Origin of the sequence: Egbenema bharatensis FJBBOT/2019, assembly GCF_048077055.1 — a bacterium.
Lineage (GTDB): Bacteria > Cyanobacteriota > Cyanobacteriia > Elainellales > Elainellaceae > Egbenema > Egbenema bharatensis.
Genome location: NZ_CP182236.1, coordinates 265,001 through 322,671 on the forward strand (window position 1 = coordinate 265,001; position 57,671 = coordinate 322,671).

Annotated in this window: 40 protein-coding genes, 1 tRNA gene and 4 pseudogenes (2 of these 45 running past the window's edge); 15 read left to right on the forward strand and 30 right to left on the reverse strand. The window is 51.9% G+C overall.

From position 1 onward, the window contains the following. The 5 genes from aroC to ACM1PF_RS01235 all read right to left on the reverse strand — a co-directional run. Positions 1–970: the 5' portion of a chorismate synthase gene (aroC, locus tag ACM1PF_RS01215; protein ID WP_416671699.1), read on the reverse strand. It extends 125 nt beyond the left edge of the window; the window shows 970 of its 1,095 coding nt (coding positions 1–970); the start codon lies at positions 968–970; its stop codon lies beyond the left edge, outside the window. 143 nt (positions 971–1,113) lie between these two features. Next, positions 1,114–1,350, reverse strand: coding sequence for a hypothetical protein (locus ACM1PF_RS01220; protein ID WP_416671701.1), 237 nt, complete (start codon positions 1,348–1,350; stop codon positions 1,114–1,116). Between the two features lie 26 nt (positions 1,351–1,376). Next, positions 1,377–2,003 (reverse strand): carbohydrate ABC transporter permease, encoded by a 627-nt coding sequence (locus ACM1PF_RS01225; RefSeq protein WP_416671703.1) that lies wholly within the window; start codon positions 2,001–2,003, stop codon positions 1,377–1,379. Between the two features lie 151 nt (positions 2,004–2,154). Further along, positions 2,155–3,489, reverse strand: coding sequence for a carbohydrate ABC transporter permease (locus tag ACM1PF_RS01230; RefSeq protein WP_416671706.1), 1,335 nt, complete (start codon positions 3,487–3,489; stop codon positions 2,155–2,157). A gap of 243 nt (positions 3,490–3,732) precedes the next feature. Next, positions 3,733–5,175, reverse strand: coding sequence for an extracellular solute-binding protein (locus ACM1PF_RS01235; RefSeq protein ID WP_416671708.1), 1,443 nt, complete (start codon positions 5,173–5,175; stop codon positions 3,733–3,735). A gap of 344 nt (positions 5,176–5,519) precedes the next feature. Between ACM1PF_RS01235 and ACM1PF_RS01240 the strand changes: the two genes are divergently transcribed. Beyond that, positions 5,520–6,668, forward strand: a complete 1,149-nt coding sequence (locus ACM1PF_RS01240) for an ABC transporter ATP-binding protein (RefSeq protein ID WP_416671711.1) — start codon at positions 5,520–5,522, stop codon at positions 6,666–6,668. Between the two features lie 10 nt (positions 6,669–6,678). On the opposite strand, the gene ACM1PF_RS01245 is transcribed toward ACM1PF_RS01240, so the two are convergent. The 5 genes and pseudogenes from ACM1PF_RS01245 to psbA form a co-directional block, all read right to left on the reverse strand. Further along, positions 6,679–7,695, reverse strand: a complete 1,017-nt coding sequence (locus tag ACM1PF_RS01245; RefSeq protein WP_416671713.1) for an S-layer homology domain-containing protein — start codon at positions 7,693–7,695, stop codon at positions 6,679–6,681. Between the two features lie 331 nt (positions 7,696–8,026). Next, a pseudogene (locus tag ACM1PF_RS01250) lies at positions 8,027–10,314 on the reverse strand (bifunctional metallophosphatase/5'-nucleotidase). Between the two features lie 261 nt (positions 10,315–10,575). Beyond that, positions 10,576–10,980, reverse strand: coding sequence for a bactofilin family protein (locus tag ACM1PF_RS01255; protein WP_416671715.1), 405 nt, complete (start codon positions 10,978–10,980; stop codon positions 10,576–10,578). Positions 10,981–11,033: 53 nt separating this feature from the next. Further along, the gene (locus ACM1PF_RS01260) at positions 11,034–12,086 is read right to left on the reverse strand and encodes a M23 family metallopeptidase (RefSeq protein WP_416671717.1); all 1,053 of its coding nucleotides are present in this window, start codon (positions 12,084–12,086) and stop codon (positions 11,034–11,036) included. Positions 12,087–12,244: 158 nt separating this feature from the next. Next, positions 12,245–13,327, reverse strand: a complete 1,083-nt coding sequence (psbA, locus tag ACM1PF_RS01265; protein WP_416671719.1) for a photosystem II q(b) protein — start codon at positions 13,325–13,327, stop codon at positions 12,245–12,247. A 603-nt stretch (positions 13,328–13,930) separates the two neighbouring features. On the opposite strand from psbA, the gene ACM1PF_RS01270 reads away from it, so the two are divergent. The 4 genes from ACM1PF_RS01270 (at position 13,931) to ACM1PF_RS01285 (ending at position 20,882) form a co-directional block, all read left to right on the forward strand. After that, entirely contained in the window at positions 13,931–15,355 is a 1,425-nt protein-coding gene (locus ACM1PF_RS01270) for an aminopeptidase P N-terminal domain-containing protein (protein WP_416676529.1), read from the forward strand. Positions 15,356–15,448: 93 nt separating this feature from the next. Then, the gene (locus tag ACM1PF_RS01275; RefSeq protein WP_416671720.1) at positions 15,449–16,612 is read left to right on the forward strand and encodes a GGDEF domain-containing response regulator; all 1,164 of its coding nucleotides are present in this window, start codon (positions 15,449–15,451) and stop codon (positions 16,610–16,612) included. Between the two features lie 38 nt (positions 16,613–16,650). Further along, a complete protein-coding gene (locus ACM1PF_RS01280; protein ID WP_416671722.1) occupies positions 16,651–18,762 on the forward strand; it encodes a GAF domain-containing protein in 2,112 nt (703 codons plus the stop codon). Continuing rightward, positions 18,675–20,882 (forward strand): response regulator, encoded by a 2,208-nt coding sequence (locus ACM1PF_RS01285; protein WP_416671724.1) that lies wholly within the window; start codon positions 18,675–18,677, stop codon positions 20,880–20,882. The genes ACM1PF_RS01280 and ACM1PF_RS01285 overlap by 88 nt, the downstream gene beginning before the upstream one ends. Here ACM1PF_RS01285 and ACM1PF_RS01290 read toward each other — a convergent pair. Next, positions 20,826–24,824, reverse strand: a complete 3,999-nt coding sequence (locus ACM1PF_RS01290; RefSeq protein WP_416671727.1) for a translocation/assembly module TamB domain-containing protein — start codon at positions 24,822–24,824, stop codon at positions 20,826–20,828. The genes ACM1PF_RS01285 and ACM1PF_RS01290 overlap by 57 nt on opposite strands. Beyond that, positions 24,806–25,816 (reverse strand): hypothetical protein, encoded by a 1,011-nt coding sequence (locus ACM1PF_RS01295; protein ID WP_416671729.1) that lies wholly within the window; start codon positions 25,814–25,816, stop codon positions 24,806–24,808. The genes ACM1PF_RS01290 and ACM1PF_RS01295 overlap by 19 nt, the downstream gene beginning before the upstream one ends. 544 nt (positions 25,817–26,360) lie before the next feature. On the opposite strand from ACM1PF_RS01295, the gene ACM1PF_RS01300 reads away from it, so the two are divergent. The 7 genes from ACM1PF_RS01300 (at position 26,361) to ACM1PF_RS01330 (ending at position 32,709) form a co-directional block, all read left to right on the forward strand. Then, the gene (locus ACM1PF_RS01300; RefSeq protein ID WP_416671730.1) at positions 26,361–26,759 is read left to right on the forward strand and encodes a DUF3110 domain-containing protein; all 399 of its coding nucleotides are present in this window, start codon (positions 26,361–26,363) and stop codon (positions 26,757–26,759) included. Positions 26,760–26,929: 170 nt separating this feature from the next. Further along, the gene (gene murQ, locus ACM1PF_RS01305) at positions 26,930–27,856 is read left to right on the forward strand and encodes an N-acetylmuramic acid 6-phosphate etherase (RefSeq protein ID WP_416671733.1); all 927 of its coding nucleotides are present in this window, start codon (positions 26,930–26,932) and stop codon (positions 27,854–27,856) included. Between the two features lie 262 nt (positions 27,857–28,118). Further along, positions 28,119–29,627 (forward strand): site-2 protease family protein, encoded by a 1,509-nt coding sequence (locus ACM1PF_RS01310; protein ID WP_416671736.1) that lies wholly within the window; start codon positions 28,119–28,121, stop codon positions 29,625–29,627. An 11-nt stretch (positions 29,628–29,638) separates the two neighbouring features. Beyond that, positions 29,639–30,481, forward strand: a complete 843-nt coding sequence (locus ACM1PF_RS01315; protein WP_416671738.1) for a PIN domain-containing protein — start codon at positions 29,639–29,641, stop codon at positions 30,479–30,481. Between the two features lie 23 nt (positions 30,482–30,504). Then, a tRNA-Glu gene (locus ACM1PF_RS01320) sits at positions 30,505–30,577 on the forward strand. A gap of 237 nt (positions 30,578–30,814) precedes the next feature. Next, positions 30,815–31,108, forward strand: coding sequence for a hypothetical protein (locus ACM1PF_RS01325; RefSeq protein ID WP_416671741.1), 294 nt, complete (start codon positions 30,815–30,817; stop codon positions 31,106–31,108). Positions 31,109–31,191: 83 nt separating this feature from the next. Continuing rightward, positions 31,192–32,709 (forward strand): S10 family peptidase, encoded by a 1,518-nt coding sequence (locus ACM1PF_RS01330; RefSeq protein ID WP_416671742.1) that lies wholly within the window; start codon positions 31,192–31,194, stop codon positions 32,707–32,709. A gap of 439 nt (positions 32,710–33,148) precedes the next feature. On the opposite strand, the pseudogene ACM1PF_RS01335 reads toward ACM1PF_RS01330, so the two are convergent. Then, a pseudogene (locus ACM1PF_RS01335) lies at positions 33,149–35,169 on the reverse strand (ATP-binding protein); the annotation flags it as partial. Positions 35,170–35,220: 51 nt separating this feature from the next. Further along, positions 35,221–37,890: pseudogene (locus tag ACM1PF_RS01340) on the reverse strand (PAS domain S-box protein); the annotation flags it as partial. Between the two features lie 99 nt (positions 37,891–37,989). Between ACM1PF_RS01340 and ACM1PF_RS01345 the strand changes: the two are divergent. Then, on the forward strand, positions 37,990–38,220 hold the full coding sequence (locus ACM1PF_RS01345) for a hypothetical protein (protein WP_416671743.1): 231 nt from the start codon (positions 37,990–37,992) through the stop codon (positions 38,218–38,220). A gap of 112 nt (positions 38,221–38,332) precedes the next feature. Here the strand turns inward: ACM1PF_RS01345 and ACM1PF_RS01350 are convergent, their stop codons facing one another. From ACM1PF_RS01350 to purC, 11 genes are all read right to left on the reverse strand, one after another. Beyond that, positions 38,333–39,589, reverse strand: coding sequence for a carboxylate-amine ligase (locus tag ACM1PF_RS01350; RefSeq protein ID WP_416671744.1), 1,257 nt, complete (start codon positions 39,587–39,589; stop codon positions 38,333–38,335). A 38-nt stretch (positions 39,590–39,627) separates the two neighbouring features. Further along, complete coding sequence (locus ACM1PF_RS01355) at positions 39,628–40,755, reverse strand: DNA topoisomerase IB (protein ID WP_416671747.1); 1,128 nt, start codon at positions 40,753–40,755, stop codon at positions 39,628–39,630. A gap of 236 nt (positions 40,756–40,991) precedes the next feature. Beyond that, entirely contained in the window at positions 40,992–41,636 is a 645-nt protein-coding gene (locus tag ACM1PF_RS01360) for a Uma2 family endonuclease (RefSeq protein WP_416671749.1), read from the reverse strand. A gap of 28 nt (positions 41,637–41,664) precedes the next feature. Beyond that, positions 41,665–42,294, reverse strand: coding sequence for a Uma2 family endonuclease (locus tag ACM1PF_RS01365; RefSeq protein WP_416671752.1), 630 nt, complete (start codon positions 42,292–42,294; stop codon positions 41,665–41,667). A gap of 63 nt (positions 42,295–42,357) precedes the next feature. Continuing rightward, positions 42,358–43,161: an Rpn family recombination-promoting nuclease/putative transposase gene (locus ACM1PF_RS01370; RefSeq protein WP_416671754.1), complete on the reverse strand. Its 804-nt coding sequence runs from the start codon at positions 43,159–43,161 to the stop codon at positions 42,358–42,360. 15 nt (positions 43,162–43,176) lie between these two features. Further along, the gene (gene lpxB, locus ACM1PF_RS01375; RefSeq protein ID WP_416671755.1) at positions 43,177–44,355 is read right to left on the reverse strand and encodes a lipid-A-disaccharide synthase; all 1,179 of its coding nucleotides are present in this window, start codon (positions 44,353–44,355) and stop codon (positions 43,177–43,179) included. Next, positions 44,345–45,172, reverse strand: a complete 828-nt coding sequence (gene lpxA / locus ACM1PF_RS01380; RefSeq protein WP_416671757.1) for an acyl-ACP--UDP-N-acetylglucosamine O-acyltransferase — start codon at positions 45,170–45,172, stop codon at positions 44,345–44,347. The genes lpxB and lpxA overlap by 11 nt, the downstream gene beginning before the upstream one ends. 215 nt (positions 45,173–45,387) lie before the next feature. After that, positions 45,388–45,909, reverse strand: coding sequence for a 3-hydroxyacyl-ACP dehydratase FabZ (gene fabZ / locus ACM1PF_RS01385; RefSeq protein WP_416671759.1), 522 nt, complete (start codon positions 45,907–45,909; stop codon positions 45,388–45,390). 90 nt (positions 45,910–45,999) lie between these two features. After that, positions 46,000–46,842: a UDP-3-O-acyl-N-acetylglucosamine deacetylase gene (lpxC, locus tag ACM1PF_RS01390; RefSeq protein WP_416676530.1), complete on the reverse strand. Its 843-nt coding sequence runs from the start codon at positions 46,840–46,842 to the stop codon at positions 46,000–46,002. A gap of 35 nt (positions 46,843–46,877) precedes the next feature. Further along, a complete protein-coding gene (locus tag ACM1PF_RS01395) occupies positions 46,878–49,220 on the reverse strand; it encodes a BamA/TamA family outer membrane protein (RefSeq protein ID WP_416671762.1) in 2,343 nt (780 codons plus the stop codon). A 156-nt stretch (positions 49,221–49,376) separates the two neighbouring features. Continuing rightward, positions 49,377–50,111, reverse strand: a complete 735-nt coding sequence (purC, locus tag ACM1PF_RS01400) for a phosphoribosylaminoimidazolesuccinocarboxamide synthase (RefSeq protein WP_416671765.1) — start codon at positions 50,109–50,111, stop codon at positions 49,377–49,379. A 438-nt stretch (positions 50,112–50,549) separates the two neighbouring features. Between purC and ACM1PF_RS01405 the strand changes: the two genes are divergently transcribed. Together ACM1PF_RS01405 and ACM1PF_RS01410 are read left to right on the forward strand one after the other, a co-directional pair. Beyond that, on the forward strand, positions 50,550–50,795 hold the full coding sequence (locus ACM1PF_RS01405; RefSeq protein WP_416671768.1) for a DUF7219 family protein: 246 nt from the start codon (positions 50,550–50,552) through the stop codon (positions 50,793–50,795). A gap of 328 nt (positions 50,796–51,123) precedes the next feature. Then, positions 51,124–52,545: an AAA-like domain-containing protein gene (locus tag ACM1PF_RS01410; protein ID WP_416671771.1), complete on the forward strand. Its 1,422-nt coding sequence runs from the start codon at positions 51,124–51,126 to the stop codon at positions 52,543–52,545. A 123-nt stretch (positions 52,546–52,668) separates the two neighbouring features. On the opposite strand, the gene ACM1PF_RS01415 is transcribed toward ACM1PF_RS01410, so the two are convergent. The 5 genes and pseudogenes from ACM1PF_RS01415 to ACM1PF_RS01435 form a co-directional block, all read right to left on the reverse strand. Then, a complete protein-coding gene (locus tag ACM1PF_RS01415) occupies positions 52,669–53,361 on the reverse strand; it encodes a lecithin retinol acyltransferase family protein (RefSeq protein ID WP_416671773.1) in 693 nt (230 codons plus the stop codon). A 54-nt stretch (positions 53,362–53,415) separates the two neighbouring features. Further along, on the reverse strand, positions 53,416–54,213 hold the full coding sequence (locus ACM1PF_RS01420; RefSeq protein ID WP_416671774.1) for a helix-turn-helix domain-containing protein: 798 nt from the start codon (positions 54,211–54,213) through the stop codon (positions 53,416–53,418). Positions 54,214–54,301: 88 nt separating this feature from the next. Next, on the reverse strand, positions 54,302–55,168 hold the full coding sequence (locus tag ACM1PF_RS01425) for a pseudouridine synthase (RefSeq protein WP_416671776.1): 867 nt from the start codon (positions 55,166–55,168) through the stop codon (positions 54,302–54,304). 190 nt (positions 55,169–55,358) lie between these two features. Next, positions 55,359–56,756, reverse strand: coding sequence for a sensor histidine kinase (locus ACM1PF_RS01430; protein ID WP_416671779.1), 1,398 nt, complete (start codon positions 56,754–56,756; stop codon positions 55,359–55,361). A 151-nt stretch (positions 56,757–56,907) separates the two neighbouring features. Continuing rightward, positions 56,908–57,671 (reverse strand): annotated as a pseudogene (locus tag ACM1PF_RS01435) (response regulator transcription factor) (it continues 3 nt past the right edge of the window).

The window sequence follows — 57,671 nt, forward strand, 5'->3', positions numbered from 1 at the left end:
CAGCTAATACGGTTTCTTCCCCAGCTTTATTAACCGTTCGCTGTTCTTTGCGAATGGTGGCAGTCGGTTTGAAGGCTGCCCGGATGATGATGGATTCACCGTTAGAAATACCACCCTGGATGCCGCCCGATCGATTCGTGACGGTGCGGATGTTGCCGTGTTCATCGGTATAAAATTCGTCGTTGTGTTCGCTGCCTGTGAGCACGGTTCCGGCAAAGCCAGAGCCAATTTCAAAGCCTTTACTAGCTGGGAGGGACATTACGCCTTTGGCTAAATCTGCCTCTAACTTATCGAAAACGGGGATTCCCAAGCCTTTTGGCACATTGCGGGCGACGCATTCTACTACACCGCCCACCGAATCACCCGATCGCCCAATTTGCTCAATCAGTTCAATCATGCGATCGGCACAGTCACTATCGGGGCAGCGCACAATATTGCTTTCCACTTGCTCCAGGGTGACGGTTTCTGGGTCAACCATTCCTTCTAAGTCTTTAATTCGCTTCACGTAGCCAATAATTTCCACCCCAGCGACCTGCTTCAGGATTTTTTTGGCAATGGCTCCGGCTGCTACTCGCCCGATCGTTTCTCTGGCTGAAGACCGCCCGCCCCCCTGCCAGTTGCGAATGCCATACTTTGCATCGTAGGTGGCATCAGCGTGAGATGGACGATACTTTTGCGCCATCTCGTCATAGTCTTGGGAGCGAGCGTCTTTGTTACGAACCAGGATGGCGATCGGCGTTCCCAGGGTTTTGCCTTCAAACACGCCAGAAAGAATTTCACACTGGTCGGCTTCTTTGCGCGGCGTAGTAATCTTGCTCTGCCCCGGACGACGGCGATCGAGTTCAAATTGAATTTCTTCAGCAGAAATCTCTAACCGGGGTGGGCATCCATCCACAATTACACCCACGCCGCCACCGTGCGACTCACCAAACGTAGTGATGCGAAACAGATGTCCAAATGTGTTACCCATAGCGATATCGAATGTGTAGGATTCCTCATCTTATCAAGAATGCGATTTCTCCCTCCGCTAGAACGTTTAAACAAACAGCCGTTCCACTGCAACCTGAATTTCTGGAAAGGCAAGGCACCTTGCCTGCCAGGAGGACGATCGCCCTATTTGTCTCGCGTAATTTGAAAGCCACTCATGAACTGCTTTTGCAGCAAGATAAATACTAGCAACGGCGGAATGCTGGCCAGCACAGCCCCCATCATCAGCGGCCCGTAGGCAATGCCCGTATCTCCAGCATTTTGCAGGCTGCCAAGTCCGACCTGCACCACCTGCAATCGCTCACTGCGGATAATCAGCACGGGCCAGAGGTACATATTCCAGACATAGACAAACTGAATCACCGCCAAAGCCCCGATCGCATTCCAGCTCAGGGGTAAGAGAATGCGCCAGAGGAAGGTGAGGGTCCGGATCCGTCAAGTTGGGCGGCTTCGGAAAGTTCGGCGGGCAGGTTGGCGAAATGCTGGCGGAACAGGAAGGCCCCGGTGGCACTGGCGAGGAAAGGAACCGTGAGGGCAGACAAACTATCGCCCCAGCGCAACCCACCCGCCACCAAGCGAAACAGGGAAATGGTTAACAGTTCAGTTGGCATCATCAAGGTTAGCAGCACAAACCCAAACACCAACCACTTTCCCGGAAACCGAAAATAGACAAAGGCTAGCCCCGCCAGCAGCGAAAGCATGGTTTTGCCGATGGTGATAATCACTGCCTGAATGGTGCTGTTAATCATGTATTGCCCCAGATTGCGGGATACCATTGCAATCCAGAAATTTCTGGCGATCGAGGTTCCGGGGGTGAACTGGAAGGTGACAACTTCAGCGTTGCTCTGGGTGCTGACCAGCATGGCATACAGTAAGGGTAAGCAAACCAACAGGCAAGCAATCCACAGCAGTAGATGAATGTGCCAATTTTTGGGGAGCCAATGTCGCTTTGGGGAGGGGCGATCGGATAGGGGTAGGGGGTTTTGTTGGGTTTGGGGTGGATCGATCAGCTTCATGGAATGGGATGGGGTTTAGGACTGGGCGGGCAAGATGCCCACCCCACAAGAGGGTTTGGGACAAGGTGTGTGATACCAATTTAATGAGCAGAAATTGCAACCCCCGGTAGGGGCGTACTGCTGTGCGCCCTCTTACAAGAGGGTTTGGGGTTTAGGCGTTGTAGGTGACGCGGCGACCGCTGGTGCGGAATTGCAAAATCGTGAGACCAATCACCATGATGAACAGGACGATCGATTGGGCAGCGGCTCTGCCTAAATCTCGATCGGCGCGAATCCCGACGCGAATGATTTCGTAAATGGCAACCGATGTGGCTCCATTGGGCCCGCCTCGTGTCAGGTAGTCGATCGTGCCGTAGATCTCGAAGAAGGTGTAAGTCAGGTTGGTGATGATCAGGAAAAAGGTGATGGGGGAAAGGGCAGGTAAAACGACGGTGCGGAAGCGTTGCCAGCGGTTGGCTCCATCCAGGGTGGCAGCTTCCATTAAATCTTTAGGGACGGTTTGTAATCCGGCGATGTAGAACAAAATGTTGTAGCCCAACTGCTTCCAGATGCTGGCCAGGATTAAAACCGATCGCGCTAATCCAGCATGGGTGAGCCAGGGCAGTCGGGGTAGGTTAAACCAGGTGTCCAGGATGTGATTGGCGACTCCCGCCACCGGGTTGAACATGATGGCAAAAATGATTCCGGCAACCGCAGGGGAAATGGCGTATGACCAGACCAGCAAAGTGCGGTAAATTCCGGCTCCCCGAATGGGCTGATAAACTAACACCGATAGAGCCAGGGAAATTGCCAATCCCAAGACGACAGTGATCCCAGAGATCAAAATTGTATTGAAGAAAATTAGGCGATAGTAGTCGCTCCACAGCCCCATAATCAGGAAGTAAAGCGCGATGATTGCAGCAACCCAAACCGATCGCCGTACCCACCGATAGATTGCCGAATCAGAACTGCGATCGCCCCAAAGATACAACCCGATTCCCCCCAGTCCTACGATCAGGAACAGAATAATCTCCGGCAGGGAATAGCTTGGGGCAATCATTTCCGTAAAGTTTCGCACACAGACAAACTGCGTCCGGGGAGTGCTGAGGCGAGCCAGCCGAGTGGCCAGACTGAAGGTATCGAGAGCCGGATAGTAGATAAAAACCAGCAGAATCAGTAAGGTTGGAGCCAGTAGCAGCAACGGCACTAACCAGGGCAGCTTGAAATTTCCCTGTGTCCCACTATCAGCAATCTGCTCCACCTCCCCCTGCCACCACAGTCGTAAAAACCACTGTACGATCGCCACCCCAATCACCGCACCCACCAACACCAAAAACACGCCAAACCCCACATCCAACGCCGATCGCCCTGCTTCAAAGGTGCAAAAGCCCAAGGGCAGCATCAAGAGCAATCCTCCCCCCACCCCTGCCGCTACACCGACTAAACTACCAAGCATTCCCGATCGCTTCATTTTGCGAAAGGCGATCGTCATGTAAGTGGCTCCCATGAGGCCAATGAGTGCGAAGAGAAGAATAGGAATTGACGGAGCCATAGGGCAGTGCGGGGAGTTAGAGAGATGTTGCACTGGGCAGGCAAGATGCCCACCCCACAGGAGGTTAGGTTTAGTTCACTGGGCGGGCAAGAAGCCTACCCCACGAGAGGTTAGATTCACTGGGCAGGCGAGATGCTTACCCCACACGAGGTTAGGTTTACTGGGCGGACAAGATGCCCACCCCACAAGAGGTTGAGCTTACTCTTCCTGGAGGGCGTTGTAGTCTTCCAGGAGGCGGTTGGCTTGTTGGTTGGCGGATTCCAGCGCGGAGTCTACGTCTTGTCCCTGGTTGACCAGGAGGCTTTCAGCAGTGGTGGTGACAACATCGCGGATAGCGACAAAGTTTCCGACGAGAACCCCCAACGTTGCTGGAGTGGTTTCTGATTCTGCAAGCTGATCGCTGGCGACTTTACTATTGGGGTTTTCGTCATACCAACCTTCCCTTTCTAAGAGTTCGATCGCCCCATCGGTAATCGGAATATAGCCTGTGACTTTGTGCCAGTCGGCTGCGTTTTCGGGATTGTTCAGCCAGTTCATGAACATCAGAGCCCCAGTTTCGGTTTCTGCTTCCAGCCCATTCAATAGCCAGAGGGTAGCACCACCGATAACATTGCCGCTCCGACCCACAGCCTGGTTGTAGGGCATAAAGCTGGCAACTACATCAAAACCCGCTTCCGCACCGGATTCTGTAATGGCGGTGGTGTCTGAGCTACTGGTGAGCAGGAAAGCGACTTGTTGAGACAGAAAAGCATTATTCGTGCCATCCCAATCACGTTGCGATCCGGTGTAAACGTAGTAATTTTGATCGTTTAGCTCCTTCCACCAGGTCATGAAGTTGGTCATGCCGTCGCTATTCAGAAAAACTTCTGTAGCGCGTCCTTCCCGCCCGTTTTCTTCGTTCGCCAGCAATTCATCCTGTTGAGCCATTGCCTGTTCCACAATCCAACTGTGATTGGGCCAGGTGATGCAGTTGGCAGGTGCCTCAGGCAGGGCGAGAATCTGTTCACAGGCTTGCTCCACTTCCTCCCAGGTAGCAGGCGGTTCCTCAATTCCAGCCGCCTCCAGCATATCGGCATTGCTAAACAGAATGGTAGACGAAGTGTTCCAGGGCATAGACTGAAACTCGCCATCAATGGTGTAGTAATTACGCGGCGCACTGACCACATCATTGAGGATCACCGGCACCCCGTTGATCTCCGATCGCCCATCGATCGCCTGGGCCACCGACTTTACTAACGGTTCACCCTGGGGAGTCACTGCATCCCGAATTTCCTGGGTCGCCGCCTCAAAAAAGTGCATGATTGCTGGCGGATTTCCCTGTTCCGATGCCAGCAGTGCCGAGTCAAACAGCGTTTCGTAATCCGGATAGCCTTCCACCGTTACTTCAAATTCGGGGTATTGCTGGTTAAACTCAGCCGCCTTTTCCCTTGCCCAGTCCAGCCGATAGTCGGTAAAAGCAATCCACATTTGAATGGGAGTTGCCCCAGTCTGAGGATTTGCCGCTTGCTCAGTTCCACCTTCCGGAGCGGTTGCGGTTGCAGCAGTTTCGGGCGATCGACACGCCTGCGTAGTGAATGAAACTGCGATTAGAGCAGCCGTAATGCTTAGAATATTGCGTCTCAAAAAACGATAATTTTTCATTGCCACTCTTAGAATCAAATGAGAAAAATCAATACCACAACCAATTCAATTTGCGTGTAACTCATCATGCTCAAAGCAGATAAAGCGCACAGCCTCACCGGATTGATCCTTTCACGGCATCATTAAGGTATGTTTATATAGGGTTTAAGGTTAGCGATCGTTCACGTTATGGAATATTAAAGTGATTAAAAGCGAAAATTATGCGTTAATTTTTCAGCACTTCATAATTCGCCTATCCTGCTTTGTGATATCTTTCGTTATGATATCTTTCCTTACAGTGCCACAGATTATTCCTGGTATTTTGTAGAGTGGGCATCGCCCCCAGTTATTCAACCCAGCACAACATGTCTAGTGTCACCTTTGAGCAAGTTAGCAAACGCTATGGTCATTCGATCGCCGTCAAAGATTTGAATTTAGCGATTGAAGACGGAGAATTTTTAGTGTTAGTAGGGCCGTCAGGATGCGGTAAAACGACCTCGTTAAGGATGCTGGCAGGCCTGGAAGAAATTAGCCAGGGCAATCTTTATATCAACGGCAAGCGGATGAATGACATTCCGGCGCGGGAACGAGACATTGCGATGGTGTTTCAATCCTACGCGCTGTATCCCCATATGTCGGTGTTTGAAAATATGGCCTTTAGTTTGGAATTGCAAAAGGTGCCCAAGGCTGAGATTAAGAAGCGCATCACCAGCGCAGCCCAACAGCTAGAAATTGAATCCTTACTCGATCGCAAACCCCGTCAGCTTTCCGGTGGGCAACGGCAAAGGGTGGCAGTCGGACGGGCGATCGTCCGGAATCCAGCAGTGTTTTTGATGGATGAACCGTTATCTAACCTGGATGCGAAACTGCGGGTACAGGCACGAGCAGAGTTAAGCAAGCTCCACCGCAAGCTGGGCACTACCTTCGTTTACGTCACCCACGATCAGGTAGAGGCGATGACGCTGGGAACGCGGATTGCAGTCATGAACCAGGGAATTTTGCAACAGGTTGGCACACCGCAAACGCTCTATAACGAACCCAGAAATACTTTTGTCGCGGGTTTTATGGGTAGCCCAGCGATGAACTTTTTGCCTGCAAGATTAGTAGAACAAGATGGACAACTGACCGTAATTGGGAATACCTTTACGCTGACTGTTCCCCCTGACCAACGATCGCCCTACGCACCATACCGGGATCGGCCAGTTATCTTCGGCATCCGTCCTGAAAACCTGCACGTTCCTGGCTTTGTTCCGCCCGGAATTCAGCCTTTACCTTTTAAGGCAACCGTATCGGTGATTGAAATGATGGGGAATGAATTGGTACTTTATTTGACCACAGCCGATCGCCAGGAGTTCAATAGCCAGGAACCCGCCAGCCAGGAATCTACCAGCCAGGAATTAATCGCCAGAGTTGACCCTCGCGCCCCATTACAGATAGGCGAGACTGTAGAAATGGTTATGGATATCAGTCGCTTCTACTTGTTTGATCCAGGTAGCGGCGATCGACTGGGTTAAGTCAATACCATTACTCAGCTTGATCAGCTTGATTCGCCTGGGCTTGTTCGAGTTCACGCGGCTGCACAATATAATTAGTGGCTGCCATATCCTCAGATAATGGCTCGACTCGTCCCTGATTCACCATCGCCTGATGCACAAAAGCGGCAACTGAGCCTCGTGTTGTTTCCCCGTTTGGATTCAAAATTTGGGGATCAGGATGATTCACCACCATGCCTGCCTTCGTAGCATTAGCAATCCGATCGACTGCATATTGAGGAATCTGATCGGCATCGGCATAGTATTCATCAACAATGACGGATACGGGTCGATCTGGATCTGCACCCGCCGCAGTAACCCCTGGATCCGGATCATCTCCGATTTGAGTGGCGATCGCCCTTGGGACATTCACCAGGGGTTCAAGCAGATAGGTCATTGCCAGGGGAAAGGGAAACGGATGAGCCACCTGACGACGCTCAGGTTCAGCAGCAGCAACGAGTTCTGTAGCAGGCTCTAAGTCCAGATTATCGGCCAACGCCACGATCGCCTCTGCCCTGGAGACTGGTTGATTCGGTCGGAAAAAGCCACCCGGGTAACCCTGCATGAATCCCATCTCATAGGCTTCTTCGATCGCAGGAGCCGCCCAATAATCAGCCGGAACATCTTGATAAACCTCACCGCTGGCAATTTCTCGCACCGTTTCTTGGCTAAAGGCTTGACGAACCACAGCGGCAAATTCATCCCGGTTCACCGGATTTTCGGGTCTAAAGGTGCCATCTAAATAGCCTGTGACGATACCTTGTTCCGCTAAAGGTTGAATAAATGGCTGTGCCCAGTGACCTTCGGTATCTGGAAAGCTAGCGGTTTGATTTTGCGCCGCTTCATTCTGCGCCGCTTCATTCTGCGCCACTTCACTCTGCGCTATTTCATCGGGAGCAGCCGTAACTGAGCGTGAACCAGGGAAGGTTAAAGCTCCGAGTAACCCTGTTGTCAATCCTAATGACAATACGACTCTATGGGCAACCAACCAACGAGATAGCCTAGACATTATCTTTCTCCGTAATACCGTTCCTCTCTTTTGTCTTCACCTTATCGGATGATGCTCCCAGATTCTTCTATCAATCGGTATAAGAACGTCATGTAAGAGTAAACACAACTTACAGCCCCTTGCCGTTGCATATACCACTCTCAATTCCCGACTTCCGGCTCTCGACTCCCGATTCCTGATTCACCATGCTGAGGCTTACTCAATCAACAACAGCTCTAAAAAACGGGGGACAGAGCCAGGAAATTCCCACTCCGTCACCCCGATCGCTTCACAGGATGAAAGCTACACGAAAGCTATATGAAAGCTATATGAAAGCCACAACAGTAGAACACTACAAGCTCACCGAAATCGTCAGATCACCGATCGTAATTTCACCCGTTGGCAGTCCTTCAAAACCCAATAAGTTGCCGTTTGCTAAGAGCGGAGTGAGTTCGCCGAGGTTGACATTGGGCAACGAGAAATCAACTGTAGGATGATTCAGATGAATCCGCTGCCCCCCAATCACCAACGATGGGGAGACATCGCCTAGCTCAATCTCTGCACCTTCCAGGAAATGGGTAAATCGATCGAGTGCCACTTCACCATTCAGTGAAACTCGAACACTTACCGTATTGCCAACCGGATCACCCATATCCGTATCCTCTCCGGGCACTTCCGGCATATCGCCAATGACATCTCCTGGCGTTTCGGGCGCATCGACAACCGTTAGCACTGTATCTTCACGGAAGGCGAGATTTTGAATGCGGGTATCTCCGGCAAAGTCCACATCTTCCACATCAAACGGCGTTTCACTGAAGTTAGCCGCCAAATACTCCGCTAAGGCATCCTGTTCTGAGCCGTCTGGAGCAAACGTCGCTACTCCCGTGCGGCTAGCCGGATCAGGATTGGCTGATGACTCAGTCACCAGATCTACTCGATCGCGCTCTGGGAAGGGATAACCATCGCCACCACTTGCCAGAAAGTTAAGCGTTACCGTGCGGAAGGTGCGATCGGGATCGCCAATCAGTTCCCCATTTTCGACGACGACATCTGCAATGTTGCCCTCATCATCCAAAATCGCCAGAGACTGAACCCGGCTACCGGCTGGAAGGGTGGCATCGTAGCTAAAGGCAAAGCCACTGATTTGGGGGAAACGACCAGGGGTTGCACCAGGAGCCGTTGCAGCCACACCATGTTCTGCGATCGCCACCAGTTCTTCAGCCGTCAGCGTCAGCAGGGTCAGTCCATTGTTAAACCGCAGAGCGTTGGAGATATCTAGCTGGGAAATATCGCCCTCTTCTTTGCCCGCCACCGGATTAGCCTGGGGAGGAAGCCGCAACACATCTTCTTCAGTCGTGGAGCCTGCGGGGAAGGTCAATACACCGATATTATCCCGGATACCCCCTCCATTTTTGATGGAGATCACGGTTTCTGGATCATAGGTCTTGGCGATCGCCAGATTCGCATCAGCCGTCAGGTTCCCCAGGTTGGTTTCTTGCGTCCGCACACTGCTACGAGTCCCGTTGAGGAAAACCGAAGTTTTGCCAAACAAGTTACCATCCTGATCAATGATCACCTCCCGTAATGCCTCGACGATCGCAATGATTTCTGCATCGGGAACGCCATTCACCGCTAAAACCCCGGCATCGTCTGTCGCGTAGGCTCCGCTAATCGTGGGATCAATGCTGTCGGGAATAATGATGCCATTTTCGTCAAAGTCAACCACCAGCCGACCGACATACTTGTAGTTGGCATCGGTATTCACCACCGCCACCGGATTACCCTCGGCATCAGTTTGCAAAATGGGATAGGGCCCTCCGCCTCTTCCCCCGGACGCAGACGGTTTGTTTCATTAGCCAACCGAGTATCTGAGCCACCCGCCACGATGATATCCACATCGCGCAGGAGTTCTGCCAACTGTAATTCGATCGCCAACTGCTGCATATGCGCCAGCAGAATCACCTTGTTGATATCCGGGTTATTGGTCAGCAAGGAATCTACAGAAGTTTGAATTTCAGTCGCCAGGGCCGCAATATCATCGGGGTTACTATCATCAAATGATTCGGGGAGAACCGTGACACCCCCCGGAGAGGAAATGGTCGGCAAGGTCGGAGTCGTGGCCCCCACAATCCCAATCCGCTCACCGTTCACCGTGATGATGGTGTTTCCAGCAATCCCACCCGGAATTTCACTCGCCTCCTGCCCGTCTTCAACCACTAAATCTGCCAGAGCAGCATCGGTGCTGAAGTCTAAGTTGGCACTCAGGTAGGGGAATAATGCCCCTGGATAGCCATCTTCTTCATCGGCTTGCAGCAACGATGCAACCACATCTGTCCCTAGATCAAATTCGTGGTTGCCAAAGCCGATCGCCTGAAACCCTAACAGGTTTTGAATCAAAATATCGGCTCGTCCCTGAAACCCAAACGCCGTATCACTGGCAAAGAAAAATGGGCTGGGAATATAAGCATCCCCAGAGGACAGAATCAGCGTATTGGGAAAATCTGGCTCACCGTCGCCACTAAGATCTTGATCTTTCAGCGCGTTCAACACGGCAGAGAAGCGGGGAGCATCGTCTAAAGCTGGAACACCGGCTTCCTGATCCGCCGCATGGAGAAGCTGAAGTGTAAAAACCATGAGAATTTACCGTATGGTGTGAACAATCCGTAAACTGACGAACGATCGCCACTCCATACGATTTCATAGTCAGGTTAAGTGCCCTCTAAGACGGCATTAAATCTCAGTAAGAATATGGATCATAGATTAAATAACTAGTGCAACATTTTACTTCGCGGACTGGGCGGGCAAGACTTCGGGCCTCGGCGTGAGCTCAGTCGAACGCTCAGTCGAGCCGTCGAAACGCTGCCCACCCCACAAGAATTCCAGAGTATTAACTTCGCATGCCTAACTCAACGGCTCATCACGGCTAACCAATTCTGGATAGGCAGAACTCGCAAGGGGCAGAGCCTTGACATCGGTTGTAGCAATGTGTCCGACATAAAACGCGCCCGCTTCAATATCCAGAGATTGGGCAGTGACATCTCCTTCCAAACGAGCCGTTCGACTCAACGTTAGCCGACCCTCAGCAATGACTTTTGATTTAATTACCCCGTGCACAATGATGTTATTGGCCCGCAGTTCTGGCCCTTCTACCAACCCAGTTTGGGAAATTTCCATATCTCCCTGCACTTCCACCGTGCCATGAATCACTCCATCCACACGCAAGTTCCCTTCTACATTCAAGTCACCCCGAAATTCGCTGGTAGCACTAAGATAAGTCAACGAGTGAGTCTGGTTACGCTTGAACATTATTTAATCCTTTACGAACGGTTGCGCCTTGAAAGAGGGTTCAATCAGTCTAATCAATCCAGATACTTTTGCGGATCTACCGCTTGGCCATTTTGGAACACAGTGTAGTGCAAATGTGGCCCACTCGACCGACCTGTATTTCCTAAATAGCCAATGACCTGATTGCGATCGATCGATTCCCCTACCTTCACCCGAATATCTGACAGGTGAGCATATAGCGTTTGATAACCGTAGCCATGATCGACCACGACATAGTTACCATACCCAGGTTCCCACTCCGCCTTGTCAACCCGTCCAGCAGCCGTTACATAAATTGGTGATCCATAGGCTGCAACAAAATCCATGCCCTCATGAAATTCATAGCCCCAGCCAAATGGATTGGAGCGCAAACCAAACCGTGACGTAATTTCCGTATCTCTCGCCCGTAATGGCCGTCCCTTTGGCTTGGCTTCCTCTCGCACGATAATTTCTGCCAGGGCAGGTTCTACCTCTCCCTGCACCTCTTGAACTAGCGCAGGTAGCTTTGAACGCGCCAGGGCCAGCAAATCTTCAGCTGCCGCCCCCCCGACTCCCCGACGAGACTGATCCGATTGCTTTTTGCTGAACCATTCCGGTTCGTCATCCTCTCCCCGAAAGTCAAAATCATTAGCATCGGGTTCATCCCGGTTCCAATGGCGATCGGGCAAAATTTCTGCATCGATCGCATTGCGGTTGAGAAAACCTTCCTCCGGTTCTCCCAATTCCTCATACTCATTCCCATTAGACTCATTAACCCCGTCGAACTCGTTGAACTCCCGCTCTGCCATGCCCGCCCGTTCTTGCAGCGTGGTAATAGTGGTTTCCAGAGACTCCAACTGTTCAAGAATTTCAGCCGCTTCCTCCGTCAGTTTCAGGTTTCTGCGGTTCAGTTGGCTGTTGCGATGCACAAAGGAGAACACCAGTGCGATAACCGCCACCAGGGGCAAACCAACGGCCAACGTCATCGCAATAGGGCGGAATGCTATCACGACTGGACTCCTACCTTCACGGGCAATCCATACGGTGTAATGCTTTGAGCTGCGACGCTTCAAACCTTGCTTTCGCATCATGCGCCGATTTGTCTTCATGCGCTAACTTGATTGATCCCCGATTGGAGAATGACACACTTTGTCAGGCTGGGTCAAGCCCCAAACCTCAACAAAACAAAGCGATCCCCGCTATAGGGATCGCTTGTGAGTTTACAGAATCAGGACGCTTTTATCAATCCCCTGATCTGTTAAACCAATTAACCGTTGATGCTGGGAGCCGTGATTGCCACCGGAGTTGCCTCACCTGCTGCCAGGTCAAGGGGGAAGTTGTGAGCATTCCGCTCGTGCATCACTTCCATCCCCAGGTTGGCGCGGTTCAGAACATCGGCCCAGGTATTGATCACATGGCCCTGGCTATCCAAAATGGACTGGTTGAAGTTGAACCCGTTCAGGTTGAACGCCATGGTGCTGATACCCAGAGCGGTGAACCAGATACAAACCACCGGCCAAGCACCCAGGAAGAAGTGCAGAGAGCGGGAGTTGTTGAAGCTGGCGTATTGGAAGATCAACCGACCAAAGTAGCCGTGGGCAGCCACAATGTTGTAGGTTTCTTCCTCTTGACCAAACTTGTAGCCATAGTTCTGGGATTCGTTCTCAGTCGTTTCCCGCACCAGCGAGGAAGTTACAAGAGAACCGTGCATTGCACTAAACAACGAACCACCGAACACACCTGCCACACCTAACATATGGAACGGGTGCATCAGAATGTTGTGCTCTGCCTGGAACACGAACATGAAGTTGAAGGTTCCAGAGATGCCCAGCGGCATTCCATCGGAGAAGCTACCTTGTCCGATCGGGTAGATCAGGAATACAGAAGTAGCGGCTGCCAGAGGAGCAGAGTAAGCCACGCAGATCCAGGGACGCATGCCCAGACGGTAGCTCAGTTCCCACTGCCGCCCCATGTAGGCGAAGATGCCAATCAAGAAGTGGAAGACAACGAGCTGGTAAGGGCCACCGTTGTAGAGCCACTCATCCAGAGAAGCCGCTTCCCAAATGGGGTAGAGGTGTAGACCGATCGCATTGGAAGATGGCACAACAGCACCAGAGATGATGTTGTTACCGTAGATCAGCGAACCTGCTACAGGCTCACGAATCCCGTCAATGTCAACGGGAGGAGCTGCAACAAAGGCGATGATGAAACAGATGGTTGCGGTGAGTAAGCAAGGGATCATCAAAACACCAAACCAGCCGACATAAAGACGGTTGTTGGTGCTGGTGATCCAATCGCAAAACCGCTCCCACAGACTTGCGCTTTCGCGACGCTGAAAGGTAGTGGTCATAATGATTGCTTTCGTTACGAAACTATTGATTAGAGTTGAGATGTATGAAGCAAGACTAGGCTTGCTTGCCCTAACTATAGAAGGATCTCTGATTTTCTCCAACAATTAGTGACGTATTGTGATTTTATTTAATCAACTTTTGTAAATGAATTTTCCTCAAATAAATTAAACTTGTTTTGCGTTATCTGTACCCAAAAACCGATCGCTTTCAGGTTAGTTAGAAGGCTTGTTCTGTAATTCTTTCGTCACTTTCCACCCCCTCACCGGACTTGTTCACTCTTGATTACATAGTACTCAATAATTAATTTAAACAAGTTAATGTTTAGTCTGTATTAAACAAGGGAGGTTGAGTGCAACCCTATTTCTGCAACACAGCCTTACTTAACTTAATCTAAGTTAATCGATCGTCGTAAAATATAGTTTTGTAAAGGAGGTTTCCAGGGCTTTGATTTGAGCGGTTCTGCTGGTTGTCCGCTCCAAATCGGTTCTCCCGGAATGATGGTGGGAACCGTAGTACAGGCTTCCAGCCTACGTGGGCAAGATGCTCGCCCTATGGATGAAGTGAGTAGGATGATAGAAACGACTTCTGCCCCCTCTGCTTCTATGCAAACTCATTCCTCCTCGAACGCCTCAGTCCCGGACGCTGAAATCTCGGATGCTGCAATTCGATCGCTGCCGCAAACCCTACGTCACCGCCGCCAGCAGTTAGCCCAACAATGTTCTGCGCCAATAATTTTTTGGTCAGGCAACCCCCACTCCCGAAATTTTCCGGCAAACACCTATCCCTTTCGAGCCAGTAGCCATTTTCTTTACTTTGCTGGGCTGCCGCTCCAAAATGCTGCCATTCGCCTGGAATCGGGTCGGCTGGAGCTATTTATGGACGATCCAACCTCCGCCAGCATCCTCTGGCATGGGGCATCCCCCAGCCGATCGCAGATTGCCGAGACGATCGGAGCCGATGCCGATTATCCACTGTATCGCCTCAAGTCCTTTACTGAGCATGCCGCCACCATTCCCGTCCAGGATGCTGCCACTCGCCTCCAGCAGTCGCAGTTACTCAGCCGCATGATGACTCCAGCCAACGGATTGCAGGGGATAGATCTAGATCTGGCAAAGGCGATCGTCCATTTGCGGTTAATCCACGATCCGGCAGCCCTGGCAGAAATTCGGCAGGCCGCAGCAGTCACGGTCAAAGCCCATGAAGCAGGGATGGCCACGACCCGAACAGCAAGCACAGAAGCAGGGGTGCGCGCCGCAATGGAGCAGGTGATCCTCTCCCACACCATGACCTGTGCCTATAGCAGTATTGTGACTGTCCATGGGGAAGTCCTACATAACGATCGCTATCCCAATCCGCTCCAGTCCGGAGATTTGCTGTTAGCTGATGTGGGGGCAGAAGCCGAGACTGGTTGGGCTGCCGATGTGACGCGCACCTGGCCCGTATCGGGCAGATTTTCACCCACTCAGCGGGATATTTATGAGGTGGTGAAAACGGCCCACGATGTTTGTATTGATCAGGCCCATCCTGGCGTGGAGTATAGAGATTTGCACCTGAGGGCAGCCACCGTTCTGGCCGCTGGACTGGTGGACTTGGGCATTCTCCGTGGACGGGCTGAAGACCTGGTGGACATGGATGCCCACGCCCTGTTTTTCCCGCATGGCATCGGGCATCTCCTGGGGTTGGATGTCCATGATATGGAAGACCTGGGGGATTTAGCTGGCTATGCCCCCGGACGCAGCCGCAGCGATCGCTTTGGGTTGGGCTATCTCCGCCTCGATCGCCCCCTTGCGCCTGGAATGGTCGTCACGATCGAACCAGGATTTTATCAAGTACCCGCCATTCTGAATGATCCCGATCGTCGCGCCAAATATCAGGACGTGGTGAACTGGGAACGGTTAGCTGCTTTTAGTGATGTTCGGGGCATTCGGATTGAAGACGATATCTTGATCACACCGACTAATGCCGAAATCTTAACAGCGGCCTTGCCCACAGACCGGGAAGCGATCGAGACGATCACACAAGGGTAAGGTTTAAATCACACTTTGGGTAGGCTTAAAGATAGGCAAGTAGAGTTCTATCGCAAAGTCCTCGTGAAGGTAGGTTGCGAACTGCCTCTACCCGTGGATTCCTCATCCGGCCATTGTGGTAGTAGCGTCGATCTATCAGCCTGTCTCAACGTTAACCTATATCAAGCCATCTCCCCTCTGCCACATCCATCTGTCGCCCACGGAATTTATCGCCTCATGGAAAACCTTCCTCCTAGAGAAGTTGTTAAAGCCAATATTCTGGTCGTGGATGACACCCTGGCAAATGTGCAACTACTCAGCCATATGCTAGCGGAGTATGGCTACAAAGTGCGCAAAGTCTTGAGTGGGCCCATGGCTCTGATGGGAATTCAGACGGCTCCTCCTGATTTGATCATTCTAGATGTCAATATGCCGGAGATGAACGGCTACGAAGTGTGCCAGCAAATTAAGGCGAATGAAGCGACTCAAAATATTCCAGTGATCTTCATCAGTGCCCTGGACGAAGTCACCGATAAGATCAAAGCCTTTGCAGCCGGGGGGGTGGATTATATTACAAAACCCTTTCAGGTTGCTGAAGTACTGGTGCGCGTTGAACATCAACTAATGTTGCGCGATTTACAGCAACAGTTACGGGAACAAAATGTTTTATTACAAAGAAAAATTTATGAACACGAACGTACGTTACACGAGTTAGAGCAAGCAAAAGCGGCACTTCAAGAAGCAAATTTTGAACTTCAACGGTTGGCGATCGTAGATGACTTAACCCAGGTCGCCAATCGACGGCACTTTTATCATCACCTGACTCAAGAATGGCAGCGACTCATGCGAGAACAGGCAACTTTGTCCCTGCTCCTATGCGATGTAGATCATTTCAAGCTCTATAACGATGCCTATGGACATCAGGCAGGCGATCGCTGCCTCCAGCAAGTTGCCCAGGCAATCCAGTCGGCGGCGCAGCGGCCCTCTGATCTGGTGGCTCGCTATGGTGGGGAAGAATTTGCCGTGATTTTACCGGCTACTCAAATCGAGGGAGCGATCTACATTGCTCAGAAAATGCAGGCGAACCTGCGGCAAAAACAGATGGTTCACCCCCACTCATCAGTCGGAGATTTTGTCACCCTTAGCATTGGTATTGCCTGGACGATCCCCAGCGCGACTCAATCTCCAGATCATCTCGTTGCTATGGCCGACCAGTCCCTTTATGCAGCTAAAAAGCAGGGGCGAGACTGCATTGTTTTAGGAAACGAATTGCTTTAAAACACAAGGTTTACTGTAGTGCCAGGAGTATGATGAACATGCCAGATGATACTCTACCAGATGATACTCTATCCGATCGTTCCAGTCGCTCAGGTGATGGGCACTCAGAGCCAGGGCCTCAGGCGGAGACCAATCCAGGTCTAGATCTAGATTTATCGCTCAACTCAGATCCCGGTTCAGATCTCGATTCAAACCCCGATTCAGATCCCGATTCAGATCCTCAGTCAGCCGATCGTTTCAGGGCAGATTCAGCTATCTGCGTCAGCCATGCTGCCTTTCAAGCCCTGAGGCAAGAGGTGGCAGCCGTCTGTCAGCGGGTTGCTCAGTTGGAAGATACCGGATCTCAACTGGTTCAACTCGCTCGACAAAAAACCTTGTTTAGCGTAGTTAGCAAAATTCGGGCCTCGCTGGACATTGAAACCATCTTTCAAGCTACGGCAACGGAAGTCCGACAGCTTCTAAAAGCCGATCGCGTCGGCATTTTTCGATTCAATCCGGCATCCGGCTATAGTGAAGGGCAATTTGTCGCAGAGGATGTACTGCCCAGTTATACCTCTGTTCTGAGGGCCAAAATTAACGATCACTGTTTTGGCGAAAATCACGCCCTTTACTACCAGCGGGGACGAGTTTGGGCTGCAAATGATATTTATGCTGCCAACTTACTCAGTTGCCATGTAGAAATTCTAGAACGGTTCCAGGTCAAAGCCAATCTAATCGTACCGCTCTTACAGGGGGATGACCTGTGGGGATTACTATGCGTTCACCAATGCGCAAATTCCCGTCAATGGCAGGGATCAGAAATTGAGTTTGTCATGCAGATTGCGGTTCATCTGGGCATTGCCCTCCAGCAGGCCGAACTCCTGGCTAAGGCAGAACGGCGATCGTCGGTGTTGCAAACAACCCTGGAATCCCAACTGCGCCAGCGGGCCGAAGAACTATCACTCGAAGCAGAACGCGAACGCACAGTAAACCGGATCATCGATCGGATTCGCCAAACATTAGACATTGAAACCATTTTTGATGCAACTACCCAGGAAGTTCGGAATATTCTAGATTGTGATCGGGTCGTGGTCTATCAATTTTCCTCAGAACTCCACAATCATCCCGTTGCAGAATCCCATCGGGGGGGAATTGTCAGCCCCCAGGATACGATCGGCAGCATTTGGGCGGATGTCTTTCCAGCCCCCCAACCTGATGTCGTGGTGGTGGAAGATATTCAGCATATTGTGTTACCACCCAACCATCGACAGGCTCTAGAGGCATCTCATATTCAGGCCTATGTCGTCATCCCGGTCTTTGTTGGCGAAACTCGTTGGGGACTGCTGACTGCCTCCCAAACCATTGCCCATCGCTGGGAACCGGGAGAAATTAGCTTACTTTCACAAATTGCCAATCAGTTGGGGATTGCCCTCCAGCAGGCCGAATCGATTAAAGAGCTACAAATTCGCTCGGAACAACTGGCCAGAGCGGTTGAACGGGAAAAGTCCGTTGCAACTATCATTGATAAAATTCGTCGATCCCTCGATATTCAAACCATTTTTCAGACTACCACCCAGGAAGTTCGATCGTTGCTCAAGGTCGATCGGGTTTGCATCTATCGGTTTAACCCCGATTGGAGTGGTGAGTTTGTGGTGGAATCGGTGGCAGAGGGCTGGCGATCCCTGTTGCAGGTTCAGCAGGATGTCCCAACCCTCCAGGAAAACATTAGTGCCTGTAGCGTCCAAAATCTGGCACATCCAGAGTTTAACGACAGTTACTTGCAGGAGCATCAAGGTGGGGACTTTGCCAGGGGGCAAACCTTTCGAGTCTGCAACAACATTTACGAAGCCAATTTTTCCGACTGCTACCTGCGACTGCTCGAACAGTGCCAGGCCAAAGCTTATGCCATCATTGCCATCTATCGTGGTCAACGGCTGTGGGGATTGTTAGCCGTCTATCAAAACTCCCAACCCTATCAGTGGCACGAAGATGATATCCAGTTTTTATTGCAGATTAGTGATCACCTGGGGGTTGCAATTCAGCAGGCTGAACTCCTGGTCGGGCCGAGCAGCGATCGACTGTTTTGCAGAGTTACCTGGAGGCCCAACTGCGTCAACGCGCCGAGGAACTTGCCCTGGAAGCAGAACGGGAACGGGCGATCGCCCAGGTGATTGAAAAGATTCGTCAAACGTTAGATATTGCAACTATTTTTCAAACCACTGCAACAGAAGTCCGGCAACTGCTCAACGCCGATCGGGTGGCCATGTTTCAGTTTCAGCCTGGATCTGACTACAACAAAGGTCAAATTGTGGCCGAAGCAGTCTTACCTGGATTTGCGGCCGCCCTGGGAGCTGCCGTTGAAGATCACTGTTTTGGCTCTCAATATGCTGCGACTTACCAACAGCGACGAATTTATGCGATCGACAACGTAGAAACCGCCAAACTAAAAGCGTGCTATCTAGAAACGCTCCGTCGATTTCAAGTCAAAGCTAATCTGGTCGCGCCCTTGTTAAAGGGAGATTCCCTTTGGGGACTGTTGTGCATCCATCAATGCTCTGCCCCCAGACACTGGCAGGAGAAAGAAATTGAATTTGTCACCCATATCGCCAGTCAGTTGGGCGTTGGACTACAGCAAGCTGAACTACTAGCCCAGGCGCGTCAACAGTCGGCTGAACTGCAAGTGGCTAAAGAAGCAGCCGATGCTGCCAACCGGGCAAAAAGCGAGTTTCTGGCCAAAATCAGTCATGAATTAAGAACTCCCCTCAATGCCATTTTAGGATTTACACAACTCTTAATTAAAGATAAATCCTTGAAGCCAGAACAGCGAAACTATATCGACATTATTAACCGTAGCGGAGAACATCTTCTGACTTTGATTAATGATGTTTTAGAAATGTCTAAGATTGAAGCAGGACGAGTAACCCTGAACGAATCAAGCTTTGATCTTTACCGTCTTTTAGATAGTCTGGAAGATATGCTACGCCTCAAGGCCCAATCGAAGGAATTAGAACTAGTTTTCGATCGCACCTCCAATGTTCCCCGATATATTTACACCGATGAAAGCAAATTGCGTCAGGTTTTAATTAATTTGCTGGGGAATGCCATCAAATTTACCCAACAAGGGCGTGTGATTCTACGGGTCAATCAAGCCTCTGGCTCCTTTCCAGGAATCCATGCCGAAGAACAACCCCAAAACTCCTTACTTTTCCCGACTTACCCCACTCCACTCCTCCACTTCGCGGTTGAAGACACTGGATCTGGCATCGCCACCCGTGAACTCGAACGGCTCTTTGAAGCTTTTGTTCAGGCGGAATCTGGACGACGTTCCCACGAAGGTACTGGCTTAGGTTTACCCATCAGTCGGCAGTTTGTCCGATTGATGGGGGGAGAAATCACTGTCACCAGCACCGTGGGGGTTGGTTCTACCTTCCACTTCCAGATCCCTTTAAAAGGAGTAGAATCTGCTATTTTGCCATCTCAGCAGATGAGTCAGCGGGTGGTTGAATTGGCTCCTAATCAGCCCACCTACCGCATTTTAGTTGTGGAGGATAAACCAGAGAATCGGCAACTGCTGGTGAAATTGTTGATGGATGTCGGTCTGTCAGTTCGAGAAGCTACCGATGGACAGGAGGCGATCGAAATTTGGGAAAGTTGGCAGCCGCACTTGATCTGGATGGATATTCAAATGCCAGGAATGAGTGGTTGTGAAGCCACCCAACAAATCCGTCAGCGAGAACAAATTCGCAGAACTCAATCGCCTGATGCCGCGCCGGACTGTATCGTGATTGCCTTGACCGCCCATGCCTTTGAAGAAAGCCGGGAGGAGGTACTGGCGGCTGGATGTGATGATTGTGTCACCAAACCATTTCGAGAGGAAATTCTGTTTGCCAAAATGGTGCAGCACCTTGGCACCACCTTTATCTATGAGCAGCTCCACGAACACCGACGAGAGCCATCTCCCCTCTCTGCGACCAATACCGATGTCTTTATCACCGAATTTAATACCATGCCTTCAGACTGGCGCAATCTTCTGTATCAGTCCGCTGCCCAGGTGGATGATGAACTGATCCTACAGCTCATCGCTCGCATTCCTGATCCTGACTCAGAACTGGCGATCGTCCTCACTTACTGGGCCAGCCGCCTCCGCTTCGACAAAATTATTGAAGCGATCGAACTGGCCAAGAATTACAAGAATGAAAGACATGAGCAGGGTTATCCCGCTTATTTTTACCCCCTAAAATCTTGTCTCAAACTCCAGAATCGCTTGCCCATCTCCACGAGTATTAGTTGAACCTCTAACGGTGAATTCATCGTTTAAGCGGTAGCGGACGTTGAAGCGGGTTGGTTCTTCCACTGTCAATAGTTGCAGAATCGAAACCGATAAATCCCGGGTGATATCAAATCCCACTTCTGCCCCCAGGGCCAGTGTTGAAGTGCGTTCATTTTCAGAAAGCACGTTCGTGGGAAAGAGTCGGAAATCGGTCAATCCAGTCGCATCGCTAATCAAATTTTGTAAGCCTGTAAGCAGCGTTGCACCCGCAATATTCGCCAGGGCCAGGGTTCCGCCATCCCCCAGAGTACTGGCAAAATTACCGCCTATCAAGGCGACCAATTCAGACTCCGATCGCCGGGGTGTGCTAGTTAACTCCAGGTTGTTGTAAATCTGACTGGCCAGACCCATGACGCTGGCCTGGACGCGGATCGTCTGCAACGCACCGTATTCCCAGGCAGGCGTTTCCGCAATTTCGGCCGTCGTCAGGGGTGAAACCTGGGCGATCGGCGCACGAGTCACTTCCGGGACAGAGGCCACAAGCTGGACATCCAGGAAAGGATCAAACCCCCGTTCCGCTGAAAATTCTGCGATGTTTTCGTAGTCTCGATCGAGATAAAACTGCGTCGTAAACAGGTTCACCTGTCCCGCTCGAATGAAGACCGTACCATCTGGGCGCAGATCATCCGGTGTGCCGCTGATGAACAAATCACCATTAATCAGAAAGTTGAAGAATGGGCTAACAACCCGCAGCCGATCGCCCAAGACAATTCTCAGGTCTTCTAACTCTGGAGGACTGACTAAACCAGGTTCAAATGCCGCAGGCGTTGCCTCAGCCGTACCGGGTGTTTGAGCGGCATCAGGAATAGAAATCTCACCATTTTGCAGAACAATATCACCGCTGATCACAGGAGCCAGAGCCGTTCCCGCCAGAATCACCTGACCATTCACCCCACCATCATATAAGTCTTCAAGCTCCAGTTCGACATTTTGTAATCTGACTGTCAGGGGTGGCTCTTCTCCAGGATCACGCGGATCGAGCGGTGTAAGGAGAGGCAAGGTTCCGGCAGCAACCACTTGTCCATCGCTAAACTGTCCTTGAAGAGTGTCTACACGAATGCGATCGCCACTAAACAAAATATTCCCAGAAACATTCGTAATATCCTCTGGCAGAGCCTGGGCAGAGAAGCGAGCATTGTCAAACACTGCTTGGCCTGTGGTGGTTAGAGACTCTACCTGGGGTTGGGTTTCAGTCGTGTCCAGCCTTCCCCGTGCCTGGAGTTGCACATTTCCGGTTCCGCCCCCCCATGCCACCTGATCCGTAAACAACGTCACCAGTGCCAGACCCTCATTGCGAATGTCTAGATCAAGACTAAAATCATTACTGGCAGGCACCTCAGCCATAAAGGGAAAACTGTAGGGAATGCTGGCAGTAAACTCCAGAATATTTTCCTCTGGATCAACATCCCCTCTGACCCGACTATCCACATTAAGTCGCGCATCGTTGTAACCAAACAATGCCCTGAGGGGTGGAGCCGTCACATTATTAATGGTCAGATCATCCAGCAAAACTTCGCCAACCAACTGAGGATTATTGATACTACCCGTTAAGAAAGCATTGGCATTTAAAACGCCCGTTTCCACATCCAGCGGCAGCCGCACCAATTCCTGCAAGGGTTCTACGGGAATATTTTGAGCAATCAACTGTCCCGATTGTTCTTCACCTCCCACCTGTCCGGTAAACCGCAGCAACGATTCATCCGACTGAAGCAGCAAGGGGCGCAACGTCAGAATACTATCAGCAAAGTTGCCCAGAGCTACCACCTGATTCACCTGATATTCTCCCCAGACCCAGTCCTGCCCCCGCAGGTCAAAATCAAACTGTGGTCCCGTTTGCGGCGAGAACGCGATATTAATTTCTCCAGCAAAGGCCCCGCTTAAGGTGGCTAATTCTGGCAAGATCATCGCTTCTTCCCGTGCAGCCACCTGCTGTCCATACAGCGCACGCACTTCTGAGTAACGACGCAGTTGATTCAGCAAGGTGCGATCGGGCATTCCCACCTCAAAGGGCAGCACATCCGCCGCCTGACCATACACGGGTGGAGCAACCCGCCCCAGATCCGCTAACTGAAACCACTGGAGGGCATCAAAAATATCCTCGACTCTGCCTGGAGCGGCCGTAATGGTTCCCTGAAGTTGGGGATCTGCCCCCGGTGCAAAGTTACCTGCCAGCAGGTAAATGCTACCTCCCCGCCGCAGTTCTCCATCCTCCAGTACGCCCACCCCGTCAATGTAGCGGAATCGTCCAGTAATAAAATCTGCCGTGATGTAGTCCAGGGAGGGTTCCGTTACAGCAAACTCTCCCACAACCCTTGGATTGGCCAGATCTGCAATATTGGCATCAAAACTGCCATCCAAGCGACCGCCGATCGCCCCCAGTCCCAGTTCTGCCGCTGGAGCCAGGTTGAGTGCCTGTAATGGGAAATTGGTTAAAGTCGCCAAGAGTCGATCGCCGATTCCCCTACCTTCTGCAATAGCATCTCCCTGCTGCACAAAGAAAGAAACCGGACGGTTCTGATCATCCAGCACCACCGCAATTCGGTCTTGAGTTCCAACTAGATCCAGATCTAACCCCTGATCACTGAATTGAACACTGCCCGTCAGCACTGGCTCAAAAGCAAGCTGATTAACGACAAAGTCGTACAGTCCCACCTGTCCAGCCACATTGGGAGCTTCTGGCGTTCCGGTGACGCGCCCCGCAAAATCGATCGCTCCGGCAAGCTGAACAGCCTCCGGTGGGGCAACGGGCAGATCCGTCAGGGCATAGTCTCGCAGTTGCACATTTAAGTCTAAATTGGCAATTCCTGGAGCCGCTCCTTCCAGCACAACCCCCACAAATCCATCGGCATCAAACCCCGGAGCGGTCGCCTGAAGCACCTGAATCCCATCCCCCACCCAGCGCACCGAGGCCGTAAGGGGTTCTGTAATAATGGCTAATCCTTCCGAGAAAGTAACATCCCCCTCCGCCTGAATCGCCGCCGGACTCAAATCATCCAGACTACCAGCAAGCTGAAACTGGCCACTGAACAAACCGCGCAGGTCAGGAGAAAACTGGCTGAGTTCTACCCCTGAACCATCCACCGTGGCCTGCCATTGTCCCTGGGAAATTAATCCCTCCCCTCGCACAATGCCTCCCGCCACCAGCAGTACCGTATCCTGGAAGCGAATCGTATCGCCTGCGATCGCCACCTGCCCCCGTCCCGGATAGGTTCCCTGAGGAGCCTCCCACTGAGCCAGAACCTGGGTCGCTCCAAAATCTGCCACCGAGCCAACCACCTGGGCTGTCGCATCCACGTTACCAATGACCAGATTAGGCTGGGTCAATCCATAGGCTTGGGCAATAGCATCTCCAGGCAAATTACTCCCCTGAAGATCAAACTCCAGCTCGCCTCCTTCACCCAACTGCACAGTTCCTGCACCGCTAATCAACCCTCCATCCAGCGGCAAAGCCTGGATGTCATTAAACACGATCGCCGTGGGAGTGATCGTGAACTGAGTAGAGGCAGTGCTAAACAACACGCGATCGATCTGCACCAGATCGGTATTCTCAGCAAAGGCATTCACAATCGGAGCATCGATCGCCCCTGTAACATTTAGCTCACTGCGGAACACCCCCGACAGTTCCACCGGCAGGTTTTCTTCTTCCACATCAAAGGTACTCAGGAGCGCACTGGCCGTCACCTCTGGAACCTGAACGTCAATCGCGTATCCATCTAACAAATGCAGTCCGCCACCCACCCTGGCATCAATATCACCATAGCGGCCCTGAGTATTTTGAAACGTGAGTCGCTGGCCGCGAAACTGAATTCGGCCATTGGCCTGGGTAAAGGGTTGGGGCAGGGCTGCCAAACGAGCGACCGCATTGCGAAAATCAACGGTTCCATTTAAAAGCAACTGCGACACAAAATCGTTGGCCGGGCTTGATCCGGTGCGTCAGTAGTTTCGTTAGTAGTTTCGTTGGCAGTTTCTCCGGGGGTTTCTCCTTCCCCTTGTAAAATCGGAAACTGCACATTCAGATCGGTATCCAGCAAACCCGCTCGCAACTGCAAGGGTAGCGGCAACAGCAGTCCAATGTCTGCCGCCAGGAGATCCTGACTGTTGACTTGAAGAACGACCTCCCGATCGCGCAGGTTAGCCTGTCCCTCTACATTTAAATTGCCTCCTGTCTCCGGTTCCCCAGTTAGATCAAAGGAAATGAGCTGATTATCCTCCCGGAAGGTGACATCCGCATCAACGTTACGAATGGCAATCACGGGAGTAATTGGCGTTTCCGAGGCAGTAGCTTCTGCATCAGAATCAGGACGTTCTTCAGTTTCAGGCGCAATCCCCACCTGGGGCGGAATCTCAACTTCGGGTTCATCGGCAACCGGTTCCACATAGGGAGCTAGTTCCAGCAGTCCTTCTCTAACCCGCAGGGTATCTAGCTCAATGCGAACCACTGGATCAGTTTCTTCCTGTTCCTGGATGCGCGTACTGATCCACAATCCATCTTCATCCTGCTCCAGATAAATGGTGGGACGCTCCAGGGTGACATCCAGACTCAGGGTGCGATCGAAAATTGCCTGAAGCGGATTGAACTGGACATGAACGCTGGGCACAACCACCCGATCGGGGTCATCCTCCGTCGGCGGAACATTGGACTCACCAAACCGCAGGCTGGTCAGTGATACCCCTTCAATCGGGCCAATTTCAACGGGGCGATCGAACAACGTAGATAGGTTTTCTGCGACCAGCGGCCCAAGTTCGTCATAAACGAATCGCCAAACCCACCATCCTCCTGCGGCCAACCCAACCAGTAAAATGCTACCCACTGCGGAACCCACCCATATCAGCCGCGATCGTCGGGAATTTGAACGAGGTTCCGGTTCTTGTCCTGAATTTTGAGAATTCGTCATGGCTCCTTTACGGTCTTGTCTGACGACTATCTGACGACTATCTGATACCTGATCACTAAAAACAGTACTCTTCCTAACCAGGCGTGAATGGCATTACGTATCGTTCAACTAAGGGATAAAGCTGGGTCAGTCAAAAACGTCCCCTAACAGAATACACTCCATCGGATTGGATGGCCTGTGCTCCCAAAAAGCATCCTTCAGATGATTTGAGTCAAACCACTGTAATCCTGCTGTAATTCTGCTGCAATCCTTTGTATCCCTGCGATCGACTATCCTGACGGTCTGATGGAGCGATCGGATGGATGGCAGGGTTGAATGATTCAGAGCTGTCTTGTCTGGGGTTACAGACAACTTTTCAGCACAAGCCCTAAATATAAAACCTCTGGGAACTCAGGACGTTCAACTCGACTCAGACCTGAACTTATACCTGCCTACAGATCGAAAGATCGAAGCTGAACGAACCTACGGTAAAATCTTGCTGCGAGGGATGCCGTTCCCAATTACCATAGACACAGTTTTACGACAACAAAGTTCCGCTTGACTCATGCGTGTTTATGTTTTGTTATTTAATGCCCGCACAGAAAATGAAGGGATTCATACCCTCAAGGCTGGCGATCGAGATGTGATTTTGATGTTTGAATCAGAAGACGATGCAACTCGGTTTGGGCTGATGCTAGAAGCCCAGGACTTTGCCAATCCAACGGTAGAAGCCCTTGAATCAGAGGAAATTGAGGAATTTTGTCAGGATGCGGGCTACGACTGCAAACTAATTCCTGAAGGAACCCTCACCGTTCCCCCGGAAACCAATGTTGAGCAAACGGACTGGGATCCGAACGCTGAACCTCAACCCGATCGCGCCTCCGATCGATCGACGGATTCTCCCTCTGAATTGTCCAGTACGGAATTGGATGATATTCGGCGGCGATTGGAGGGGTTGTTGTAGGGAGTGAGGAGTGAGGAGTGAGGAGTTGGAAGAGGGAGTCGGAATAGGGAGTCGGGAGTTGGGGGTCGGGAGAGGAGAAAGGGCAAGGAAAGAGGGAGTTGGAAGAGGGAAGAGGGAGTCGGAAGAGGGAGTTGGGGGTCGGGAGTTGGAAGAGGGAAGAGGGAAGAGGAATGAAGGATGGAAATGGCCGGGGACATTTGCTGACGGAGCAGGTGAATCCGAACAGTCAAAACCTGGATCAGATGACGGCTTTAGAAATAGTCGATCTGTTTAACCAGGAGGATGCCCAGACGATCGCAGCGATTCGGGCAGCACGGGAACCCCTGGCAGAGGCGATCGATCGAACGGCAGAAGCCTTACGTCATGGGGGCAGATTATTCTATGTGGGAGCGGGAACCAGTGGTCGCCTGGGCGTACTGGATGCGGCCGAGTGTCCGCCCACCTTTTGTACCCCACCGGAACTCGTGCAGGGAATTATCGCGGGGGGAGCCTCTGCCCTGGTGCGCAGTTCGGAAGCGTTGGAAGACCGGGCGGAAGATGGAGCCGAGGCGATCGCCCATCATCACATTACCAGCCGCGATGTGGTGGTCGGGATCACGGCAGGCGGAACGACTCCCTACGTTCACGGATCCTTGCATGCAGCCCAACAGCGAGGCGCAACGACGATCTTGATTGCCTGTGTGCCCATCAACCAGGTCACGCTAGAGACGGTAGATATTGACATCCGCTTGTTAGTCGGGCCAGAAGTGCTGGCGGGTTCCACACGCTTAAAGGCAGGAACCGCCACGAAACTGGCCCTGAATATTCTCTCAACCGGAGTAATGGTGAAACTGGGGAAGGTCTACGGCAACCGCATGGTCGATGTATCCGTCACCAACACGAAACTTTACGATCGCGCCCTTCGCATCCTCCAGGACTTGACTGATTTAGATAGCGAGCAAGCTGCAACCCTATTAGAACAGAGCGATCGCCAGGTGAAGTTAGCTTTATTCATGCACTGGACAGGCCTGGATGCCGCAGCCAGTCGGCAGTGTTTAACAGAGCATCAGGGCAATCTCCGGCAGGCCATTCAGGCAGCAATCTCCCCCATCCGTTGAATTACGCAGAATAGCTTGGTAGGTTTGTAGGATAGGCATTTTACATTTAAGCCAACCTGCATGGATTCATGGTGCCACCGCAGGCGAATACCCATCCAGAGGAACTGAACCAAAGGAGCACGATCGGGAAGCAGGAATTCCTAACCACCCAGCCTGATCGGAACGGGCGATCGAATTCAACCCCATGCCCTTCGCCTCCTGTTCCTGATCTTCAACTCCTTAACTCAGCCCTCTGGATATTAATCAAGGAATTGGAAGAACGATGATTACGGCGTTAGTTCTGTTGTTTGCGATCGGGCTATTGGGATGGGGATACTACCGCGCCCGGCCCTATGGCAAGTTTGGGATTCTGGCATGGCTCCAGTCGGTGGTGATCATGGCTCCCTGGCTGATTTTTTTTAGTTTATTTACGATCGGAATTTATCTCAACCTGGCAGGCATCATTTTTCTGATCGTCACCTCGATCGGACTTTATATTCTGCTGGGGCGGCAATTACGCTCGGAAGCGAACGAAAAGGGAATGCCCAAACGGTTCTCCTCCATAGCATCCGCAGCCACTAACGAATCCAACTCCACTGAACCCCCGGCAACCGAGGAATCATCTGCTGCTGCCACCGATTCCCAGGACGCGACCACCCAGCCACCCACCGTTCCCACCATTCCAGCGGAAGACCTCCAGTCCATTAAAGGCATTTTCGGCATCGATACCTTTTTCGCTACCGAAACCATTCCCTACCAGAATGGCGCGATTTTTCGGGGTAACTTGCGCGGAGATCCGGATCAAAGCCACGATCGCCTTTCCAAAACACTCCAGGAGCGATTAGGTGATCAATATCGTCTGTTTTTGGTTGAAGGAGTCGAGAATAAGCCAGTGGTTGTGGTACTTCCCAGTACCAACGATCCTAAACCCACTACCCCGCCCCAGGTGATTCTGTCCGTGATTTTGGGATTAGCTACGATCGCCACCTGTTTGGAGACTTCAGGTTTTCTGCGCGGGTTTGACTTTTTTACTGAGCTAAATCGCTATGCCGAAGTCATCCCTACCGCCGCCGGAATCCTGGCAGTGCTAGCCACCCACGAATTAGGGCACTGGTTTACCGCCCGTCGCTACAATATTCGCCTGGCTCCCCCCTTCTTCATTCCCGCTTTGCAAATTGGTTCCTTTGGTGCCCTCACCCGCTTCACCTCCCTGCTGCCCAATCGATCGGTTCTGTTCGACATTGCCTTTGCCGGGCCGATCGCGGGAGGACTGGTGGCCTTTGTCATGCTGTTAATCGGACTGGTGCTTTCCCGTCCCGGTAGCCTGTTCCAGATTCCCTCGGAATTTTTTCAGGGATCGATTTTAGTCGGAACATTGGCGCGAGTCGTGTTGGGAACCGAAGTCCAAAAGCCCCTGGTGGATGTCCATCCCCTGTTTGTGATTGGCTGGTTGGGATTGGTCATTACCGCGCTCAACCTCCTGCCTGCTGGTCAGTTAGATGGAGGACGGATCATTCAGTCCATTTATGGTCGTAAGGTGGCAGGGCGACTGACGGTTGCCACATTAATTGTTTTAGGTTTAGCGTCTTTAGTGAATCCTTTGGCGTTATACTGGGCAATCCTCATTTTGTTCCTCCAACGTGATTTGGAGCGTCCCGCCTTAAATGAGATCTCTGAACCCGATGATGCCCGCGCAGCCCTGGGTTTGTTAGTCCTGTTCTTGATGGCAGCAACATTACTTCCCCTGACTCCAAGTCTGGCAGGGCGTTTGGGGATTGGTGTGTCCTTGTAGAGGTATAAGGTATGGTGGCAGTTCCCCCTGTGATTCTGGTCTTCGATGTCAATGCTCTGTCCGCCGCCACGCCTAGCGAATGGCGTGAGTTTTCCCGAGTCGGCAACTGTTATGTTCCGCAGGTGGTCTACGAAGAAATGAAAATGCTGTTCGATCGATCGCCTGATCCCGATTTGGAAAGCCTGGCCAAAGCCTTCAATCGCTTCTATGCCACCAGTGGATGGAAAGTAACTGAGGCGGCTGGAACCCATCCCGTTTTGAAAATGGGCAGCGGGCAGGCCTTGACGCGACGGGCCAGAGTGTCCCTGGCAGTAGGGAAATGTGCCCTGGGATTATCGGAAGAGTTCCCCAATAGCCTGGTGGTACTGGTGACCAACGATCGCTCCTTACTACAACGGCTATTCGATATTCCTAACGTAAATCTCTGTGGCATCACTGGAGATTCCCTCCTGCAATGGAGCCGAACCGGACAACGTCCGATCGCCGTCAGTCAGAAATTTCAGCAGTTCCGCGCCGCCTATGGCCTTCCCCCAACCGCTTCCAGCAAACCCAGCCGTTCCACCTCCACCGGATCCCCCACCGGATCTCCCAGCGGATCCTCCCGTCCCACCACCACCTACTCCCCCAGCAAATCAACCAAGTCCCGTTCCGTCAGAACCTCTCCCGACTGGCTAGACTGGCTTCCAGAAGCTCGGCTCTTCCTGTTGACCCTCATCGGACTGGCAGTGGCAGGCTATTTGCTCTGGACACTATTTAATTTAATCGACTGGCAGGATATCTTCCGGTCACCTAACTCCCAATCTTTTCGCTCAGAATTTTTTTTAAGTGTTGACATTACTCGCGGAATTCGTTAATTTAGTTAAGGTCAAGCAAACGCGCCCCCATCGTCTAGAGGCCTAGGACACCTCCCTTTCACGGAGGCGACGGGGATTCGAATTCCCCTGGGGGTATTAAAAACTAGGCAAAGCGCGATTCGCCCTGTAAGTGGTTCAGCCCTTACAGGGCGAATTTTTTTATTAGCAAATTTTTTATTAGAGAATGGGAGAAGGTGGGTTCTTTGGAAGATAGCCGAAGGGTGGAGTCATCCCAATGCCACCTTGCTTGAACAAAGGCAGCCAACAGGCTCAAGATGAGCAAACTATAAACAAGATTGGCGGGAAGCTAGCGGCAATGGAGCGTGAGGGGCTATGACCAGTAACAGTGGCAACCTGGAACCCAGGGTGGAAGCGATCGAAATTGATATGCAGGAGTTGAAACGCTCCATTTCAGACCTGAAGTCAACGGTTTCGACCCTGGCTGATATTGTTTCTGCTAACCATGAGGAATCGTTGCGACGGCATGAAGCAGTAGAGCGACGACATGAAGCGTTTCTAGAACGGTTTGATCAGCACATTGCCCAATTTAACCAGCACATTGCTCAAGCTAACGCAGACAGAGCTTTAATGCTGCGGCTGATCGAATCGATCGCCCAGGGTCTGTAATGGTGGAGAGTAAAGACTGCTCCATTTGAATCATTTTGAACCATTTAAACTAACCGATCGCTCATTCTCTTAAATTCATCATCATGACTGATTCCAACCCATCCACCTCATCCACTCCATCCACTTCATCCACCCCTCGTCCATCCAGCACCACACAGCATGTCCTCCCCCTGCCCACCGGAGAGCTCCATTACACCGCGATCGCCGCCTGGCAACCGTTGTATGAGCGCGAAAAGCCGATCGCCGAAATCTTTCATGTGGCCTACCTGACGGATCATCAAGGTTCCTCCCCTCGCCCCCTCACCTTTGTCTTTAACGGCGGCCCGGGGGCTGCCTCTGCCTACCTGCACATGGGCGCGTTGGGGCCAAAGCGCGTCGAGTTTGGTGAACAGGGGACGTTGCCCAAACCGCCTGTAAAAGTGGTAGACAACCTGGAAAGTTGGTTGAGCTTCACGGATCTGGTGTTCATCGATCCGGTGGGGACTGGCTTTAGTCGGGCAGTGTCGCCAGAACAGGAGAATGGCAAGGATAAAGCAGATGACAAAGCAAAAGCTGATAAGCCGGAGGAGAAGGAAACGGAATTTTGGGAAGTAGAGCGGGACTTAAAAGCCCTGGCGGAGTTTATCCAGACGTTCCTCTCCAAGCAAAATCGCTGGTTGTCTCCCGTTTTCATTGCTGGGGAAAGTTACGGCGGATTTCGGGTAGCAAAATTAGCGCGCAAACTACAACAGGACTTTGGCGTGGGGTTGTCAGGGGCGATTCTGATTTCCCCGGTACTGGAGTTTAGTTTGCTGGAAGGAACTGATTACAACCTGACCTCCTGGGCCGCAGTGTTACCCTCAATGGCCGGATCGGCTGCCCATCATCAACGAGCGAAATTGGCAGGTGAAAATTTGCCGGCCCATCTTGCTGCCGCCGAAACCTTTGCCCGCAAAACGTTAATTCCCCTTCTGGCAATGGGCGATACCCTATCCAGTGAGGAACGCCAGCAAGCCTATCAGCAAATCGCCGACTTAATTGGATTACCCGTAGATTTGATTACCCGGCAGGGCGGACGGATCGGGATTGAAGTCTTTGCCAGGGAACTGCTCCGCGATCAGCAGCGCATTGTGGGCTTTTACGATGCTTCGATTACGGCGATCGATCCCTTCCCCGATCGTCCTCTCTACGAAGGCACTGATCCGACTTTAGATGGGCTGGATCGGTTGTTCACCGGAGCGATTAACAGCCACTTGCGCGGCACTCTGGGGGTGGAAACGAACTTACCCTACCATCTGCTGAATTTTGAAACCTTCAAAGCCTGGAAATTTGAACTGAAAGGCGGATTGAAACAGGGCTTCATCGGCGCAGTGGATGATTTACGAATTGGCATGACCCTGAATCCCTATATGCAGGTCTACATTACCCACGGCTTGTTTGATCTGGTTACGCCCTATTTTGCCTCCAACCATCTGGCAGATTTGATGAAGCTCGATCCAGAGGTGCGCCCCAATCTAACCATCCGCCATTACAAAGGGGGGCATATGTTTTACACCTGGCAAGCTTCCCGTCAGGAGTGGTTTGCCGAGATGACGCAGTTCTATGAGCAGGCGATTGAGTAAAAGAGATTTTCTCCCCTGGTACGGCTACCGTGTACACAGATCTTGGCTGAGAGGCTCAAACCCTGATAGATCCCCCTAAATCCCCCTTAAAAAGGGGGACTTCTAATCCGGTTCCCTCCTTTTTAAGGAGGGTTAGGGAGGATCAAACCCAGTCGTGGCTAGAGCAGATGACTTGTGTGTACACCGTAGCCTGGTACGGAGGGCTAAGGATCGTGGATCAAATAACCTGTAATCATTCTGCCTAGTTGACTGGGCGGGCAAAATGCCCACCCCACAAGACAATGACTTGGTGATGTTCTTGCCATTGGTTGACTGGGCGGGCAAGATGCCCACCCCACAAGAATTTCAGATTATTGAATTTGCATTTCTAAGCGAGATCCCTACTCCCTACTCCCTACTCCCTACCCCCTACTCCCCACTCTTGTAAAGCGAATCGCCCCTACGTTCTTTCCACCAATTCTGAAATGGACTCGACTAACACATCAGGTTCCACTGGCTTGGGTAGATGCTTTTGGAAACCTGCTTTGATTGCCTGTCGCTGATCATACTCTCCGGCGTAGGCTGTGAGCGCGATCGCGGGTACTTGTCCTCCTTGTCCCGGCGATCGTTGGCGGATCTGTTGCAGCAGCATATAGCCATCCGTTTCGGGCATCCCAATGTCGCTGATCAGGATATCGGGAGGCTGGCGATCGAACTGGGTGAGGGCCTCTGCGGCAGAAACCACAGTGATGACCTGGGCTCCCTGCTGCTCCAGGATAAATTGCGCCAACTCCCGCATATCTGCCTCATCATCTACCACCAAAATTCGCAGTTGACTCAAATTAACCGTGGAAACCGGATGGGGCAGAGCTGGTTCTGAACGAGCGGCAGCAGCAATGAGCGGCAGGCTGACGGTGAAGGTGGTTCCCAGGTCTTCCCCAGGACTATCGACATGAACCGTACCGCCATGCAGTTCCGTCAGATGACGGACGATCGCCAATCCTAAGCCCAGTCCGCCAAATTTCCGGGTAATTTTGCCGTCTTCCTGCCGGAAGTAATCAAACACATAGGGCAAGAAATCTGGACTAATTCCCTTTCCCGTGTCCTTGACTTGAATTTGAGCCTGATCGCCCATCTGCTCCAGACGAACTTCGACTTGCCCACCATTAGGCGTGAATTTGACCGCATTAGACAGCAAATTCCAGACAATTTGTTGAAGGCGGGCCGGATCACCAGATATCTGCCCCCCTCCGACTGCATCTGGGTTTGAATTTGGATGTGCTTGGCCTCCGCGGCCAGCCGTACCGTTTCCAGAGCAGATTCGATCACGGTCGCCAGGTCAACCACACCGACGTTTAACGCCATTTTGCCGCGCAGAATCCGGGAGACATCCAGCAAATCATCAATCAGTTCCGTCTGGAGTTTGGCATTGCGCTCGATGGTGGCCAGGGCCCGTTGGGTCGCCTGGGGATCAAACTGCCGAGTTTGCAGTAGTTTTGCCCAGCCCAGAATCGGATTCAGGGGCGATCGCAATTCATGGGACAGCACCGCTAGAAACTCATCCTTGACCCGGTTGGCAGCTTGGGCTTCCTCCCGTGAAGCTTCAGCCGTCGATCGGGCTTGTTGTTCCGCTTCGTAGAGTCGGGCATTTTCAATGGAAACCGATGCCATTTGGGCAAGCTGCACCAGGATGGATTCATCGGCTGCCGTAAACTCGCCTTCATACTTGTCTGAAAGTTGAATTAAGCCAATGTTGCGCCCATCCCGTCCAGTTAGGGGAGCTGCCAACCAACCTCGCATAGGAGGATGGCGATCTGCTTCCGGACCAAAACCGTTCCAGCTTGGATGGGCTTCCAGTTCGGCTTGCGTCATCCGCATCGGACGGTTTAGGTGACAGACACAGGCGTAGATGCCTGATCCATCTGGTTTTTCATGATAGTCTTGCCACTGGGCATACTTATCCGACAGGAAGACTGCATTAATTGCCTGGGCCCAGTTTTGGTCGATCGTCATGCTGGACACTGCCTGGTGAGCACCGATGATCGCAGCCGCCTGATCGGTAATGACCCGCAAAACCTCATCCACGGACAGGGCTGAGTTGATTGCCAGGGCAGCAGAGGTCAGTCCCTGAAGCTGATTCGCATACTGTCGTTCATTGTCCAGCAGTTGTTCGCGTTCCGCTTCTGCCTGTTTGCGATCGGTAATGTCAACGGCTGCTCCGTAAAGCACCTGCTCATTTGGATAGGATTGGGCCTTCCAGAGTAACCAGCGATAGGAACCGTCTTTGTGACGATACCGGTTTTCAAAGGCAAAGGTTTCTTGTCCAGAAAACAGACTGTCGGTTTCAGCGATCGAAGGCACAACATCATCCGGGTGGACAAACTCAGTCCAGGGGTGGGCCGTCATTTCCGTCTGAGTCCAACCGAGGGTTCGTTCAAAGCTAGGGCTGACCCAACGGAAATACCCATCCATGCCCGTAATCACCTGAAAGTCTGAACCAACCGAGAGAAAACGTTCCCGTTCCTGCTCCACCCGCTTGCGGATAGTAACGTCAGTGAAGAGAACGGCGACTTTGTGCTCCTGTGGCTCACCGACCCGAAAGGCATACACATCAAAAACTCGTCCAAGCTCCCTGGCAAAGTTTTCATACCGAGCCGGTACACCCGTGATTGCAACTTCACCATAAATCTCAAACCAGTAGGTCTCATGGTTCGGCGCGATCTCGCGGATTGTTTTGCCGATCGCATTCACCAGTCCCGTCTGGTGCTCAAAGGCTGGATTCGCTTCGAGAAATCGATAATCGTTAGCTGTGCCGTTTTGATCAAACAGAACTTGGATGATACAAAAGCCCTCATCGATCGACTCGAACAGCGATCGGTATTTTTCTTCCGATTCGCGCAGAGCCGCTTCCGCGCGGGCCCGTTCCAGCCGAGGGAAGATCCGATTTGCAATCTCTTCAATCAATTCAACTTCGTCGTCTTGCCAATCGCGGGGATGAGAGTCGCAGATAGCAATGTAGTGCGTCCACCGGCCCTGCTGATGAAACGGAACGGTTACAAAAGAATACATATTGAGGGCCGCATAGCCCGGGCCATCAGTGCGCAAGTCCGTTTGCGTGTTCCGAACGACAACGGTTTCTCCGGCACGACTGGCCCGCTCAAATTCCTCATTCAAATACTCCCGAGTACAGAAAGTACCGATGGTACTCCGCACCTCCGCACTGTTCCAGCCGTAATGAGCCGTTACCTGCCCCTGAGCTTCATCCACATTGGTAAAGTTACAGGTCGTAATATTGAGGTACGCGCCAATTTTCGCCCCAACCCCCTGCATAATCTCATCGGCAGTGGAAAGTCGGGAGAAGTCTTCACTAATTTCAGCCAAAAAGGCAGCGTTCGCCTCGCGCCGTTTACGACGGGTAATATCCTGAATCAACCAACGAGCACCAACAACTTGCCCCTGAGCATCACAGATGGTCGTTCCGGTCATCGCCACGGGAATCGGCTGTTGTCCTCTACTTTTCAGGCTCAGTTCATCCGTTTGCAGCTTCTGTACCCCAGGTTGCTGCTGCAACTCGTAAAGCAAATTGCGGAAGGTGTAGCGGTCTGCCTCAGAAATGTAGATCACCAGAGGAGTATTGATCAGATAGGATTGCTCAATGGCGACTAAAGCTGCGATCGCCCGATTGGCTTCCAAAATAATGCCCTGGGCATCGGTGACGACATATCCATCCGGCGCGAAATTAAAGAGATCCTGATAGCGATGTCCTTCGAGTTCAGCTAGCTCACGGGCAACTGCCAATTCTTCATTCTGCTGACGTAGCTCTTCTCCAGTCGTTTGCAGCTCCTCCAGGGTATTCTGCAAGGTGGCTTCTGCCTGCTTGCGATCGGTAATGTCCAGCACGATCGCCACGACGGATTGGGGAATGCCATTGACATCATAGATTGCAGAGACATGGTTATTGACCCAGACGATCGAGCCATCTTTGCGAATGTACCGCTTTTCAATTTCAAAGGGCGACCCTTCCGCCAGCATCCGGTTGTACAGTTCCACATTACGCGGTAGGTCTTCTGGATGGGTAATATCGTGCATCCGCAACTGGCTTAACTCATCCGCTGAGTAACCTGTGATGTCGCAATATTTTTGGTTCACTAAGGTCAGTGTGCCATCCAGATCGGTGTACACAACCCCTGCAATTGCCTGATTGACGATCGCTCGATACTGCCCTTCTGACTCCCGTAACTGTTCCTCCGCCTGTCTGCGTTTCGCTTCGATTTGCCTGCGATCGGTAATATCCCGCGAAACACACAGCAACCGTTCAACTTGCCCATTCATTCCCCGAATCGGACTGACTTTGTTATCCCACCACTTCGGTTCACCCGTCAGCGTCGGACGATAACCCTGGAAGGTACACACTTCTCCCGATCTCGCTCCCGCGATCGCCTCCCAGGCCGCCTGCTGTTCTGAACCTTGCCAAAACTCCACCCAGGATGCATGGAGGAACGGCGTGATGTCTTGAATCCGCAGTAACGCCTGACCGCCACGGCTCATAAACAGAATTCGCCCTTCTAAATCCAGAACTTTGATGCAGTCATCGCTACTATCCAGAACCTGCTGACTCAACTTCTCCCTTTGATGCAGCTCCATTTCTGTCCGCTGCCCCTGTGGCATCTGGTGAAGAGCAGAAGCGGCAAAAACTCCCATGCTCGTGGTCAGCCGTTGATCTTCCCGATCAAACTGCTTTGCCTCATGGTGGGATAAAAGCCACAACGTACCCAGGGGACGATCGCCAACGCATAGGGGAATCAGCAACCCTTCTACGATCGGATGCTGGAAATGATCCAGGTAGGTGAAATAGCGCTCAGGATGGCGGTATAGCTGGGGATGATTGGCAGAGAGCGTGGTGCCACAGGGGCTAAAGTGAACCGGAGCTGTGGTGTGTTCCAATGCTTCTAATGCGCCCGCAACCGCCACCCAACGGAAGACTGCTGCACCGTTGGCATCCGATTCGAGCAAGCTGACCCCAACCGTATCCGCCTGACAGAGATCAAGGGCAAGGTTAACTAAAATTTTTAGTAACGACTGGGGCGCATCTAACTGGTGGTGCGCCAGGGTGCGAAGGGCTTCATTTTCGGCAGCTAAATCCGGTGGACGGGCGGGACGATTCGCCAGTTCTGCGGTGATCAGGACATCAGCTTCGGTCATTCTTTAAGGACGGGTTTGCGGGAAATTTTGACTACCAACAGAGCGATCAAAGAAGTTCTGGGAAGACAGAAAATCAGGCATAGCAGCTTTATCCTTGCCGTGAAAAGGACCTGGCAAGCAAACCTTTGCTACTATGACCTATTTGATGCAGCAGGCATTCGATTTGCCTCCCCGCAACAGACAAGGGACTGGCTCGTCCATTTCCCCAACCCTTCGCCCTTGGAGATGAAACTCCTGATCTTGCAGCAAATCTGGCTTGCAAGAGTCCCAGGCGATGTCGCGTTTCACGGACTCGATCGGCTGATATTGACTGTTCGATCGCAAGCATAGGCATACCCATTACAGTTTCATCAGCTATATCATGTAGCACAGCCGTCCTCCTTCCCCCGCAAGGTATAAAGGCTTTTCACCACCCATTTCCCCAGCGAATTTTAGTGAATTCCTACCGCGAATCCAGGTTGAGATCCAGCCCTGCTGCCGTTTCCCGGACAATGCGATCGACCACTGCTTCCCAACTTCCCGTCTGCTGATAAACCTGTCGCTGTCGGGCGGCTCCTGTGCCCTGAGTCAAGATTTTGTTCACCAACCCACTCACCTCTCCCCACTCACCGTGGGATTCCAGCACCGGGCGCAACCACTCCAGCATGGACTGAATCAGTTCAGGGGCAGGCACCGATTTTCCCGTCCGGACATCCATCAACTCGGTGCTTAGACCATAGCGCGCCGATCGCCAGTGGGCAAATCGCAGGACTTCAGGACGAAGGTTGGGGGAAGGCTGCCGTTGTTGGGCTTCTGCATAACAGGTTTGAGCCAAAGCCCGAATCAGTCCAGCCAGCATCACCGCTTCATCCACGGTCATGCAGACATCAGACACCCGGAATTCGATCGTGGGAAACCGTTCCGATAGGCGAATATCCCAGTAAATCTTAGTCGCATCTTCAATACAGCCCGTCTCAGCAAACTGTTGCACCAGAGATTTGTAGTCGGCATAGGAATCAAAGTGAGGCGGCAAACCCGACATGGGCCAGCGGCTCCAGAGTAAGGTGCGATAGCTGTCATATCCCGTATCTGCCCCTAGCCAGAAAGGAGAATTCGCCGTCAGTGCCAGCAGGGGAGCCATCCAGTAGCGGGCCCGGTTCATGACCTGAACCGCCATTTCTCGATCGCGGATACCCACATGGACATGACACCCCCAGATCAGCATTTCCCGCGCCAGTTGCTGAAAGTCCTCCAGCAAGCCCTGATACCGCTCCTTGGGCATGATTGGCTGATTTTGCCAGCGGGAAAAGGGATGGGTGCCTGCGGCGGCAATTCGTGCCCCCTGAGTCATGGCGGCTTGAATCACAGACCGTCGGGCATGGTTAAGCTGCTCTCGAACTTCCGCTAATGTCTGACAAACGGGCGTGGCAATTTCAATCTGCGATCGTTTCAGTTCCGGCTGCACTTCATCCCCCAGGGACTGCTGGGCGATCGGCAAAATCTCCTCTGCTTTGGCGTAGAGTTCCCGATTGGCGGGATGGATAATTTGATATTCCTCTTCAACCCCCATTGAAAAGGCCTCAGTCACAGACTCAGTCGCCTCTGGTAGGGCATCATTAAACGCAGGCATTTCTGGCCCAAGCATTTCTGGTAGACGATCGGGTGAAACCTGGGGGGTGGGAGCAGCAGAGGGTTCCAACACAGATTCAGACGAAGACATAGCCATCTCCTGATGAAACGGGATGAAGTTAAACGAAACTAAGACGATCGAGCCAGCAGCGGTTCCATTTCCTGAACAATCTTTTGCTCCAGAATGGCCACGACTGCCAGTTCTTCACAGCGCAACCCATAGGGGACATCTACTTCTAGTTGCAGATGTTTTTCCATGACCGAATGCAGCGTTTCGTTGAGGTAGGCATCCACGATCGCAGGATGCACATAGTATTTACGACAGGTGGCGGGACGGTTTCCCAGGTGTTGCGCCACCACTTTAATTGCCTGAGTCACGTTCTTCTTGCCTGCTGTTTGGGATGTGAATGCTCCGATTTCAACGAGTTGAGACGCAGCTAAAACACTCCCGGCCCACGTCCGAAAGTCCTTTGCAGTAAAGTCCTGTCCAGTAATTTCCCTTAAATAATCATTGACATCGCTGGAGCCGATCGTTTGATAGGCTCCGTCTTCATCAACGTATTGAAATAAGTCCTGTCCTGGTAATTCCTGACAGCGTTTGACAATTTTGGCCAGTCGGCGATCGGTGAGCTGAATATCATGCTCAATCCCGCTTTTGCCCCGGAACTGAAATCGCAGTTTAGATCCCGAAACATCCACATGCTCATCCTGGAGCGTGGTCATGCCGTAGGAATCATTTTCCCGCGCATAGCTTTCGTTCCCCACCCGAATTCGCGTTAGTTCCATCAGTTGCACGACTGCCGCCAATACTTTTTCTTTCGGCAGTCCTCGCCGCGACAAATCCTCAGCAATCCGCTCCCGAATCGCTGGCAGGGCTTTGCTAAAAATCAGCATTCGAGTGAATTTAGTTTGATCCCGAATGGTGCGCCACAGGGGATGATAGCGATACTGTTTCCGGCCTTTGGCATCCCGTCCGGTAGCTTGCAAGTGCCCATTCTCCAACGAACAAATCCACACATCCTCGTAGGCAGGCGGTACGGCGATCGACTTGATCCGCTGCACTTCTTCCGGATCCCGAATCCGATCGCCCTTCACATCAAAATAGGTAAACCCTTTGCCACATCGTCGTCGTCGGATGCCGGGGCGATCGTCCGACACATACCGCAAACCCGCAGCTTTAGCGGATTCTATCGGGTCTGAAACAATAGCTGATCGAAGATAGCGTTGCAGGGAACGCTTTTTAACCTTGCGGCGCATGGCGAGAAGATGAGTGAGGTCGAATTCAGTAGAGCTGGAACGTTAGAACGTGAGAGCGATCGCAATCGCTGGATGTGCAAAAGTGGAAAATGCAGCAGTTGGTTAAATCGTTCTATCTAACGCTGTAAAGCCAATCTAGCGAATTCAAATCCTCAGGGAATCTATACAAATAAATAATTCGATCGACGCAAAGACTGATTTCACAAAAAATCTTTTACGTTGCCCAACTTCTCAGCTCATGCCTGGTTCGATTTCAGTTGAGTTCTCAGTGCTCGCAACATCCGGCTTGTGCCCTGATCAATCGCCTGTTGTACCAGTTGTGGAATCCAATTAATCAGGGGAAAATCGGGAAGGGTGGGGCTGACAACAACCTCGCGGTAAGTGCTATTTTCGAGTACGTAGATTTTGAGTTGATGATTACGATAAACCCAAACTTCAGGAACTTGCATAGCTTCATAGGCACTGATAGTCGTCGTTGAAGTGACATCTGCCTCAATAGCCAGATCGGGAGGGGGATAGCTCGCCAGATCCAGATCAGTGCAACCCTGTACAACATCAGCATTTTGAATATAAAAGCAGGTATCGGGTTCAATCCCAGCCACCTGCGGACGCTTGAGGGTGGTAGAACCAAAATCCTCCCAGTTGCGGTTTTGAGAATCGAGAATTGCCTTCAGAATGTCAGCAATAATGCGGTGATGACGTTCGTGCAGCGCAAGCGGCGACATGATTTCTAGAGTGCCCTGGTAATATGCGACGCGGGTATTTCGCTTCTCTCCAAGCTCCAGCAGCAGCGATTCAAAATCCTGCCAGGAGAGGTTGTGAATGCTCACTAGACTGCCAGGTGCCAGTTCGATCCTATGAATGGGGACTGTGATCGTCATGGGGATGACTCCAATGTGATTCAATCTTCTACCGCTGTTCTCTCACCCATTGCCGCACCTGTTTCACCCAACTGGTTTCGCCCATTTTTGCAGCTTGTTCCAACAACGTTTGTAACGTCTCAGCCGTTATGATCGGCAGTGCCAGCGATCGGTCATGGGTTTGATAGGTACCGTTCCTCAGCACTAGAAGCGTGACAGACTGAAGATCATAGCGCCACACCTCCGGTACACCCAACGCCGCATAAATGCCCAGGCGATCGATCGAACTGCTGGTCTTATCGACCTCAATCGCTAGATCAGGGGGTGGGTCAATTGTTAAATCAATTACATCCTTGCCACGCACGGCAGCCTCATTCTGAATGTAATAGCATTCATCCGGTTCGATGCCCTTCTGTAGATCCTGGCGGCTCCAGGTGCAAGAACCCAAACTACTAATCTCAATTTCTAATTCTTCAGTCACCAACTCTACTAAACGACCCAGCCACTTCTTGTAGCGTTCGTGCGGTGGTAGCGGCATTCTGATCTCTAAAACTCCGTTGTCATAGGTCAATCGCTTGCTGGGCTGCGATTCCAGATCGTGCACTAACGCCTGAAACGTATCCCAATGGATGCCTCTCAAAACAACACCATTGAGTGGGGGAGTAAGGGTTACTGTCATCGATCGCCTCGCTTGCATTACCTGTAAAACAACTTCGGGGAATCGTCGATCAGAAAGAACAGATCAGGAAGAACGATCGGCTTGAACTTGCTGAATTTCATCCACCGAAACTTGAAGCTGTTGAGCAATTTGCTCGATCGTTAAACCTGCCTGCAACAAGAGGGGCACTGCTGCCGCTAGCATCTCCTGCCGACCTTCCTGCCGACCCTCCTGCCGACCCTCCTCTTTGGCTTCTCGCAAAACCCGTACATCTTCTAAATTGATGCCCAGCATGGCTTCCACCTCTTCTCGACTTAGATTGACAAATTTATAAACGACGATCGTTGTAATTACTTCTATTATCTCCTCCTGGGCAATTCCCTCTTCCCGAACTTGCTCTAACAACCGCTGGGCCTGCTCCACCATTTCCGACTCTGAGGCGATCGTCAACTGCATCAACTGAATTCCCAGAGGTTGCGCTTCAATCGTCCCCAACTCATCCAGGTAGACCCGTTGCACCTGCTCACCATTCAGCAGCGATCGATGAGTTTGCTGATCCTGGGGTTCCAAACTCCGCGAGGCAAACAGCAACACCCCATACCAATCGTCATAGCTCAATCGATTGCGATAAAGATACAGCAGTACCTCCGAAAAAAATCGACGGTACAACGCCTCATCTTTCTGAAACTGCACCTCAGCAAAAAAGACAACCTTGGGCGCAGCATCATCCGGTGGCAAAAACACGCCATCGATCCGAAATGACGGTTCCTTAACCTCCACCGACTCAAATCGATAATCCCCAGGATTCGCAGGCGGATACGGCACCAGATCAAACAACAACCGGGGCGATCGCTTAAAGATTTGATAGAAAATTGCATCTCGCCTCATGGCTGTGGAAGGATATTACACAAGCGGTTTTAAAATTTCCATAGCTGCCCGATCGCACACGCCCACCTCTCCCAGCTTTCGCCGCATTCGCTCGTAATCCGACAACATTTGCTGCCGACGACCGGGATTTTGCAACAGTTCTAAAGCTTCCTGCGCGATACGATCGGGGGTGGCTTGATACTGCAAAAACTCTGGCACGATCGGCTCCATCAGCACCAGATTGGGGGGCGACACAAAGGGGGCGGAGAATTTCAGAACGTGTTCTGCAATCCAGGCGGTAACTGGATTAAGCCGATACAGAACCACCTGGGGCACATTCAGCAAGGCCGTTTCCAGATTCACTGTGCCCGATTTAGCAATTACCAGATCGGCCGCGGCAATGATGGTTTGGGAGGGATCGGTGCGCACCTGGGCTTGTAGTCCATAGTCCTGAATCGCTTGTTCGACTGCCGGACGATATCGCTCCAGGGCCAGGGGAATCCAGAACTGCACCCCAGGTAACTTCGCCTGAATCTGTTGAGCCGCCGCAAAAATCACGGGCAGAACATACTTAACTTCCTGCTGCCGGGAAGCGGGAATCAGGGCGATCGTCAACTGTTCGGGTGAAATCCCCAACGTTTGCCGGGCTGACACTCGATCGGGAGCCGCCTGCATCCGATCGACCAGGGGATGCCCCACCCAGGACACGCTACCCCCCTGCGCTTCGTAATAGGTTGCTTCCGCCGGAAAAATCGCCAGAATTCGATCGCTGACCCGAATAATTTCCTGGGTATTGCGGCGAGTTACTGACCAGACCCACTCCTGGGGAGCGATGTAGTAGACCGTAGACACCTGGGGTAATTGACTGCGAACAAACTGACCCATCGCCAGATTCGGACTGCCATAGTCAATCATCACCAACAGATCCGGCGGGTGTTGTCGTAAATAACGCCTGACTTGCCGCTGGAGCCGCAGGGTAAACACCACATAGGGTAAGGACTCAAACAAACCCACCGAGCCGATCGCGCTGGTATCCGCCAGTAGCTTTGCCCCTGCTGCCCGCATCCGTTGCCCGCCCAGGGCAGAAATTTCTAACTGGAGATCTAGAGCTGCCGCCTGCCGCTGCAGGGCTTGAATCAACAGCGAACCCTGGAGATCCCCGGATACTTCACCCGTGCTGATAAAAATTTGGCAGATGCGAGGACTATCCTTCATCCTTCACTCTTCTTCCCTTCCCTGGAATTAAGCCTCGACGAGTGGAGGATTGACTGAGGCGCAGAAATTGCCGCAGGTGTTGCATATGTTCACTATCGGGCAACAGATCCAGCTCCTCTAAGGCCTGATTAAACGGCAATCCAGAGCGGTAAAGAATCCGAAATGCTTTTTTCAACGCTTGAAACGTCCGCCCCTGATCCTCTTCGGCAATCCCCGATCGCCTTAGCCCGACCTGATTCAGCGATCGCACCCGTGCCGGATTCCCTTCCACCAACATATAGGGTGGCACATCTCGATCGATCCGGCTCATCCCGCCCACCATCGCGTACCGTCCCACCCGAACAAACTGATGGATGCCCAGCACCCCGCCGATCGTCACCCTCGACTCCAGATGAACATGACCCGCCAAAGCCACCCCGCTGGCAATCACCACCTGATTTTCCACGACGCAGTTATGGGCAACGTGAACGTAGGCCATCAGCAAATTGCCATCGCCAATGACCGTGGCTTCCTCCGCGCGTGTGGCCCGGTTGATCGTCACATACTCACGGATGGTGTTATCATCCCCAATTTTTACCAGGCTGAGGGAGCCATCGTATTTCAAATCCTGAGGATCTAGCCCGATCGCCGCGCCTGGAAAAATGCGATTTCGGCAACCAATCTCTGTATTGCCCTCCAACACGACATGATGCCCGATCGTCGTTCCGGCTCCAACTTTCACATATTCGCCAATAACAGCATAGGCACCGACCTGCACTGTGGGATGCAGTTCCGCTTTGGGATGAATAACAGCAGTAGGGTGAATGAGGGTGGTCAAGGCAGGAGGGGTAGAAGGGGTGAATAGTTAGCAGTGCAGTTTCAGGTGGTTAGAGCAGTTCACTGCGATCGGAGGATTAAGGAGAAATAAAGCTGGAGATTCAGGAAAACAAGGAGCAATCGTAGGATTCGGGCATCGGCAAAAATGGGGATGGTATCCTTGAACCAAATCCTTGAACCAAAGCATGGATGGCTCTCAACCGATTAAAGATCCAATTAAGCATCCACCAGCGAGAACATCAACTCACCTTCGGCGGCCAGTTGTCCATCCACCATTGCCTGGCCCTGCATCTTACCAAAGCGGCGACGTTTGATGGATAGCAACTCAACGGTCATAATCAACTGATCTCCCGGAACGACAGGACGACGAAACCGGACTTTATCAATTCCCGCAAACATAAATAAACCATTCTCAGGGAATTCAGGCATTTGGGTGAGCACTACGCCGCCCACCTGGGCCATCGCCTCCACAATTAGCACACCAGGCATAATCGGTCGTCCAGGAAAGTGCCCCTGGAAATGCGGCTCGTTAAAAGTTACGTTTTTAATGCCCACTGCCAGCTTGCCAGGAATATACCGAATCACCCGATCCACCAGTGAAAAAGGATAGCGGTGGGGCAGCAGGCGGTGAATTTCTTCAACCGCTAAAACAGTGGCAGCCTGATCGTCTGTATCCAATTGATCGGCATCCGTTTCAAGATGAGTTGTCGTTGTATCAGCGTCAGTCAATGTAGCCATGAGCAAAGGTTTGGTAGGGCTGGAAAAACAATAAAAGAAATGGGAGATTGAATGTCCTACCCAGAAACTTCATTCAGTTTTGGATAGCGTCTAGGTAGACTGTAGGGCTTGAGTTAACTGCTGGGCGAGTCGAGTATGCAAGCGATGGCTGGCTTTATAGGCCAACACATGAATCTGAGGTAAAACACCCAACAAACTCATATCTCCTACTAAGTCTAAAAGTTTATGACGCACTGGCTCATTTGAAAATCGCAAAGGTGGATTTAACCATCCTTTTTGACCACAAACCAGGGCATTATCCAGACTACCACCTTTGATCAAACCACTTTGGCGTAATTGTTCGACCTGATAGTCTAAACAAAAGGTACGAGCCGGGGCAATGGACTCAGCAAAGGACTCCTGACTGGGCGACCAGCTATACCACTGATTACCGATCGCCGGTAAATCAAAATCAATCCCGTAGGTAAACCGCACCTGATCAGACGGCAGGGCTGCAACAAAGGCATCCTGCTCCCGAATCCAGATCGGTTCCCTCAAATGAATGGTGGAGCGAGGAGCCGACTGAGGAACAATTCCCGCCTGCTCGATCGCCTCAACCCAGCCCAGAGCCGAACCATCCAGAAGGGGCACTTCTGAGCCACTGATTTCAATTCGGGCATTGTCCACCCCAGCTCCACTCAAAGCCGCTAGCAGATGTTCGATCGTTCGGACAGTCGCTCCTGCCTGGGCAATTTCGGTGGATAGGGTGGTTTGATGAACTGCCGCTGCCGTTGCCGGAATGATTGGCGAATCTGGTAAGTCCCTCCGCACAAAATAGCGTCCTTCCCCCACAGCAGCCGGACAGACTCGCACCGTCGCTACCTGCCCAGAGTGCAGCCCAATTCCAGCGCGATCGAACTCAGCCGCCAGGGTGTGCTGTTGCGAACTCAACATTCCATTCCCCGCCCCTTCATTCATGCTGATGCCCCCTAAAAACGTTCACCAATCCCAAAATGAATCCGGTTGTCTCCCTGGTCATTGATGGCAAAATCCACCCGAATTTGTCCCAAAGGCGACTGCACTCGCACCCCAGCCCCATAGCCCAGCCCTGAGCCAGGTTTGTCCAGTAGCTCCCCTGGTGATCCGGGCACATTATCTGCGGTTCCCAGATCCGTACCAAAATCAACAAACAAGGCTCCACCAACAATAGAGAAAATCGGGAAGCGATATTCTGCCGTCAATTGCAGGAAACTGCGTCCGCTGGATAATTCTCCTGCGCCGTAGCCCCGCACCGAATCGGTTCCTCCCAGGGCGAATGCTTCATAGGGTGGCAGATCCCCCAGAATCGTCCCCCCTTGCAAGTTGAGCGCGACGGTTTGAGGACACTGAGCGGGAGTGGGATCCTCCACCCGACAACCCTGGGTGAAGTTAGTGAATCGGACTGGGATGAAATAGCTGTAGCTGGCGCGGAGTCGATTAAACAGGATGGCCCCATTCCCGATCGGAACAGATTGCTCTGTACTTAAGCGGAGGGCTGAACCACTGGTTGGTTGAGTCGGGCTATTCCGCAGATCCTGGTTCGCAGCGAATTGCACCGTAAACAGGTCATCCTGCCCCGACTCGTCAAAACTCAAGAGCGTCCCAAATTCACTGATTGGACTGACATCACCATCCAGGTCGCGCACCGAAACCCGCTGATACTGCAGTCCGGCTGAGGCGAACCAGTTGTCGTCAAGGGGACGACCAAAGGTAACTCCTCCACCTAAGCGGCGGATTCGAGGGCGATCGTCGTTCGGCAACCGCAGATCTTCATCCGGCCCTTCAAAGACCAGCGATCGAGACTGCCGACCAAAGGCATTCACCGTATAGGAAGTCCGGTTAGGATCACCGCCAATCCAGGGGTCGGTAAAACTGAGATCAAACAGTAAGTCGCGCTGCCCGATCTGCACCTCTGCATTCACCCGCTGGTTGTTCCCCCCCAAGTTGGTTTCCTGAAGGCTCACCGTACCAAAGATGCCGCTTGCCGAACTGATCCCCAACCCTGCGGCAAAGGAGCCTGTATTGCGCTCCGTCACGTTTACAACCACATTAACCTGACGGGGATCGGTTCCTGGACTCAGGGAAATGCTGAGATCTTCAAAGATTCCCAGGTCAAACGCCCGCTGGAGGTCTGCCTGAATCTGCTGTTGATTAAACACATCTCCCGGCTGAGAGGCAAATTCGCGGGTAATGATAAAGTCGCGGGTGCGGCCTCGAATCGGCTCACCTTCTTCATCGACCGCCTGACCCTCTCGATCGAGGAAGCGAATTTGAATATCCTCAATGATCCCTTCGGCCACTTCCAGCACCACGACCCCATCCGGCGAAATTTGGGGTGCCCCCACCACCTGAGCCAGCACGTAGCCACTCTCTTCGTAAAGCTGATTCAATGCCTCCACGCCAAACTGTAAGTCGCGCAGGTTCAGAATCTGCCCATACTGAGGCGCAAAAATGCTGTCAACCGCCTCCTGAATCGGCACTTCTTCTTCTTCAACAGTTAGCGTTTCCAGCACACTGCCCGATAGTTGCACCGACTGAAGAACTGGGTTCGGAGCCACATCAAAGGTGACGCGAACCCCCAGAGGCGTATCTTCGGGAACGGCCCGCACATTGGAGAAAAAGCCAGTGGCAAAGATAGCATTAATATCTTCCTGGAGTTGGGCGCGCGTTGTCGTCTGTCCTGGACGAGTCCGAATCACCTGAAACACTCGATCGAGCAGTTCCCCCTCTGCGCCAACCACTAACACCTCAGCAACCAGCACCCGAACCTCTTCTTGTGGAGCGGGCGGTTGAGTGGTGGGCGGTGGCGTACCTGGAACCCCAGGAACAGCAGGCGTTTCTGGAGTCAGGGGTGCTTCCTCAATAGGCGGTGCTTCCTCAATGGGCGGCACAACCTCCAGATCCGTTTCCGGGGGTGGATCGGTCAGTTCAAACTCCAGACGGTCAGGTGTATCTTCAATGGGCGTTTCAGTCGGGGCAGGAGGGGCCCCTTCTTCTTCGATCGCCTCAGCAGGAACGCTGGGAACTGGCTCTGGAATATCCTGAGCCAGCAGGGTCTGGGCAATCGAACCTTGATTGAGAAACTCAACGGTCAATCGCTCCGGTAAAGCAACCGTTGTTGCCACATCAGAGGATGCTTCGGTTGGCCCTGCGGCGTTTGTCGTCAGCGCGTCCGGACGGCTGACAGTCCCATCCTGCTCCGCCGAATGAGATGTCTGAGCCTCGGCAGGGCGGATTAAACCAAGAGTTGCAGAAGCAGCTAACACTGCCAGTAAAATCGGAGAAAAACGCATACTGTCTAGATTCTCGCCACGTCCGTACACACCACACGACTAATTGCCGCGAGGATAAAACAATATCAATCCACTGCTTTGAGATAAAATCTCAAGTCCGATCTCAAAGATTTAACAAAGATTTCAGACTGAGACATTCTACAGCATTGGGTTATTCTACGGTTGGATTGGCTGTGCCAGTACCCTGTCTAGCACCTGCCGATAGGCATCTTCGACGTTCCCCAAGTCATGACGGAACCGATCTTTGTCCATCACGCGCTGGGTTGGGTCAGTAACGGCCTGATTCCATAGACGACAGGTATCCGGGCTAATCTCATCGGCGAGGAGTAAGTCTCCGGTAGCATCCAGCCCAAACTCCAACTTAAAATCGACCAGGGTGATATCACAATTCTGAAAAAACTCAGAAAGCAGTTGATTAATCTGAAGGGCAGTTGCGCGAAGTTGGTCAACCTGTTCAGGAGTCGCCAGTTCAAGCAACAGCAGCCGATCAAGCGTTAGCAGCGGATCACCTAAATCGTCGTTTTTGTAGTAAAACTCCACCAAGGGTTGTTGAAGAACCGTTCCCAGTGGGATTCCTGTTTGTTGACAGAGACTACCGGCTGCAATGTTCCTGACAACGACCTCGATCGGCAAAATTTTTACTGCTTTCACCCGCATTTCGTTGGGACTGGGGCGATCGATCCAGTGGGTGCGAATTCCCCTTGCTTCGAGTTGCTGAAACAGGTGAGATGAAATTGCGCAGTTCATTTCGCCCTTGCCAACGATACTGCCCCGCTTCTGAGCATTAAATGCTGTCGCATCATCTTTAAAGTGCGTTAGCAAAATATTAGGATCATCTGTAACGTAGATGATCTTGGCTTTCCCTTCGTAGAGCTTCTGGCGAACGGTCATGAGTTAACCTTATTCGTTGCAGTTGGAATATAAGTTCGTTTTGCGCAGGCTCCATCATTGTAGCGGTCACTGTTTTCAACGTGTGCAGCTTCTATGTTTCGGTTTGTAGCAGAACGTTCAGTAGAGTTGCGGAAATTTGGAGCACTATCAGGAAATTCTTCCGCAATTGTCTCCTACTTTCCGAAGGAGCTTGTTTCTTACCATCATAAGAAGATGCAGGAGAGTGAATCAGGTATCAACTGCCATTGCCTACAAAGATAGATTTTTAGCGATCGGCCTTGCACAAACCCTGAGTTAAGATTAGGTTAAATAGAGATTAGCTTGAGTTAAGCGGCGGTTAACCCCCCGTTGGGGTTGGAAAACTTCAAAACGCCAAGGAGCGTCTTTGTGGAAACGTCTTAAAGTACATCAGAGTTATTCGACCAGTGGGAGTAAGCGATGGATCGTTCAGAATTTTTATATCCAAGAGGAAGCTATCGCGGCGCAGTTAAGCCAGAAAACTTGGTATTTAACGCAAACTTGCAGGAATTTGCCAACCGAGTTAGTCTCATTTCTGGTTTGCAGAGCAATGGGAAACTCACTCCAGAAGAATCGTTTGACCAAATTAAGTCGCTCTGGAAACAGTTAAAGCGCAGCAAACGAGAGTTGGGGATTGGGCAGAATCCATTCCGTCCCACAGAGTAACCCGTTCCTCCGAAATCAACTTTTATTCTTTACACTCTACAATTCTCACCCTCCAACCTCTCCCACCAATGGTAAACCCTCTACTGGTTCCTTTACTCTGGGGGAGCGGTAGAGGGTGAGTTGCAGTAGTATCATCCGCGTTATTTTTTGTCGTATTTTTTTTCCCATAGCGTGTTTTCCCACAACGTTTTTCTCAGATGAACCGAACATCCCGTTGAGCATAGGAGCAGGATGTATGATTTGGGTAGAGACATAGACTGCTAGCAGCCCATCGTCACAACCGATCGCACGATGCTGGCAAAAAAGTGGGGTTTTAATTCCTTGCCCTATGGATTTTGAGAAAATTCTAGCGACCGTTGAGCGAATTCTGCCCGACCAACAGTTCAGTACGATTGAGAAGTTCATTTTTCGCCAGTCGTGGCTAGGGCAAACCTACAGCGAAATGGCAAAAGATTCTGGCTATGGCAGCGAGTACATCAAGGAAGTAGGGTCGCGGCTATGGCAGGATTTGTCTGAGGCACTGGGAGAGCGAGTTACTAAGAAAAACTTCCAGCTTGTATTGAGCCAATCGAGCCAGGTGCACTGGAATCCAGAAGCTTCGGAGCAAGACTCACCCCATCAGGATCGACCGGATCAAAGCTCATCACCTCCAAACGGATCATTCCCATCGGCCCCGGATTCAGATCGTGTACCTGTCCCCCCGGCCTCGGTTCAAGTGGATACGCCAATCAGCTTTCCCAGCGGCCCGTTGCCCGTCACCTCTCCCCTCTACATCGAACGGCCGCCGATCGAGTCCTTAGCCTATTCTGAGATTGCTCAGTCCGCCTGCGTGATCCGGCTCAAGGCTCCCAAACAAATGGGCAAGAGTTCACTTCTGAATCGTGTCCTGGATTATGCTCAAAATCTGGACTATCTGACGGTTCATTTGGACTTTCAAGAGGCAGAACAGGCCGTTTTCTCATCATTAGATCGATTTCTACGCTGGTTTTGTGCCAATGTCAGTCGGCAACTACAACTAGTTACCAAACTGGAAGACTATTGGGATGAGGAAATGGGCAGCAAAATTAGCTGCAAGATGTACTTCACTTACTACCTGCTTGAACATGTCGATCGCCCGATCGTCATTGCCTTAAATGAGCTAAATCAGGTGTTTGAGCATCCTGAGATCGCTCAAGATTTTTTACCCATGCTGCGCTCCTGGCATGAACTGGCCAAACAAAACCAGACCTGGCAGAAGCTACGGCTCGTACTCGTTCACGCTACTGAGGTTTATGTCCCGCTCAAGCTCAATCAGTCCCCCTTCAATGTGGGTCTATCGATCAAATTGCCCCCTTTCACCCTGGAGCAAGCCCAAACCCTGGCTCTGCGCTACGGGTTAAGCTGGGCAGGCGATCCTTCAGGCGCGGAACAGTTGGCTCCCCTCTATGCCATGACGGGTGGACATCCCTATTTGGTGAATTTAGCGTTTTACCATTTGCGGCACGGGGAAACCTGCATGGAGGATTTGCTCAAGTTTGCGCCTGCCTCCACCGGAATCTATGGGCATCATTTGCGAGGACACCTGGCCACGCTGCAAAGCAATCCGATTTTGTCCCAAACCATGTGGCAGGTGGTGCACTCAGAGGAAGCGGTACAACTGAATGCACTGACGGCCTACAAGTTAGAAAGCATGGGACTGATTCAGTTGGAATCTAATTGGGCTAAACCAGGCTGTGAGCTGTATCGGCTGTACTTCAGGGAGCAACTCTGAGGCTGTGTCCTACTGCGCGTGCAGTCCAGGTGTAGGTGCGCTTGTAGCCTTGCAGCTAGAACGCCGGTACAGCACCTCGATCTGGCAGGTAAGAGGACTGCGCTACGGAAGTCGATCAGTCGATCAAACGAGTTTTTGCCTCAGGCTTGTCGTATTGCGCTTTAAGGTTTCCTGAGTTTCGATCAGTTGAGCCAGTTGATTTTGAATTTTCTCTGCTTCTCGCTTAAACTTTACTTTTCGTTCCAGAGCTGCTCGCGCCAAATCTTCCCGTCCCTGCTTCAGTGCCAGATCAGCCGTGCGATGCCACGTCAATACCTGATCCTGAGCCTGATTGTACTGGGCCTGAAGCTGATTCTGCGTTACCGTCAGGTTGCCCATCGCCTGATTGTAAAGGGCTATGGCCTTCATAGGATCCCCCTCTTCCGCTTCCCGAATCCACTGACGCGAGGCAAATGGATCCAGCCGTCGCACATCCAGCCCGTATTCAGTCAACTGCTTGCTCTCATTACGCCCCACCTTACACCAGGTCGCAAAATGCTCACAGTTATTGTTCATCAGGTCATACCGTCGTTCACCCAGCCGACTCTCTGCCCGTTCAACCACCACATCCGGCATATAGGCCGTAGTGTACTGCTTGACAAAAACAGGACGATTCCATGAGAACACTTCGTGGGAGGTTCGGGCGATCGTCGGTTCATCTCCCCGCTTGGAGTAATGAATCACCGTTCCATCGCCACAGTCAATACCGTGATGTTCGTACACCCCATCCATTCCCATCAAGGGCCGCATTACATAGATTTGATCACCACGTACCATTATTCAAACCTGAATTTTATTTTCCTACTTTCCTACTTCCCTACTCCCCACTCCCTACGGCAATCGAGCAGACTCCTGGCTCAACGTATAGGCTCTTTCCTCAACCGCGCCGGGTGCGCCCATTCGTTCTGCTTGCCCTTGATTATGGGATACCATAACTCCACCCGCATTCCCCGCACGGACGATAATTTGGCTAGTTCCCATCCAGGTTTCTTCCGTTCCTTCCGGCAGTACCCCTTCAAATTCAGTCGAGCCATCAATCACAACGCGCATCCAGGACTGGGCCGTTAAGGTGACATCTACCCGCACCGGACGACTGGGATCATTGGGAGGGCGATTTGCCCCATCTGGGGTGGGAGAAGGGGAAGGGATGGGGGAAGGGGCTTCAGGGGAGGCAAGTTCACTGGTGGTCAGGGGACGAACGCTTGTAACGGTTTCAGGAGACGATCGGCTAACCAAGTGGGACAGCAGGCTCACGGAAGCCATAATCAGGACAACGTAGGCCAGGTAGAGGTGAAGGGGACGCAGTTGGGCCGCTGGAGAATCCTTCCAGGTCGATGTTTGCGCGACCCGCATTTGCTTTTCCGTGGGAAAGGCATCAGCAAATTCGTTGCCGTCCAACTCCAGGGCATCGGCGTATAGCTTAATAAAACCCTGGATATAAACGGGTTCCGGCAGCTTTTCCAGACTACCCTCCTCGATCGCCCGCAAAAGCCGTGCCTGAATCATGGTTTGGGTCGCCACTTCATCCAGCGATAGTCCATACCGTTCCCGGACTTGCCGCAGATACGCACCAATCTCACAGAGCCGCTCAACTTGCTCTTGTCGTAATCGGGAAGCATCCTTAGTCATAATTAGCCTTTGCTGAGTCATACCGTGTAGCCTTATTGACACTCTCTCACCAGATCAGTTCTATCCGAAATCGATCGCCTTTGGGGAGTTACCTGCGGGGAGAAGATGGGGGATAGGATTTGCGCGGACTAGACGACGAAGACAGGTTTTCTGGCAGTTTTTCTTCTGGCAGTTTTTCTGGCAGTGTCTTTGGCAGTGCCTTTGGCAGTCCCTCCGGCTTTGCCTCCGCCTGAGTTTTCAGGAACTCAACTTCAGTTTTCCTCAAGCTGCGATATTGACCACCCGGTAAGCAACCTAGCTGAATCGAGCCAATGGATACTCGATGGAGCTTCAGTACAGGATGCCCAAGCAATTCAGCGACCCGTCGGATCTGCCGATTTTTTCCCTCCCGCAGCACCACTTCCAGCAGGGTTTGATGAGGATTGCTCCGGTCTAAAACCCTGACTTCAGCGGTTCGCGTCTGTTCGCCATCCAAGAACACCCCCTGCCGCCAGCGATCGAGGGTAGCGAGGGTAGGATGCCCCTGCACCCAAACGTGATACGTCTTGGGAACCGAATGACGAGGATGAGTCAGCCGGAAGGTAAGGGAGCCATCGTTAGTCAGCAGTAATGCTCCCGTCGAGTCAGTATCCAAACGCCCGACCGGATGAATGCCGCTCTGATACCGCAGCGCAGGCGATAACAGATCCAGCACCGTTGTCCGACCTTGAGGATCATCACAGGTAGACACAACACCTAAAGGTTTGTGGAGCAGTAAATAAACCAGAGGCGGGCGATCGGCGGGCTGAATTTGCTGCCCATCCACCTCAATCTGATCCACTTCTGGATTGGCTTGATGCCCTAATTGCACCACTGCTCCATTCACCTGTACCCGCCCAGCCAAAATCATCTGCTCAGCCTGACGACGAGAAGCGATTCCCCACTGGGATAGAATTTTTTGTAACCGTTCAGCCATAGGACAGACTGGATAAACAGGTGCAAGATGAATCAGTGCAAGATCGGCAGAAGCCGTAATCAACCAAGGATGTCCTAAAAGAGATTATGTACAAATATTACAATAAGCGGCGACAGAACAGTAGGGCGATTAAAGAGAATTATTTTCCAAAAAAGAATTTTAGACGCATCCATTTCAGGGGTGTAGCGGTCTAAAGATGGAGTGGCAGGCGCACCCGTAGCCAACCCCCTCCCGTTTCAGGATGGTTGCTGGCCCTGACCCTGCCCTGATGGGCTTCAACAATTTGCCGGACGATCGCCAACCCTAATCCGCTACCTCCCTGCGGAATTGGTGAACTGCCAGCTCTAATACTTCCTGGCTCTGAGGCTGTAGGGGAAGCCATGCTGCCCTCCGCCAGATCAGAGATGGAAGCCGAACCGGGAGTCATGGCGCTCCGAGCGCGGGACAGATCCGCCCGATAAAAGCGATCGAATACATAGGGCAGATCTTTTTCAGCAAAGCCCGAACCACAGTCAATTACATCCAGGCAAACCTGCTTTTCTTCAGTGTAACCTTCTTTGGCAGAAGCTTCTGGGACAGAAACTGATTCCACCCAAAGCTGCACCTGAATCATTTGCTGGGGGGGGCTGTACTTAATCGCATTGTCGATTAAATTCACCAGCAGTTGGTGCATTCGCCCTTCGTCGAGTTGAACGAGCAGGCGATCGGGGCCATCATAGTCCAGGTGAATCTGGCGTTTCTGGGCCAGGGGTTCCAGGCTGCTCCAAACGGCATGAATCAGCTCAACTAGATCAACCGTCTTTAAATTCAACCCGTGAGATGCATCGCGCTGGAGTCGGCTTAAGTCCAACAGGTCTTGAACCAGGGTACTAAGGCGAATCGTTTCATTAATCAGGCGATCGACCCAGGTTTTCAGCGATGGATCCAGGCGGTACTGAAGGGTTTCGGCCACCAGACGAATCGAAGTCAGGGGCGTTTTGAGTTCGTGGGCAATATCCGAAGCCCAGCGATCGTACCGTTGGATCAGGGAAACGGCTTCCTGCCGACTTTCCAGAAAAATCCCAACCTGATGGTCGGGCAAGGGCAACCCATAGCCTCGCAGCGCGTAGGACTCTTGCTCTGTCAGTTGGGATGGATCAGCATTGACCGGGTAAAAGATCCAGTCCACCTGACAGGGGGCTTCCGCTTCCCGAGTTTTTTCAATCAAATCATCCAGCTCATAGGAGCGCACCAGTTCCAGCAACAGTCTTGGCTTTTGCGGAGACGTTTCCTGACAAATGCCCAACAGTTGCCTTGCCGGATCGTTACACCAGATCAGGCGGCTTTCATCATCCACTTGCAAATAGCCGATCGGTGCTTTGTGTAACACCTCATCGTAGATTTGAATCGTCTGCCGCAGTTGCTGATGCACCTTTTGCTGCTGCGCAATAGCAAGGGCTAGCTGGCTAGATGGGGGAAAAGACGACTCCAGCACATCCGACTGCAAATTCCGCAACACTCGTCTCAACCGGACTTCAGAACGCGAGTGCTGCCACCATAATCCGGTTAGACCGATCGATAGCCCGAGAAAAAACTCCAGGATTGCCACTAGGTAAGCAGTTGGGGGAAGGGTTCACTGACAGGACTTAGCGACATTTTAAGTCCCGCTTTAAAATGCCGGCTCGATTAGGAACTCACTTCACTTTAGCAATTAACGCTCTATGCCCGACAACTTCTATCCTATTTCGCTCGAATGAAATCTACCCAAATCGATAACCAAATCCTCGTACCGTCAACAGGTATTCAGGACGACTCGGATCAAGCTCTAATTTTTCACGCAACCAGCGAATGTGCACATCCACCGTCTTGCTGTCCCCCATGAAGTCGGGCCCCAGATCCGCTCAATTAGCTGATCCCGTGACCAAACTCGGCGCGGGTGAGACATGAAAAGCTCCAGGATCCGAAACTCCTTCGGTGAAAGGTTAATCTCTTCCCCTCGTACCGTCACTCGACACTCCTGGGGATACAAAATAATGTCATGAAACCGCAACGTTGAATCTGACATTTGCACCTGGGAATGACGATGACGACGCAGCAAAGCCCGACACCGAGCAATCAGTTCCCGCATCCCAAAGGGTTTAGACAAATAATCATCTGCGCCAACTTCTAAGCCAACGACGCGATCGGTTTCAGTTCCCTTCGCGCTCAGCATCAAAATCGGGATGCTATTGCCTTCATGACGTACCAAACGGCATAGATCTAAGCCATTCACATAGGGCAGCATCAAGTCCAGAATGATTAGGTCAAATTGAAGCTTGCCTGACGAGTGAAAGTCTTTGCTTGATCCTTTACCAATCAAATCCAGACCCTGCCGACCATCCTCAGCCACAACCACGTCATATCCTTCTTCGGTCAGGGCAAAGGTGATGGCTTCCCGAATCAGTTCCTCATCCTCAACCAGGAGTACCCGCCCAAGGTTAACATCCTGCTGAAACTTCATCTCCTCTAGCGTGATAGTTGGAGG

What these genes read in the sequence shown, in the direction of transcription:
- ACM1PF_RS01225 (WP_416671703.1), bottom strand. Translation starts at nt 2,003, where the DNA reads ATGAAGCTGATCGATCCACCCCAAACCCAACAAAACCCCCTACCCCTA.
- ACM1PF_RS01230 (WP_416671706.1), bottom strand. Translation starts at nt 3,489, where the DNA reads ATGGGAGCCACTTACATGACGATCGCCTTTCGCAAAATGAAGCGATCG.
- ACM1PF_RS01235 (WP_416671708.1), bottom strand. Translation starts at nt 5,175, where the DNA reads ATGAAAAATTATCGTTTTTTGAGACGCAATATTCTAAGCATTACGGCT.
- ACM1PF_RS01240 (WP_416671711.1), top strand. Translation starts at nt 5,520, where the DNA reads ATGTCTAGTGTCACCTTTGAGCAAGTTAGCAAACGCTATGGTCATTCG.
- ACM1PF_RS01245 (WP_416671713.1), bottom strand. Translation starts at nt 7,695, where the DNA reads ATGTCTAGGCTATCTCGTTGGTTGGTTGCCCATAGAGTCGTATTGTCA.
- ACM1PF_RS01255 (WP_416671715.1), bottom strand. Translation starts at nt 10,980, where the DNA reads ATGTTCAAGCGTAACCAGACTCACTCGTTGACTTATCTTAGTGCTACC.
- ACM1PF_RS01260 (WP_416671717.1), bottom strand. Translation starts at nt 12,086, where the DNA reads ATGAAGACAAATCGGCGCATGATGCGAAAGCAAGGTTTGAAGCGTCGC.
- psbA (WP_416671719.1), bottom strand. Translation starts at nt 13,327, where the DNA reads ATGACCACTACCTTTCAGCGTCGCGAAAGCGCAAGTCTGTGGGAGCGG.
- ACM1PF_RS01270 (WP_416676529.1), top strand. Translation starts at nt 13,931, where the DNA reads ATGCAAACTCATTCCTCCTCGAACGCCTCAGTCCCGGACGCTGAAATC.
- ACM1PF_RS01280 (WP_416671722.1), top strand. Translation starts at nt 16,651, where the DNA reads ATGCCAGATGATACTCTACCAGATGATACTCTATCCGATCGTTCCAGT.
- ACM1PF_RS01295 (WP_416671729.1), bottom strand. Translation starts at nt 25,816, where the DNA reads ATGACGAATTCTCAAAATTCAGGACAAGAACCGGAACCTCGTTCAAAT.
- ACM1PF_RS01300 (WP_416671730.1), top strand. Translation starts at nt 26,361, where the DNA reads ATGCGTGTTTATGTTTTGTTATTTAATGCCCGCACAGAAAATGAAGGG.
- murQ (WP_416671733.1), top strand. Translation starts at nt 26,930, where the DNA reads ATGAAGGATGGAAATGGCCGGGGACATTTGCTGACGGAGCAGGTGAAT.
- ACM1PF_RS01310 (WP_416671736.1), top strand. Translation starts at nt 28,119, where the DNA reads ATGATTACGGCGTTAGTTCTGTTGTTTGCGATCGGGCTATTGGGATGG.
- ACM1PF_RS01315 (WP_416671738.1), top strand. Translation starts at nt 29,639, where the DNA reads ATGGTGGCAGTTCCCCCTGTGATTCTGGTCTTCGATGTCAATGCTCTG.
- ACM1PF_RS01325 (WP_416671741.1), top strand. Translation starts at nt 30,815, where the DNA reads ATGACCAGTAACAGTGGCAACCTGGAACCCAGGGTGGAAGCGATCGAA.
- ACM1PF_RS01330 (WP_416671742.1), top strand. Translation starts at nt 31,192, where the DNA reads ATGACTGATTCCAACCCATCCACCTCATCCACTCCATCCACTTCATCC.
- ACM1PF_RS01350 (WP_416671744.1), bottom strand. Translation starts at nt 39,589, where the DNA reads ATGTCTTCGTCTGAATCTGTGTTGGAACCCTCTGCTGCTCCCACCCCC.
- ACM1PF_RS01355 (WP_416671747.1), bottom strand. Translation starts at nt 40,755, where the DNA reads ATGCGCCGCAAGGTTAAAAAGCGTTCCCTGCAACGCTATCTTCGATCA.
- ACM1PF_RS01360 (WP_416671749.1), bottom strand. Translation starts at nt 41,636, where the DNA reads ATGACGATCACAGTCCCCATTCATAGGATCGAACTGGCACCTGGCAGT.
- ACM1PF_RS01365 (WP_416671752.1), bottom strand. Translation starts at nt 42,294, where the DNA reads ATGACAGTAACCCTTACTCCCCCACTCAATGGTGTTGTTTTGAGAGGC.
- ACM1PF_RS01370 (WP_416671754.1), bottom strand. Translation starts at nt 43,161, where the DNA reads ATGAGGCGAGATGCAATTTTCTATCAAATCTTTAAGCGATCGCCCCGG.
- lpxB (WP_416671755.1), bottom strand. Translation starts at nt 44,355, where the DNA reads ATGAAGGATAGTCCTCGCATCTGCCAAATTTTTATCAGCACGGGTGAA.
- fabZ (WP_416671759.1), bottom strand. Translation starts at nt 45,909, where the DNA reads ATGGCTACATTGACTGACGCTGATACAACGACAACTCATCTTGAAACG.
- lpxC (WP_416676530.1), bottom strand. Translation starts at nt 46,842, where the DNA reads ATGTTGAGTTCGCAACAGCACACCCTGGCGGCTGAGTTCGATCGCGCT.
- ACM1PF_RS01395 (WP_416671762.1), bottom strand. Translation starts at nt 49,220, where the DNA reads ATGCGTTTTTCTCCGATTTTACTGGCAGTGTTAGCTGCTTCTGCAACT.
- purC (WP_416671765.1), bottom strand. Translation starts at nt 50,111, where the DNA reads ATGACCGTTCGCCAGAAGCTCTACGAAGGGAAAGCCAAGATCATCTAC.
- ACM1PF_RS01405 (WP_416671768.1), top strand. Translation starts at nt 50,550, where the DNA reads ATGGATCGTTCAGAATTTTTATATCCAAGAGGAAGCTATCGCGGCGCA.
- ACM1PF_RS01410 (WP_416671771.1), top strand. Translation starts at nt 51,124, where the DNA reads ATGGATTTTGAGAAAATTCTAGCGACCGTTGAGCGAATTCTGCCCGAC.
- ACM1PF_RS01415 (WP_416671773.1), bottom strand. Translation starts at nt 53,361, where the DNA reads ATGGTACGTGGTGATCAAATCTATGTAATGCGGCCCTTGATGGGAATG.
- ACM1PF_RS01420 (WP_416671774.1), bottom strand. Translation starts at nt 54,213, where the DNA reads ATGACTAAGGATGCTTCCCGATTACGACAAGAGCAAGTTGAGCGGCTC.
- ACM1PF_RS01425 (WP_416671776.1), bottom strand. Translation starts at nt 55,168, where the DNA reads ATGGCTGAACGGTTACAAAAAATTCTATCCCAGTGGGGAATCGCTTCT.